This is a genomic window from Streptosporangium sp. NPDC049046 (genome assembly GCF_040649155.1).
Taxonomy (GTDB): Bacteria; Actinomycetota; Actinomycetes; order Streptosporangiales; family Streptosporangiaceae; genus Streptosporangium.
On record NZ_JBEZEZ010000031.1, the window covers coordinates 1 to 56,548 of the forward strand.

Sequence of the window (56,548 nt, forward strand, 5' to 3'; positions counted from 1 at the left end):
ACCCTTATACCAGGGGCTTCTCTACGTCAGGGCCGAACCCAGCAACCCACAGCAAGCTCACGACCTGCGACACCAGGTTGGAATCAGCTCACTGTCCGTGGTGGACGCCCCGGCGATGGCGTTACCGATCTGCACCTGCTTCGTCGCGGCACGCGTCTGCTGGGCCGCGAAGCCGACAGCCACCACGGCTACGGCGACACTGCAGATGGCCACGATGCTCTCCAATGACACTTCCCCTCCGGAAGAACTGGCGACCTTGACATCAATAACGTCCACCGGCCGCAATTAGCTCCCCATTAAGGAATATTTCCCCACCCAAATTCACCGAATCAGACCTGCGGTCACCTTAGGTGTGAATTTACTGCCAATAGTGCACTAGGGGGCAAATATCCCATAGCAGGCACAGCACCTCTTCGAGCTGGAACAGCAGGGGTGCCACGCGGGCCGCCACTCGTGAGCCTCACGCGCAGGTCAGCACGCGGCGCAGGTCCTGGGCCGAGTCCGTCAGCGTTGACGTCGGCCCCGTTCCGGCGAGCTCGATGCGGTCGGCGACACGGAGCAGCAGGTTGACCGTACGTGCCGAGGCGATCTCGCTCGCCTGTGCCATCACCTCCACGATGACCGGCTCGGCCTCCTGCCACGCTTGTGCGTGTACGAGGCCGTTGAGCAGTTGGGCCCCGCAGTTATAGCGAGAACGTCCCCGCGTCAGGTGATGCTCGTAAGCCTCCGTAAGCGGGGTGACAGCCTTGCCCCACTCGCCCAGCTCCGCGTAGGCCATCCCCTGATGCCCGGCCAACTCGGCCTCGTCCATCCACCACGACCAGTACGGATCGCGAGTGCCGATGCTCTCGGTGAGCGCGGACCGTGCTCGATGGAGCGCTTCGAACCCCCGTGTCCCGTCACCCAGTGCGGCGAGCGCCCGACCTCGCCGTACCTGGAATATCGCTTCGACACGAGGAGGGAGGTCGCCACCGGCGAGCACGTCGTCGGCGATCCGCAACGTCTCGTGCGGGCGACGCTGAAACTGGGACAGCATCGAGAGGTGAGCCAGCTCCAGCAGCTCCATACTGCGATCTCCTGCGAGACGGGAGAGCATCATCGCCTCGTGGATGATCTGACGTGAGACGTCCTGCCGATCGGCGTCATGGGCCTGCCATGCGGCGATCTCCCCGGCCTCTCCGGCAGCGGCTTCGAGGTCTCGCTCGACGGTCGCGGTGAAGTTTCCTGCGGCGAGTTTGGCACTGGCAGTTCGGAAGACCCGCACTGCGAGGGGGAAGATCTCGTTTCCCCCGTACGCGGTGTCCAACGCGACAAGCGCCTGCCCGGTAGTCCGGAGCGTCATCACATACTCCGCGTCGGCCGGTCGGCCGTCTACGACAAATGAATCAAGCGCCTCGATGCCCAGTGATGCCGATGCGTCTGGACGAATATGGACGTTCTCCTCGAACAATTCGGTTTCCCTGAAACCAAACACCCGGCAGTACAGCGTGAGATAAGGCTCCCTGGGCCGGTGTTTCCCCGCTTCCCATCCCTTGATCGATCGCACCAGCGACTCCCTGGTCGGGAGGCGCTCGCGGGTCCACTCGTCAGCCGCTTCGGCCAGGCGCTTGGCCATCTCCTTTTGCGACCAAAGCCGAGCACACCGCTCTTCGCGGAGTCGAACAGCCCATACTGGAAGCTTTTTCATCACGCACCTCGGGCCGAGGGGAAACGTCGATCCCTTTATTTTCCCCCAGCACCACCTACCGATGCACAGGTTTACCGCGTGTGATGGACAGAGAATTCAAACAGGCGGGACCCGAAAGCGCTCAGCGGTCACCCCGCCTTCGTACTGGCCATCCAGCCCGTACGGCATCCCCTCCGTGTCTTTGCCCACCTCATGAAACGGGCTCGTCCATCACTGCGAACGATCGGACGAGCCCGTTATCGGATGGAGGTCCAATCAGTGAACGATGCCAAATCCACCCACCCTGTATCCACCATCCCCGGCTGGCGGTTGATTCTCAGTGATGCCGGGCGGCTATGGGCCAGCCGGGAGGAGCCCTTCCCGTCGGCCGCATTCCACGCCGGCGCCGAGCGGACCGTCGACGCCGACAATCTGGAAGCCCTGCGGGCCGAGACCGAACGGCAGGAAACCATCGCGCGGGAGGCACAGGCCGGGCAGGTGATCTCATGATCCGCCGCTGCCTGTCCGCCGCCCGAGGCCGCCACCGCGACGGCCAGGCCGTCATCGCGGTCCCGCACTACACCTGGGACCACGAAGCCCGCGCTCAAGCCGCGATGCTGGAGATCACCCAGCCGGGCTGGGCCGTGCTGTACGGCACCAGCAGTCGTCTCTTCCACGCCATCGCCACCTGGCCCGTCCCCGAGCCGCTGATCATCTGCGACCGGACCGCCGAAGGGCTGAGGGCCCAGATGCGCGAGGCCGAGAGGACCACGCTCCACCGCTGGGCCCTCACCTCCAGTTCAGCCAGCATCGGCCACTTCTGATGAACGGGCACGACGGCCCTCTCACATGGCCCCCAAGAGGGCCGCCAACTAACGTCATGCTGTCTTGACGTCAAGCCTCCTTGACGTCAAGACAGCATGACGAAATACTCGACCCATGGCGACTCCAGAGGATCTTGAACGTCAGTTCACGCTATTGGCCGCGACCGCGCGCTACGACGCGCTACGCACCCGTGAGGCACTGACCGCACCGGCCGACGAGGACGACGCCGAACTCGCGCCGCTCGACCCCGGCGCCGAGCCCCTGACCAGGGGTGAGGCGCTGGAGCTTCTCGCGCTGGGTGAGGTGATCGCACGGAAGGCGGGCTACGGACGTCAGCTCTCCGTACGCTCCGCCCGCCGGGCGGGCGCCTCGTGGTCGCAGATCGGTGCCGCGCTGGGGACCAGCAAGCAGGCCGCGTGGGAGGCCCACAACCGGTGGATCGACGAGCAGGCCGAGGAACGCGACGGCCACTGGGGCTGGAGCGAGGATGACGCGGCGGCCGCGCGCACGCTCGCCGGCGATCCGGAAGGCGCGGAGACGAAGTGAGCGAGGCCGCCGTCCGCCCTTGACAAAGCCTGACCTGCAGGCCGTCTTCGCTGCCTTTGCCGTGGGGTGCCCAGCAGATTCCAGATAATCCGCTCCGTAAGCTGACAAAAGTCTGGAAGAGGCAGGTATGTGACGAGGCGTCGCAGGCGGTTCTCGCCGGAGTTCAAGGAAGAAGCCATCCGCATGGTGCTGGAGGGCGGTCGGACGGTCGCGTCTGTGGCGCGGGAGTTCGACATCAACGGCAGCACGCTGGGCAATTGGGTGAACCGCAACGGCTCGTTCTTCGCACGATGACGAGAAGATCACGGGCCGATGACCTTGTGCTGGGCCCGGTTGTCGAACAAAGAGGACATACCTGGTTGACGCAGGAATGCGCCGCCTATGACGCCACACCATGAGGCATCATGGAGAGGCTCAACGACGTGATCCTGGAGGTGAGCATGGCCATCGATCGGTTCACCACGCCGTTGTACGGTATCGCCGAAGCCGCCGGCTACCTCGCGATCCCCGCCTCTACCTTCACCAGTTGAGCCTTCGGTTACCAACGCCGTCAGCGCGACGGCTGTGCGGTCCGCGCCAAGCCAGTCATCACCGCCATCCCGGCAGAGCGGCCGAACGAAGCATCCGTGCCGTTCATCGGCCTGGCCGAGGGCTATGCCCTGGCGGCGTTCCGGCAGGCCGGCGTACCACTGCAGCGCATCCGGCCGGCAATCGACGCATTGCAGCGGGAACTCGGCCTGGAACACGCCCTGGCCAGCCGCCGACTTTTCACCGACGGCGCCGAAGTCCTTTACGACTACGCCGAGCACGTCGGCGACGACTCAGCTCGCGAATTGGTCGTCGTCCGCAACAACCAACGAGTCTTCACCGAGATCGTGCAGAACTACCTGCGCCGCGTGCACTTCGCACCCGACGGATAGGCCAAAGTAATCATGCCTTCCGCAACACCGCTTCGCCGAGATCGTGCTGGCACCCTATCCATGCAGTTCAAGTGACATAACGCTCGTCCCCTTGGCTCGACCGGCAAGTGACCGCAATGATGTCAGGGTGAACGGAACGCCGATTCGTCCACAGATCATGGCTGCTATGGCCATCGCCCTGTTGAGCGCGATTGTGTTCGTCGTGTGGCGAAGGCTGGATCCCGACGACAAAATCAACTGGGCCGACTTGGCTGCGGTCGCGATCGCCGCCTCAGTGGCCATCGCCACCGTGGTGACCTGGGCTCGACGCCCTCGCCTTTCCGCCGGCCCACTCAGCCAGGCTGATGCGGCGGCAGCCGCCGACACATTGGCCGAATTAGTCAGGCAGCAGTGGCAAGCCGAAGCCCGCCATCGGTCGCTGGACGACCCCGAGCCGATCGCAGTGTCCTGGCAGTTCAGCAGCAACGAGACGGTGATGAGCCATCCCCGGCTCATCACCGCCCAGACAGACTTCACCTTCACCGGCCACAGTGGTGATATCGCCGCCCTCGCCCGCGATTTTCAAAACCTCACCCACCGCCGACTAGTCATCACCGGCGGGCCGGGCATGGGCAAGACCACCCTGGCCATACAACTGCTGCTGCACCTGCTCGCCACCCGCACCGGTCACCAGCTCGCCGATGGCAGCGAGATCGTCCCGGTCCCCGTGCTACTGCCGGTCTCCGGATGGAACCCGCACGCTCACCCCCGCCTGCAGCAATGGCTGGCCGATCGCCTAGTCCAGGACTACCCCGCGCTGAAAGCCCCCCAACTCGGCCCTGATGTCGCCACTGCGCTGGTCACGAGGGGGTACATCCTGCCGATTCTGGACGGCCTGGATGAGATCGGCGAGCAGGCCCGGGCTACCGTCATCACCGCGCTGAACGCCTCCCTGGCCACTGGCGATCAGCTCATTCTGACCAGCCGGACCACCGAGTTCGCCACCGCCGTGACCACAGCCGGCCGCCCCCTCAACGCTGCCGCCGTCATCACCCCGGTCCAACTGAGCCCACAGACCAGCGCCGCCTACCTGCGTGCCTGCCTGCCCGCCATCCCATCCAACGCCTGGCGCAACGTTCTGACCGCGATAGAAACCCGTGCCCTCGCCGGGTTGACCGAGATGACCGCCACCCCTTACGGCCTCTGGCTCATCCGAGCCGTCTACGCCGATTCCGGCACCGACCCGACACCCCTGACCGGCCCCCTCGGCAACACCACCACCACGCTGCGCGTCCACCTGCTTGACGAGCTGATCCCCTCCCTCATCAAAACCCGTCCGCCCAGCACCGAGTCCGGCGACCACTTCCTGCCCCGCCACCAACTCGACCCGGCCACCACCCGCCGCTACCTGACCTACCTGGCCCGCTGCTTCCCGCCCGCCACCACCCGTGACATCGCCTGGTGGCGCATCGCCGGCACGACCCCAAACGCCAACCAGTTGGTCAAACGTACCTTCGGACTCGCGGGCGGAGTCATAGGCGGACTCGTGGGCGGGCTCCTGGCCTTTCCCATGATCATAGTTTTGGAAGGGCCTCTAGGCAGTTTCGATGCTCCGCTGAGCGGACTGCTCCTGGGCGGACTCGTGACCGCGATTCTCAGCTGGCTCTCCACCAACGCTTGGCCCAGCAACATTCCTGGTCATGCCGACCTCCGTCGCCGCGGCCGCGTGTTCCTTCTCCTACGGGCTGTCAGTCTTAAGCTCCCGTTCGGCCTCTTGGTCGGGTTCGTGTTCGGATTCTTGGTCGGGCTCGGGACCATGTTCCCCATCACTCTCCTGCTCGCGATCAGGGTTGCGGAGGAGGGGGACGAACTCTTTGTGCTCAGGTTCGCGCTCGAGATCGCGCTTTCGGGCGGGGTCTCAGCCGGGTTCAGGGTCGGGCTTCCGTGCGGGATCGTACTCGGGCTTGCGAGGGGGCTCATGATTTGGGCCGAGCAACCCGCTCCCACGTCATTCAGTACTCCCACCTCCAGTTGGCGATCCGACAGGACCCTTACTCTTCTGCGAACGCTTCTGTTCGGGCTCGCCGGCGGGCTCCCGGGCTCCATCGTTATCGGGCTCGCAATCTGGGACTTTGTCGAGTCCGATTTCTGGTTCTGGCTTCTTTTATGGGGAACTTTCGGGCTCACTTTCGGCCTCCTGGGCGGCCTCGCGGGGCTTATATCCGGAAGCCATCACGCATGGCTGGCCTGCACCATCGTGACCGGTCGCCTCGCCCTCACCCGGCAGCTTCCCTGGCGGATCATGAATTTCCTCGATGATGCCCACAGGCTGGGGCTGCTGCGCGCCGTTGGGCCGATCTACCAGTTCCGCCATGCCACGCTGCACGATCATCTCGCCACCTCATCACCGACGGGTCCGGCAACCGAGCCCGCCGCCTTGCAACCAGACGCCCAGGCGCAGTCGGGATCTCCGCCACCCGTGCGCGATCCGATCCGTCCGGCGATTGAGGAACATCGCAAGACAACCCAGAGCTGAACATCGTGCGGCCGGAGTCCGGCGGAGCGCCATCCGGGCTGGTGGTAGCGAGGCGCGAGGATCTCGTCGATCAGTGCACCGCTAACCCAGTGCCGATGCGGACGCCGTCACGCGCAGGCCTCCACCTGTGAGCCTCACGCGCAGGTCAGCAGGCGGCGCAGGTCCTGGGCCGAGTCCGCCAGCGTTGACGTCGGCCCCGTTCCGGCGAGTTCGATGCGGTTGGCGACGCGGAGCAGCAGGTTGACCGTACGCGCCGAGGCGATCTCACTCGCCTGTGCCATCACTTCCACGAGGACCGGCTCGGCCTCCTGCCACGCTTGTGCGTGTACGAGGACCTGCAAGCAGCTCACCCGCCCCGCGAGGGTCCTCATCGCCCCTGCGAGGGGTCTCAACAGGGATCCGCGTAGCGCGCCGCCGAGGATGTCGGCCGTCCTCATCGCCCCTGCGAGGGGTCTCAACGCGCACACGATCGGCTCCCGCCTCTACAGCAAGCTCGTCCTCATCGCCTCTACGAGGGGTCACAACCGCTGCGCCACGGTGACAACCCGCCCGGGCAGGGTCCTCATCGCCCCTACGGGGGGAAGCTCAACCCGAGCCAACCTAACGAAGTACTACTAGGTAACGATCACCCGGTGGCCGGTGAATTCACGAGGTCAGGAACGCTCCTCAGGAGAGAACTTCGTTTCGCGTGCCTCTGCGATGAGTTCGATGAGATCAGTAAGGATTTTGGGACCCGCCGCGATGGTGGCTTCGGCGTTCATGGTGTGCGGGCTGCCGTCCAGATCAACAACGGTGGCTCCGGCTTCGCGGGCGATGAGTACTCCTGCGGCTGTGTCCCAGGGCTTGTTGCTGAGCATGATGCTGGCATCGACCCTGCCTTCTGCCACCCAGGCGAGGTCAATCGCGGCCGATCCGAACATCCGGACGCGTTGCACACGGGCGGCGAGTTCACGGGTGACTGCAAGGCGAAGCCAGTTTTCTGCCTTCGCGTCACCGCCTACCGCGTAGTCGCCGACGGCGACCACGGCGGCGTGCAGGTTCCCGGTCTCACTCGCGCGGATCGCCCGTCCGTTGGCCTGTGCCCCATGGCCCTCCGCCGCGCTGTAGCGGGAGTCGAGGAACGGCAGATCGATCACGCCGAGAGTCGGCATGTCCTGGTTGACCAGTCCAAGGGATACACCACACAACGGAATACCATGCAGGAAGTTGACGGTTCCGTCGACCGGATCGAGCACCCACAGCAGGCCGTTTGCGGCATCCCCTATGGCCCCTTCCTCTTCACCGAGAAACCCGATCTCGGGTGTCTCACGGCTCAGGAAGTCACGAACCGCATACTCCACGGCGTAGTCCACCTCGGTGGCCATGTCTCGGTCGCCCTTGGCGGTGACGGCTCCGGGGAGGCGAGTCTTCACGATCTCACTGGCGATAGTGACCGCCTGCTCGGCGATCGGCAGGAGTGCATAGGCGTCCCCAGTCAAAAGATCTCCCCGATCTCTCCTGCGGCGACTTCAAGATCTCGCTCCATGGCCGCCATGAAGTTCCTTGCAGTGAGTTCGGCGCCAGCGGCCCGTAAGATTTCGCGCCCCTATATGCGGCGTCCGGTGTGACCGAGGGCTTATTCCGCGCTGGATGAGGTCTTGACGTATACGCCCATTCCACGCACGGTCTCTACGAGCCCTTCGTCCTTGAGGACCTGGACCGCCTTGCGCAAAGTGTCGCGAGCGACCGCGAACTCCGCTTCCAACTCGACGAGACTCGGGATCCGGCGGCCTGGCGGGATCTGTCCCGAGGCGATGCGCTGGCGCAAAATCCCGGCAATCTGCCTATAAGGCGGCACCGGCCCCTCTCTGTCGATCATCCGACGAGCCTATGCGACCCCCCTAAACACCTGATAGCTACCCCAGAGGCTAGACGGGGGTAGTACACCAGAGGTACGGTTTTCCCGCAGACAGCGAAAGACCACCGGGTACTGAATCGCGCAGCACTCGCCTTGCCGCCGTACCGGCCGCCTTGCCCGTACGGCGCACCCTTCCATGCCCTGTCCACCACATAAAACGGGCCCGTCCACCGCTGGAAACGTCCGGACGAGCCCTTGATTGGATGGAGGTCCAATCGATGAACGATGGTAAATCCACCGGCCCCGAGCCCACCATCCCCGGCTGGCGGTTGATTCTCAGTGATGCCGGGCGGCTGTGGGCCAGCCGGGAGGAGCCCTTCCCCTCGATCGCATTCCACGCCGGCGCCGAGCGGACCGTCGACGCCGACAACCTGGAAGCCCTGCGGGCCGAGACCGACCGGCAGGAAACCATCGCACGGGAGGCACAGGCCGGACAGGTGATCTCATGATCCGCCGCTGCCTGTCCGCCGCCCGAGGCCGCCACCGCGACGGCCAGGCCCTCATCGCGGTCCCGCGCTACACCTGGGATCACGAGGCCCGCGCCGAGGCCGCGATGCTGCAGGCCACCCGCCCAGGCTGGTCGGTGCTCTACGGCACCGGCAGCCGCCTCTTCCACGCCATCGCCACCTGGCCCACCCCGGAGCCGCTGATCATCTGCGACCGAACCCTGGAGGGGCTGAAAACCCAGATGCACGAGGCCGAAACGGCCGTCCTGCACCGCTGGGCCCTCACCTCCAGCTCGGTCACCATCGGCCACTTCTGACGAACAGGCACGGCGGCCCCATCCCTTCCCCGGTCCCGGGGCCGCCGTGCCGCCGCAAGGGTGAAACGCGGGACTCGAAGACGCGGGCGGGGCCACCCATCCAGCCCACCCGCGTCATCCAGGCAAAAGGATCGATCGGCGAATAACACCTCTCGAAACCACTCAGTCCTGGTCGGGGATCTCCAGGCGGGAGATCGTCTGCGGGCAGGAAACCGTGCTGAGCACCGGCCGCTGAGCCAGCAGGTCCCTCGCCTCGCGGCGGGCCAGGTTCCAGCCGTTCCACGAATCGGGTCCGGCGAGGTCGTTGGCCGCGACCACGTCCCGCAGGACGCAGCTGCGGGACGGCTCGGGCAGCCGGTCCAGGGCGGGGACGGCCTCCGCGCCGAGGTCGCCCAGGTATTCGAGGTCGATCCGGTCCACGCCCCGTACGGCGATCTGGGTCTCCGCGACCCGCAGGTCGGGGTTCCACACCGCGAACGCCAGCAGAGAGACGCTCGTCATCAGCACCAGGGTCCTGGGCAGCCAGCGCGCGTGCCCGCGCCCGGTGAGCCGGGCCGCGCCCGCGGCGAGGACCAGCGCGAAGACCCCGCCCAGCCACAGCACCGTCGCCGACACCGAGGCCCGCAGCCGGGAGAGCCCGTAGGCGTCCGCGTACAGGTCCAGGCGGTGCAGCGCGGAGAACAGGATCACCAGGGTGAGCACGCACAGCACACCGAGCAGCCCGGCCATCAGCCAGCGGTCGGAGCCCTTGAGATCCAGCGTCCCCGAGGCGACCGCGACGATCGCCAGCACGAACACGCTGACGACGACGAGCTGGAAGAACCCCGAACGCGCGTACTCCGCGTAGGTCAACCCCGTGGCGGAGACCACCCACCGGGTGGAGCCGAACAGCACGGTGAGCTGCATCCCCACGAACGTGGCGAACAGCAGGTTCAGCGCCGTCAGCGGGGTCACCCAGAGACCGCGGCCCACCGTGACCTTCAAGTCGGGGGCCTTCGGCTCGGCCACGGGCCGCAGCCCGACCAGCACGGCGGAGGCGACCACGCACGCGAAGACGACGAAGAGGAAGATCCTCAGCGGCAGCGACTCCGCCCACTCCTGCGCGCTGAACACCCGCTCGACGGCCTCGGCGAAGACCGCGTCCGCCGAGACGAACAGCGCCCCGAACACCGCCAGCAGCACGACGGTCAGCCCGCCCCCCAGCAGCAGGGGCATCACCCGGCGACGGGACGCGAGGCCCTTCAGCCTCGCCCCGAGGAACCACGGCACCGGCAGCAGGCCCAGGATCACCGACGCGCCGCCCCTGATCACCCCGAGCCAGCCGCGCCCGGCCCCCGACAGAGCGAGCGCGGCCGTCAGGAATCCGGCCAGCAGAAGGATGCCGACCAGCCAGTCCGCGTCCCTGAACATCACCGTCGCGACCAGCCCGTAGGCGACCGCCCCCATCCCCGCCGACCACGGGGTGATCCTCCTGCGCACCGCGGGGATCGTCGCCGCCCCCATCGCCGCGGCCACCAGTACGAGCCCCAGCCCGGCCCTGCTGTACGGCACCGCGACCGCGGCGAGCAGCCCGACGGCGGCGGACACCGGCAGCACCCAGCGGGGTGTGTCCGGCAGCTCGGGGCGGGGGAAGACCGGCGGCGCCTTGTACCCTCCCGGAGCTCCGGGACCGTCGTAGCCTCCGGGAACCCCAGGACCGTTGTGCCCTCCCGGAGCTCCGGGACCGTTGTACTCTCCGGGAGTCCTGGGACCGCTCCCCCCGCCCGGCCGGGAGCCCGCCGATGAACCCGTCGCCCCTTCCCTGACTCCCGCCGCCCGCGCCTCACCTTCCCGCCGGGGAGCCCCTGTGCCCCCTGCGGTGACGCGTCGCGTGGCGGGTTCCCGTCCCGAAGGCCGGTGCGGGAGCGGTTCGACGGAGGCCAGGAAATCGCTGGTGGGTGTGGTGGCGCCGATGACCGTGCCGATGAACGCGCCGATGGCGAAGAGGACGGATCCCGCGAAAGCGGCGAGCAAGGCGTCGACGGTCGCGAGCGCGATGCCCACGATCACCCCGCACACCAGCCCCGCGATGCCGCCGAGGAAGACCCCGGAGAACGCTCCCGGCCAGTTCCGCATCACGACCGGCTGCTGACGTGCGCTCCCGTCCCTGGCGAGCACGGGTCGTGGAGGGTACGGCTGCGGGGAGGGTCGTACGGGAGGAGGCAGGGCGGCGGCTCCGGGGGCGAGGGCGGCAGGCGCCGGTCCCGACCCCGACCCCGACCCCGACCCCGACGACCCCGACCTCGGCCCCGGCCCCGGAGAAGCGGGCACCTGTCCGGCCGCAACCGTCTCAGAGACTTCGGGCGTGCGACCGCTCTCCGCCGGTTCGACCGGCTCCCTGGATTCGACGGCCACGGAACCCTGATCGGCCCCGGACGCGCGACCGGCTTCCACCGGTTCGTCGGACACGGGAGTCCCGGTGACCCCAGTGACTGCGGCGACCTCGACGACCTCGCGACGTCCGGACGACAGCCCCGCCACGAGCGGGACGGACGACGTGGCGGTCACGAGCGGGACCGGCGGCGTACCGGCCGTGGACGGAAGCGACGGCGTGGAGGTCTCGGACGGGACCGACGCCGTACCAGCCTCGGACGGGATCGGCGGCGCGGAGGCCGCGAGAGCCGCAGGTTCCGCGGGCTCTGCAGGCTCTGCGGGCTCCGCGGGAGCCTCGCTCGAAGGCTTCTCGCCCCGGGCGGCGGCGTCCTCCCCCGAGGGGAGGGGGTCCTTGCCGGGGAGGGACGGGGGGTTCATCTTGATCCTTTCCGGAAGGTCGGCCACGATGTGGCAGCCGACACCGTCGTCGACGTGGATGGAGCCGCCGTGGAGTTCGACGATCTCCTTGGTGATGGCGAGGCCCAGCCCGGCGCCGCCGTCGTCGGCGGCCCGGCCCGCGTCCAGGCGGGAGAAGCGCTCGAACGCCCGTGCCCGGTCCTCGACCGCGATTCCCAGCCCCTGGTCGCTCACTCTCAGCCGGACTCCCTCTCCCCTGGCCGTGGCCGCCAGCACCACCGCCCCGCCCGCGGGACTGTGGCGCACCGCGTTGTCCAGCAGGTTGGCGAGGACCTGCGCGAGCAGGTCGGGATCGGCGCGCAGGCTCAGGCCCTCGGGGACCTCGCAGCGCGCCACCACCCCCTCCCTCGCGAGTACGGCCTCCCGCAGGGCCTGCTCGCACAGCGGACGCAGCTCGACGTCCTCGCGCTCGATGAGCCGTGCCCCGGACTCCAGACGGGACAGGTCGAGCAGTTGCGCGACCAGACGGCCCAGCCGCTCGGTCTGGGCGAGCGCGGTGCCGAGGGTGACGGGGTCGGGCTCCGAGACCCCGTCGACCACGTTCTCCAGCACCGCACGGAGCGCGGTGATCGGCGTACGGAGTTCATGGCTGACGTTGGCTACCAGCTCACGCCGCTGCCGGTCCACCTCCCCCAGGTCGGCGGCCATCGCGTTGAAGGCACGGGCGAGCTCGCCGACCTCGTCGCGGGAGGACGCGGTGACCCGCAGGCCGTACCGGCCCTTCGCGATGGTCTGCGCGGCGGCGGCCATCTCGCGCAGCGGCTTGGTCATGCCCCGCCCGAGCAGCTGCACCATGATCAACGCGAACACCACGGCCACCGCGACGCGCACGTCGCGCGAGTAGCCGGCGTTGATGCCGACCTCGTTGACGACGAACGCCGTCACCACGGCCAGCAGGATCACCATTCCGAGCTTTACCTTGATCCGGCCCAGGAAGTCGAGAGGTCTCAATGGTCGGCGCGTCCCGGTGTTGGAGTGGAAGGGCACATGAGTGTCTGAGTGACGGAGAGGGCGATCGGTTCTCCTCCGGGCGCGAGCGCCGTTTCGGAGGCGCACGGAAACCAGCGTTAGCGGCCGTACACGAACGTGAGTCCGTGGCACCGTCGAGCGTGGGTCCGTGGCACCACGGAGAACCGCGGTCGCGGCCGGGCGCCCCTGTCGGACCGTGAACGGCGATCGGCGGACCGGGAGGGCCGTTCACGGTTTGACGAGGGCGTAACCGACGCCGTGGACGGTACGGACGACTCCGGGGCCGAGCTTGCGGCGCAGGGCCCGCACGTGGCTGTCGACCGTACGGGTGGCCGCGGCCTCGGAGAAGCCCCAGATGTCGGCGAGCAGCCGTTCCCGCTCGAAGACCTGGCCGGGGCGCTCGGCGAGGCGGCAGAGCAGGTCGAACTCGGTCCTGGTCAGCTGGGCCTCGGTGCCCCGCACGTAGACGCGGCGCTCGGCGGTGTCGATCTCGATGTCGGCGAGGCGGATGACCGTGTCGGCCACGGCCAGCTGGGAGGCCCGCTCGACCCGGCGCAGCAGGGCGTGCACCCGGGCGACCAGCTCGCGCATGCTGAACGGCTTGGCCATGTAGTCGTCGGCCCCTACCCCGAGCCCCACGAGAAGGTCGGTCTCCTCTCCCAGCGCGGTGAGCATGAGCACCGGTACCGGCCTCGCGGCCTGCATCCTCCTGCACACCTCCAGCCCGTCGAGGCCGGGCAGCAGCCGGTCGAGCACCACCACGTCGGGTCCCGTCTTCGCGTAGGCGGCGAGCGCGGTCTGCCCGTCCCCGACGACCTGCACGTCGAAGCCCTCGGCGGCCAGCCTGTGGCGTACGGCCCGCGCGATCGTCTCGTCGTCCTCGACCACGAGGACACGGCGTTGCTGAGGGGTTGCCATGCTCGGCAGCGTAGACCTGAGCCGTGCAGAAGACCTGTGGTGAATTGTGAAGGTTCTGCGCACCCGGCGACCGGCCGACCCGCCGACGGGGGCCTCGCGTACGAGGTCCCGTCGGCGAGTGCGGCCCTCCCGAACGGGTCCGCAGGGCCTTCCGCGCGTGCGAAGATCCCACGGATCCGGGGGAGGCCGGAATCAGGCGAGGATCAGGCGACGACCGGTGATCCGGTAGCCGATCCTGGCGAACGAGGCCGCCATGGGCGCGTTGCCCACGTCGGTGTTGTCCTTCACCTCGGGCTCGCCCTCCGCGACGAAGTTGTGCAGCGCCTCGGCAACGAGGTCGTCCGCGTAACCGCGGCCTCGGTGGGCCGGGTCGACCCCGAGGTAGCCGATCGTGGCGTTCCTGGAGTTGCGCGTCGCCATCACGATGCCGACGAGCTCTCCTGACGCGTCGCGGGCGAGCCGCCACCTCCGGCGCCCTCCCGGCATGTCGGCGACCTCGGCCACGGTCCTCTCGGCCGTCGCCCTCGCACCCCGCTCGGCGAGGTTGCGCCGGTCCCAGTCGTCGAGGCTGCCCTCGGCGACACGGGCCAGCAGGTTCACCACCACCTCGTCGTCGTCGGCCGGGGCGAAGGTGAGCCGGGCCGACCTGGGCGGCAGACCGTACTCGGGGAGCCAGTGCAGGTTGAGCCGCTCGACGGACCGCCGCAGTCCGGCCGTCTCCGCGGCGGCGATCCGGTCGGAGGCGTCCGCGAACGCGTCGGGGCGCTCGTGCCAGTCGGCGGGCAGGAACAGGTGGTAGTCGGGTCGCGCCCCGGACGGTGTGGCGTACCCGGGCGTGACCAGGGTCGCGTACGCGGCTCGCAGCAGGGCCGCTCCCACCTCGATCCGGCGCGGGCCGGAGCCGGGGTCGAACCAGTCGAGGCTGTAGGGGTGCTCAGAGCCCGGCGGACCCCAGAAGGCGGCTCTGGCGACCACCTCGTCGCCCCGCAGTGCGACCCAGACCCATCCGGGCCGGTAGTCGAGCTTCTTGAAGGGCAGGTGGCGGGCGCCGACGCCGGAGGCCGGGAGCGGGCCGTAGCGGTGGAACAGGTCGAACTCGCCCGCTTCGAGCGGACGGAACCGCAGATCGGAGAGGTCGGAGGTGGACAGGTCGGACAGATATGGCTCGGACAAGCGAAACTCCAGAAAGCAGGTGCGCTTCCCGGTCTCAGGCGGCCTGTCGCCCGAGGCGGGAGCGCGTGACCGAAACGGCGAACATGTGCTCCTCACCTCCTCACACTCGCGGGGACGGTCAGGCTACCGGCGTACCCGGGGCGGTCTCAACCGGATAATCCGGGCGCGCACCGCTCATTCCCGAGAAAGCGCATGTCCAAGGCTAGGTACGCGCTCACCTGGGCGTTAACGTGACAGGGTGATCGATGTCACCGCGTACCTCCGCAGGATCGGCGTGAAGGTCGACGGACCTCCGAGCGTGGAGTCACTGCATCTGCTGCACCGGGCACACGTCGAGCGCGTGCCGTACGAGTGCATGGAGATCTGGCTGGGCCGTCCGACGACCGTCGACCCGGTGGAGTCGGCGGCGCGGATCGTCCGGGGCCGTGGCGGCTACTGCTACCACCTGAACGGGGCCTTCTCCGAGTTGCTGAAGGCGCTCGGCTACCGGGTGACCCGGCATCGCGGCGGGGTGCAGGGCCGTGCCCAAGGCCCGGCGAACGTGGACGGCGGCCACCTCGTGCTCACGGTCTCCGGACTGCCGACCCCGGACAATCCTCAAGGGAGGTGGCTCGTCGACCAGGGCCTGGGCGACGCGCTCCACGACCCGCTCCCGCTCGTCGAGGGCACATACCGGCAGGGGCCCTTCACCTACGGCCTGCGTCCCTCCGAGGTGGAGCCCGGCGGGTGGCGGTTCGACCACGACCCGCGCGGCGACTTCCTCGGCATGGACTTCTGCGGCGTGCCCGCCGAGATGCGGGAGTTCGCCGCGATGCACGAGTTTCTCTCCACCTCGCCCGATTCGGGTTTCGTCCGCGTGGCCACGATCCAGCGGCGCGACGCCGGCGGTGTCGACGTCATGCGGGGGCTGATCCTGAGCCGTCGCGGCGACCGTGAGCACTCCCTGACCGCGCGGACCGAACGCGACTACTTCCAGATCCTCGCCGACGTCTTCGGCCTGCACCTGCCCGACGTCACCCCCCTGGAACGCGCCAAGCTCTGGCAGCGGTTGTGGACCGCCCACGAGAAGTGGTCCGACTCCCACTGACCCCCGGCTCCGGTCCGACCTGGCTCTCAACCCGGCCCGGATCAGCTCCCGGCTCGGCCCGGATCGGCTCTCGACCCGGCTCGATTCGGCTCCCGGCCCGGCCTGGTTCAGACCGGCTCGAAACTCCCGTGCTCCCCGGTCGCGGCCCGTCGCCGACGACCGCTCCGGCTCCGCTTGAGGGTCTTCCCAGTGGGTCGGGGCAGCGTCTCGACGATCTCCAGCGTTCGGAGAACTCGCAGGAGACGGTTCCCCCGCTTCCCGTTCCGTCGTGTCCCAAGGGCATCATGAGGACACTCGTAACACTACGAGAACAGAAGCCACAGGACGGTGGATGGGGCGGAATCATTGTTCATTGGTTCATGTGCCACTAAGTGACTATGTTGCTGTCCGCGATGGGTTGAGCGAACGGGGTGAACGGGATCGACACTCGAGTGCTGGCGGGCCGTTACCGGCTGCTGAACCCTCTCGCCGAGGGCGGGGCGGGCACGGTCTGGCTCGCCACCGACGAGACGCTCGGCCGCGACGTGGCGGTGAAGGAGGTACGGCTCCCGCCTGACCTCGATCCCGCCAGGCGACAGGAGATCTTCGCCTCGGCGCTCCGCGAGGCGAACCTCGCCGCCCGGCTCAAGCACCCCTCGATCGTGACCGTCCACGACGTGATCATCGATCGGGATCAGCCCTGGCTCGTCATGGAGTTGCTGTCGGGCACCTCCCTGGAGCAGACCGTCCGCGACCGGAGCCCGCTGCCCGCGCACCAGGTGGCGAGGATCGGCGTGGGCATCCTCAGCGCGCTCGGTGCCGCGCACGCCGCCGGGGTGGTCCACCACGACGTCAAACCCGGCAACGTCTTCCTCACCAGGACCGGCAAGGCCGTCCTCACCGACTTCGGGTTCGCGGTCGCCGACGGCGAGGCCACCTCGGGCCGGACCGGCCACCTGGTCGGCTCGCCCAACTACATCGCGCCGGAACGGCTGCGCGGTGAGCGCGGCGGCCCCGCCTCCGACCTGTGGTCCCTCGGCGCCACGCTCTACTTCGCCGTCGAGGGGGTGCCGCCGCACCCCGCGGAGAGCCCCATCGCGGCGATCGGCCGGGTGCTCACCGAGCCGCCGAGGCCGCCGGAGCGCGCGGGCGAGCTGGGCGCGCTGCTGACGCGCATGCTCGACCCGGTTCCCGAGACCCGGCCGTCCTTCGAGGCCGTCGCCCGCTCGCTGGGAGAGCTGGCCGCAGGGCGTACGGCGACCGGGACACCGGCCGCGCCGCCCGTCCCCCCGCCGTCTCCCGCTCCCGTCTCCGTACTGCCGCCCACGTCGCGCCTGAGCCGTACGGCGCGGTGGGCCGCCGTCGAGACGGCCGGGATCGCGGTGGTCGTCGCGGTCACCTTCGGGGTCACGTTCCTGCTCACCTCGAACCCCACGGCCGCCGAGAAGCGGGTCAGGCTCAGCGAGAGTCCCGGCGCCTTCGCCACGCCGGTGGACGTGTGCGCGCTCGTCCCCGGCTCCATGGCCAGGCAGTTGCTACCCGCGCTGACGGGCGAGGGCAAACCGACCAACGACGGTGGCTGCCAGTGGGCCACCAGCGGCATGGGGCTGGAGGTGCGTCTCTCCGGCGCCGACCAGTGGGGCAAGAGCCCGCGGCAGGCCCACGAGCTGTTCGTGAACCGGCGCCATGAGGTCATACCGAGCGGAGAGAACGCCTGGAGCTGGCCGGAGATCCAGGCCGGTATCCGCTCCTCGCGCAGCACGGCGCCGATGGCGGTGGAACCCGTCGGGGACGAGGCGTTCGGCTACGACGTCTACGAGAATCGCAAGACAGGCAGGCTGGAGCAGAGCTACGTGGTCGTACGCGTGGACAATCTCGTCCTCGACGTCGGTTACACCGTGGTCGACGGCAGCAAGGACGGCCCGGCGATCCAGGCGGGCGCTCACACCACCGCGACATGGGTCGCGAACGCCTTGAACAAGCAGAAAGCGAGCGGATGAACCATCCAGAGGTCCCTCGAACGCAGGGCAGGCACGCGGGCGCGCACGCCGCTCCCACCGCGCCGGGCCCCGGGATCGCCGGAGCCGAGGGCGCGCCGATGCTTGAACAGAGCTCACTGGAACAGGTGATCGCCCGGTTCGGGCCGATGTCCCCGCAGCAGGCCGCGGTGGTCGGGGTGGCCGTGCTGGACCAGCTCGTGGTGTCGCACCGGCAGGGCATGCTCCACGGCGACGTACGGCCGGGTTCGGTACTGCTCGGCCCGTACGAGCAGATCGTCCTCTCCGCGCCGTCCCTGCCGTCCCCGCTCTTCACCTCCCCCGAGGGGGTGACCAGTCCCGCCGCCGACCTGTGGTCACTCGGTGCGACCCTCTACACCGCCGTCGAGGGCCGTCCGCCGTCGCCCGGCGGTTCCCTGGACAACGCGGGCCCGATCGCGCCCGTCCTGTTCCACCTGCTCGCGGCCGATCCCTCCCAGCGGCCCGACCCGATCACCCTGCGCGGCGCCCTGATCGAGGTCTCCCAGTACCGTCCAGGGCCTCCGGCCGCGCCGCCTCCCACCGGCGCGCTCCCTTCGGCCTCGGGAGGCTTCGTCGGGAGAACCTCGGATCCGGGTGCCTCCGGCCCCCCTTCCTCTTCCGTTTCCTCCCCTTCCATCCCCTTCCCCTCCTCCGCCGTCGCGGCGACGGCGACCTTCGGGCAGACATCCCCTCCGGGCCTTGGAGCGCCCGGGGCCCCGGGAACGGCCACCACGACAGGACCGCAGAGGTACGAGGCGACCGCGCCCCTCGGAGGTCCCGGGATCGCGGGAAAGGAGGACGAGACCGCCCCGCCCAGGCCGGGAGAGGAGACCGCGCCTTTCAGGAAGACCCTCACCGAGCAGATGTCCGACATCACGGCGAAGCTCCCCCAGCAGGACGTCCCCGTCCCCCCGCAGGTCGCGCTCTCCTCCTCTCCGGGCACGCCGATCGCCTGGCAGAACCAGCCTTCGCAGAACCAGCCCTCGCCGCAGCAGCGGACCACCCCCGGCCTCCCTCCGCAGGGACAGCCCCACCAGGGCACACCCCAGCTGGGACAGCCTCACCCCGGCGCTCCCTTCCCTACCGCTCCCACACCGCCCCACCAGAACCCGCAGGACGCCCCCACCTCGCGTGAGCCGGCCCCCCTTCCCGTTCCCACACCACCGGGCGCGTCCACGGAGCCTCCCGAGCGGACGGGAGTGCTCGTCCCCCGGCCCGTCGTCGCGCTCACCGGCGCGCTGCTCTTCGGCATGGCGGTCACCATCGGCGTCCTCCTCACCTCGATCGTCACGAACGCCGACGACACCGCCGCCGCCAAACCCTCGGGCGCCAAGGGCCGCTTCGCCACGGCTCCCCGGGCCTGCGGCCTGCTCGACGACGACCAGGTGAGCCAGGTCGTGCCGGGATATAGGAGCTCGGAGGTCGAGCACTCCGTCTGCCACTGGCTCAACCAGCACGACTGGCGCAAGCCCAACGTCGAGAAGTACGACCTGCGCGTCCGGTTGATCGCCCAGAAGCAGGACGGTTCCGAGGTCATGAGGGCGAGGGAGTATCTGGCGGGCAAGAAGAAGGATCTCGTCGACAAGGGCCAGTTCGTCACCCCCAAACCCCTCCCGCCCAAGGACCTGCGGGGCGTCGGCGAGGAGGCGTTCACCTCCGGCACGTACAACGCCATCAACCTGTACAACGGCTCCTACAAGGCGACCGTGGTCTTCCGGGTCAGCAACCTGATCGCCGAGGTCGAGTACGAGCGGGGCGGCGTCAAGGAGGACCCCGACGGCAAGATCGCCGAAGGCGCGCTGCGGGTGGCCCGCTGGCTCAACGACTCCCTGAAAACCGATGACTGATCGGATGGCGGGCCCGCTGCCGATACTGGCGGGTCGCTACCGGGCCGTGGAGAAGCTCGGCGCGGGCGGGATGGGCGTCGTGTGGCGGGCCCGCGACGAGCTGCTCCACCGCGAGGTCGCGATCAAGGAGGTCAAGCTCGGCCCGCACCTGCCCGAGGCGCAGCGCGTCGAGGCGCGGGAACGCACCCTGCGCGAGGCGCGTGCCGCCGCCCGGCTGGGACACCCGTCCATCGTGGCCGTACACGACGTCGTCGCGCAGGACGGCCGCCCGTGGATCGTGATGGACCTGGTCAAGGGCCGTTCGCTGGAACAGGCGATCCAGGCCGAGGGGCCGCTACCGCCCCGGCGAGCGGCCGTGATCGGCCTGGCCGTGCTGGACGCGCTCGCCCTCGCGCACAGCCGGGGCATCGTGCACCGCGACGTGAAACCGGCGAACATCATGCTCGCCGTGGACGGCGGGGTGCTGCTGACCGACTTCGGCATCGCCGTCCTGGAGGGGGACGTCCAGCTCACCTCCCCGGACGCGTTGATCGGCTCCCCCGGCTACATGGCCCCCGAGCGGCTGCGCGGCACCGACGACGGCCCGGCCACCGACCTGTGGTCCCTCGCGGCGACCCTGTACACGGCCGTCGAGGGCCGGAGTCCCTTCCGTCGCGACAGCCCGGCCGCGACCATCGGCGCGATCCTCACCCAGGAGGTGCCACCGCCCCGCAGGGCGGGGGATCTGACTCCGGTGCTCATGGCGGCCCTGTCCAAGGATCCCCGGCTGCGCCCGGGGGAGGCGGGACTGCGCACGGCCCTGCGGCAGATCTCCCAGGGACTGCCCCCGCAGCCACCCTCCCCGGTCTCCCCCAGCCCGCCTGTCTCGCCCCTCTCCACGCAGGAGACCGTGCCGGGAAGGCGGGCGGCCAAGCCCCGCCGTACCGCCCTGATCACCGGGGCCGCGCTCGCCACGGTGGCGCTCGCCGCGACCGGGGCGGTGCTCCTGATGACGTCGAACGGCTCAGAGGCGCCCGCGACCCCGTCGCCCACGACCGGCGCCGGACGGTTCGTCACCGCGCCCGACGCCTGCTCGCTGCTGGCGGACTCCCAAAGCCGGGCCGTGGCGCCCAGCGCGACCCCCGAGCCCGCGACGACCACGCGGGCGGAAGAGGGGTCCTCCTGCGGCTGGGGCGGGCCGTCGGAAGCGCACTGGTTGCGGGTCTCACTCACCCGCAAGGCCCCCGTGAACGCGAAGGCCGCCCCGGAGGTGGCCCACGAGTTCTTCGTCTCCGAACGCACCAGGACCATCGCCGACAGAGGAGAAGGCCCTCTCGGCGCGACCGGTGCCGTCAGGAAGGCCGATCGAGTGGGCGCGGAGGCCTTCGCCTTCGACGTGACCGCGCTGGACCGGGTCCACTCCACGGTTCGTTTCCGGATCAGCAACCTGCTGATCGAGGTAGACGTGTCGCAGAAAGGCGAGCGCCCGAACGCCGAAATGCGCCGGCAGGCCCTTCGCGCCGCCCGCCAGGTCGCCGAGAAGCTGAACAACCTTGACTGAGCGCCCTCGTCCCGCGTTTCCCCCGGCGGCCCTCGGGCGACCCGCACGGTTCGACACCAGCGCACCCAAGGAACCGGTATGAGCGACCCGAACCTGCTGGCCGGTCGCTATCGGTTGCTGGAGCGCCGCGACCGCACAGGAACCACCTGGCGTTCCCGCGACGAACTGCTCCAGCGCGACGTCACGGTCACCGGGATGGCGCTCCCGCCACCCGGCCCGCAGCGCGACGGCCTTCTCGCCAGGATCCGCGCCGCGGCGGACCTCAGGCACCCGAACGTCATCACCCTGCACGACGTCGTCTCCTTCCCCGACCAGGTCTGGCTGATCCTGGAGTCGGTCGAGGGCCGCTCGGTGCTGCAGACCGTCCGGGCCGAGGGGCCGCTCACCTCCGAGCGGACGGCCGAGGTCGGTCTGCGCGTACTGGACGCGCAGACCGCCGCCCACGAGCGCGGTGTTCACCTTCTGGCAGGCCCGGAGAGCGTGCTTCTCACCCCTGACGGCAGGGTCGTGGTCACCGGCTTCGCCATCTTCGACACCACCGACGAGCTGCGCGACCTGGGCGCCCTCCTGTTCACCGCCGTCGAGGGACAGGTGCCGGACACCGGCCCGCGCCCGGCGGACGGCACCGCCCCGGCCTCTCCCCTGGGGGACCTCGTCGAATCCGGCCCCGCCTCGGGGGGCACCGGCGCGGCGACCTCCGGCCCGCTCGCCCCGCTGGTGGAGAGTCTGCTCACGGCCGACCCGGCCCACCGCCCGGACGCCGACACCGCCCGCACGATCCTGCGGGGACTCACTCCCCGGCCCGCCGGATCACGCCGCCCCCTCCTGATCGTCGTGGCCGCCGCGCTGGTCCTCCTGGCCGGCGGCGGTACGGCGTTCTGGCTCTGGTCCCGTCCCGCGTCCCAGCCGACGAACGCGGCTCCGGCACCACTGCCCACCTTCTTCGCGAAGGCCCCTGACCCGTGCTCCCTGATCTCGGAGGAACAGGCGGGCCGCCTCTACCTCGCGCCCTCCCCGTCGAGAGAGAAGGCGACGTGCGAGTGGCAGGCGGCTGACACGACCGCGCCCGGCAGTCTCAGGAACACTCTGAAGATCACCGTCGTCCGCGAATCGAAGGCGACGCTCGCGCACGCGAAATACCTTCGCCTCCACGCACAGGACATGAAGGACACGCGGACCGTGAGCGCTCTCGCCGATGTGCCGGGGCTCGGCGACGAGGCCTACGCCTACCAGATCAGCAACGGTCATTCGAGCGTCAACTCGGTGATCGTCATCCGTGTGGGAAACATCGTGACGGCGCTGCAGTATCACCGGTTCACCGTTCCGGACACCGATGGCAGGGGCAGCGCCGGAGCCCTCCAGGCGGCCCGCTGGACGGTCGACTCACTCCGCGTCCGGGAGACGCCCTCCGGGTAGCGAACCCCCGAGCGCCGTCCCTCCGGGTAGCGAACCCCCGAGCGCCGTCACCCGGGTGGCGAACCCTCAAGCGTCGTCATCGGGTCATCGGGGAGGATGAAGCGGACCTCGCGTCGCTGGAGCGGTCGGTCGCACGCCCTGCACAGCAGGACCGGCTGGAACGCGGCGCCACAGAACGCGTGGGTGATCGACAGGGCCGAGCCCTCGGGGGCGGGGAACTCGCGCTGGGCCCAGTCGACGAGGAAGGCGAAGACCTCGAAGAAGGCGAGTCCTTTGTCCGTGAGCCGGTACGAGCCGTCGGGCCGGGCGTCGAAGACGCGCAGTTCGACGAAGCGGCGCAGCCGGTCGGTGAGCACCGAGGGCGCGACGCCGAGGCCGGACTGGAAGTCGACGAACCGGCGGATGCCGAGGAACGCCCCGGCCAGGACGCTGGTGCCCCACCGATCGCCGAGGATCTCCATCGACGTCGTGTAGTAGCCGATCAGGTCGATCGGGGTGTCGGCGCGGACCGTGCGGCGGTGCCGCCGCGGCGTGCCGATCCGGGAGAACGTGGCGAGCGGGCCGGGCTCGGTCCGGGTGTCGCGGGCACTCATCGGCCGCAGGCAGGAACCGCACCCGAGGTGCGGCTTGGCGTCCTGGCCGCACTGCTCGTGCAGCAGCGGCGGGCGTCGTTTCGGCTCGACCCAGTCTCGCTCCCACGCGTGGATCGCCACCAGCAGGGTCCACAACCGGAGCCCGCGCTCCGTCAGCCGATACTCGTAGCGGGTGCGACCGCTGCGGTACGCCGACAGCTCGAAGATGCCATGGTCGACCAGTTCCCTGAGCCTGGCGGCGAGAACCGACTCGGAGATGCCCAGCGCGTCGTGCCAGCCGGCGAAGGTCCGGATCCGCAGCAGGAACGCCCGCTGCAGGATCAGCAGCACCCACCGGTCTCCCAGGATCGCCAGTGCCTGCCCGATCGCACTGAGCTCGCCTCGCGCCGGCTCCCGCTCAGTGCCGTCCACAGCCTGTCCTCCACATGGTCGCGTGATCGTTCTCGCCGCCGGCGAGCGTGGTCGCGCCCGTCCGGTCGTCCCTCCTGCGGTGGTGCCCGTCGCCGAACCCGGCACCGACGATCGTGATCATGTCGGTTTCCGGTGGAACATGTTCACTCTCGTTCCCGGCGAAACCGCCAAACTACCAACCCGGCGCCGCCCGGACGGCCCGGTATGCCCTCCTGTCACACCCGTGGCAGGGGACGGCCATCACCGGGAAAATCGCGATATATCTCGGCTGGAACCACGGCGATGGGTTCACACGTTGGACGGGCGACGCACAATGAACTACAGACGGGGCGTCCGCCCCGCGTTCGGAGGATGTTGAGGATGTCGCCCGTCCAGAAGTACGCGATCGGCGCCGGAGCAGTGGTGTTCCTGTCGTGGCTGTTCCTGCCAGGTTTCCTGACGCTGCTGATCCTCCTGGGCGTCGTCGCCGCCCCGGTCGTCGGCTACCTGATGCTCGACCCGTCTCAGCGCGAGCGCCTCAAGCGTTCGCGTCGCCGGGGGCTCGGCCGCTGACGCGGCGACGCCCCCCACACGGCCCGGCCTCGCGATCCCGTTTCCGAGCCGGGCCGTTCAGGCGCGCCTCACAGACCCGCCTCCAGGCCGGACCGTTCAGACGCATCTCGCGAGCCCGTCTTCGAACCCGGCGCGGGCCGGGTGGTCCACTTCCGGACCTGACCTGGTCCCGGTCGGACGCACCGTGACCCGCCTCCGGCCCCGGCCCGGATCGGTCAGGCGATGGCGGCGGCGGTCGCGAGCTCCGACTCCACCCGGCGGGTCACCCTGCGCTCGAACACGAACGAGAGCAGCGGCACGGTGCCCGCGAGCATCACCCCGAGGATGTACTGCCACGTCCAGCGTGCCTTCATGCCCAGGTTCATCGTGGCCACGAGATAGAGCATGTAAAGGAAGCCGTGGATCGGAGAGACGATCTTCGAGGGCTCCTCGATACCGAAGCCGTACCTGAGCACGATGCAGGTGACCAGGATGAGCAGCATCACGCCGACGATGTAGGCCAGGATGCGAAAGGGCTTGAGAGCGGATTCCACGGTCGGTTACCTCGGTCTTGGGGTTCGGTTCACGGGGCGGTACGGGCCGGTAGGGCGGGCGTCTCCGGCTCTCCACCGGCGCCGCCCTCGTGGGCGGCCCCCGGGCCGGGGGCGATCCCGGCGTCGGAGGCGGAGTCGGGACCGGCACCGGATTCGGTGTCGGTGACAGTGGCGGTGTCGGCCTCGGTGGCGGCGGTGGGAGTGGCGTCGATCTTCCGCGTGCCGCCGCGCAGCGCGTCACGAACGAAATGCCACCACATGAAGACCGCGAAAAGCCCGAAGATCCACCACTGGGCGGCGTAGGCGAGGTTGCGCCAGGTGAGCCCGCCCGGCTCGGTCGGCGGAGGGGCGCTCACCGGCCTGGCCGCGACCGCGGGAGCCGGTGACTGGGCGGTGGCGATCACGAAACCGTCGCGCAGCTTCGTACCCCGCCAGAGGTTGACCAGTTCGGCCGACGACACGGTCAGCACCTGCCCCGGCGGCAGCTGCCTGGTCCGGCGCTGGACGCTGTCGGTGGACTCCGAGGGCCGCAGGCGCCCGCTGAGGGTCACCCGCCCCTCGGCAGGGGCCGTGACGGCGGGATCTCCCGCCGTGGCCACCCAGCCGCGTACGACCGGGATGGAGGTGCCGTCGCCGAGGTCCAGCGGGGCCAGCAGCCACAGACCCCCGTCGCGCTCGGCCACCAGGAGCTGCTTCGAGACGTCGAAGGTCCCCTCGGCGGTCACCTGGCGGCTGACCGCGTCGGCCGTCATGTGCTTCCCCGGCGCGGTGAGGGTGGCGACCGCCACGGGGGCGGGATCCCGCAGCGACTGGGGCATGCCGGAATCCTCGAAGACGCCGAGCTGCCACCTGCCCAGCAGCCCGCACACGACGAGGGCCCCGACCGCGAGCAGGTGGAGCACCACCACGCGGGCGGAGAACAGGATCCGGAGCATGACACCACGCTATCCGCCCCGGTCGGCGGTCCGGCCCTCAGCCCTCGTCCCTGGCCAAGCAGCGGAATCCGTCTCGTGAAAGTGGACAAATCAGTGTTGGGAGGTATCCCGTATCGCTACAGTCATCTCCATGTCTGATCCTCAGCAGATTGACCCCGCGGGCAACACCCAGGCGTTCCGCGCGTTCGCCCAGCGTAAGGACCCCGAGGCCGCCCCCGAGAAGCGGTCGCTCGTCCTGCCGATCACGGCGGCGGTGGTGGTCGGGGTGCTGGTCGTCGTCGCCGTGGCCGCGTACCTGCTGCTCTGACGACCGGGGAGTCCGCAGCGCCGAAGGCATCGCCCTCGGCGCTTTTCGCGTTCCCGAACGTCCCCGGACGTCCTTAGACGTCCCGCCGACGCCCTTCGGCGTCCCCGGCGGCGCGGCCGAGACCACGCCGCCGGATCCGGTGTCCGTTCGCGCCGTCACCGTACGTGCCGCCGCGAGTACGGGAGCCCTATCTGCGCTCGTTCACCACCAGCGCGCTGCCTCCGCCGCGACGGGTCGGCTCCGCCACCGCCTGGAGCTTCCCGTTCCGCAGGAACTCGACCGCGGTGGCCGCGCCGATCTCGGGGTTCAGTACGAGGCTGTGGCCCCGTTCGGTGAGTTCGGCGCCGTAGCGGTCGATGTATGCCTGCTCCGCCTGGGTCTGGGGGGTGTTGCGCTGGGTGGCCCGGGGCGCGGCGAGCGCCTCGGGGAGCGACATGCCGAGGTCCCAGCGGTTGACCAGGATCTGCAGCACGGTGGTGATGATCGTCGAACCGCCGGGGGAACCCAGCGCGAGCAGCGGCCTGCCGTCGTCCAGCACGATCGTCGGCGCCATCGAGGAACGGGGCCGCTTGCCCGGGGCGGGCAGGTTCGGGTCGCCGGGGGCCGGGCCGAAGGTGAAGTCGGTCAGCTCGTTGTTGAGCAGGAAACCCCTGCCGGGGACGACGATGCCGTTGCCGCCGGTCGACTCGATGGTGATGTTGTAGGCGACCACGTTGTTCCACCGGTCGGTGACCACCAGGTGCGTGGTCTCCGGCCCTTCGGGGGCCGACGGGGTGGCCTCCGCCGAGGGAGCGGGCGCGCACGGCCCGTACGTCCCGTCGGGGTTACCGGGCGCGACCGGGCTCGTCAGCGCCCGCTCGCCGATCAGGCAGGCGCGTTCCTTGGCGAACCCGTCGGAGAGCAGCTCCTGGAGCGGGACGCCCGGGATGTCGCCGACGTACTTGCCCCGATCGGCGAAGGAGAGCCTGGAGGCCTCCAGATACTCGTGCTCACCGACCTTCGGCAGGACCTGGAGGATGTTGAGCGCCTCGCCGACCGTCGAGCCTCCCGAGGACGGCGGCGCCATGCCGTACACGTCCATGCCCTTGTACGTCACCTTCGTGGGCGGCCGTTCGAGCGCCCGGTAGGCCTTGAGGTCGGCCAGCTCCATCAGCCCCGGCCGCACGTTACGGGTGGAGCCCGGGGTGACCGGCGGCTTCTTCACGGTGGCCACGACCTCGGCGCCCAGGGAGCCGCCGTACAGCCACCCGCCGCCCTGCTTACCGAGTTTGCGGTAGGTCTCGGCCAGCTCGGGGTTGCGGAAGGTGGAACCGACCGGCGGCGGGGCACCGTTCGGCAGGTAGAGCTTGGCGGTGGAGGTGAAGTCCTTGAAACGGGCGGCGTTCGCGGCTGTCTGGTCGTAGAAGGTCTGGTCGACCTTGAATCCCTTGGAGGCGAGCTCGGTCGCGGGTTTCAGCGCCTGCTTCAGCGAGAGCGTGCCGAATTTGCGCAGCGCCAGCTCCCACTGGGCCACGCTGCCGGGCACCCCCGCGGACAGCCCGCTGGTCACGGCCTCCTCGAACGGGATGCCCTCCAGAGAGGTCGGCCCCATCGCCTTCGGAGCGGTCTCCCTGCCGTCGATCGTGTGGACCTTCTTGTGGCGCGCGTCGTAGTAGACGATGAACCCGCCCCCGGCCAGCCCTGCCGAATAGGGCTCGGTCACCCCCAGGGCGGCCGCGGCGGCGACCGCCGCGTCCACGGCGTTGCCGCCCTGGCGCAGCACGCCCAGCGCGACCTTGCTGGCGTCGAGGTCGACGGTCGAGACCGCGCCCCCGTACCCCTCCGCGACGGGTTTCTTCTCCGCACCCGGCCGTACCGGTGACGCCTGTGGAGAGGCGGCGGCGGGTTGGACGAGCAGTAAGGAACTTCCCACCAGGACCCCCGCCAGGGGGGCGGCGACTCGACGATTGATCATGATGACCTCCCGCAGACAGCTTGACTCAGCCCGTAAGCCTTGTCAGCCCCTTCCCTACCGCAGGGGATGTATCGCCCCATGCCTCACGGGATGGACGCGCCCTGCCTGTGGGCGCACGTACAGTGCTGAACGTGCACGTCAAACCCCGCTGGGCCGAGTTGCCGCTCCCGCTGCTCGTGGGGGTCTTCCAGGGCGTGGTCACCCGCGGTGTGCAGTGGTGGCAGGTCCACGACCCCGGCATACTCAGGATCCCGCTCGACCCGCTGGGCTGGGTGCTCCTGCTGGCCGGGCCGCTGGTCCTGATCGTACGCCGGCGCCGTCCGGTGCTCAGCCTGGCCGTCGCGGCGGGCTCCACAGTGATCTTCATCGGCCTCGGCTACTCCTACGGGCCGGTCTTCCTCAGTCCGATCATCGCGTTCCACACCGCCGTGGTCACCGGGCACCGGCGGGTGGCCTGGTCGATATGGGGCCTGGCCTACGTGTTCTTCGTGGTTTACACGTCCTGGTTCGCCCCCGTTCGTACGACCGGCTGGTTCCACGACCTCGCGGTGGCCGCGCTGATGGGCCTCGCGGTGGTGGCCGCCGAGTTCTCCCGGGCCAGGAGGGAGCGGCAGGCCGAGCACGCGCGGGTGGAGCAGGAGGAGCTACGGCGGCGGGCCAGCGAGGAGCGGCTCACCATGGCCCAGGAGCTGCACGACGTCCTCGCGCACAACATCTCCCTCATCCACGTGCAGGCGTCCACCGCGCTGCACCTCATCGACGACCACCCCGAGCAGGCGCGGACCGCGCTCACCACGATCAAGCAGGCGTCCAAGGACGTGCTGACCGAGATGCGGTCGGTGCTCAACGTCCTGCGCGACGGCGCCCCCCGTTCCCCCACCGCCGGGCTGGACCGGCTCGACGAGCTCATCGAGCGCAGTGGGCTGCCGGTCACCAAGAAGATCGTCGGCGAGGCCGGGCCGCTGCCTCCCGGCGTCGACCGGGCCGGGTACCGCATCGTGCAGGAGGCCCTCACCAACGTCACCCGGCACGCTCCCGGCGCCTCGGTCACGATCGTGCTCGACTACGCTCCCCGCGCCCTCACCGTCCAGGTCACCGACTCGGGCGGCGACGCCCCCGGGGAGAGCCTGGGCAGCGGGAACGGCGTTCCCGGCATGCGGGAGCGGGCATCGGCGCTCGGGGGAACGCTCACCGCCACGCACCACGGCCGGGGCTTCCGCGTCGAGGCCCTGCTGCCGATCCCGGAGGAAACCCGATGATCAAGATCGTTCTCGCCGACGACCAGGCCCTCGTCAGGGCGGGGTTCCGTGCCCTGCTGGACGCGCAGCCGGGGATGACCGTGGTGGCCGAGGCCGCCGACGGGGCCCAGGCCCTGCGGCTCGCCGCCGAGCACGAGCCGGACGTGGTCCTGATGGACATCCGCATGCCCGGCATGGACGGACTGACCGCCACCCGGGAGATGCCCGCGGGACCGAAGATCATCATCCTCACGACCTTCGAACTGGACGAGTACGTCTTCGAGGCCCTCCGAGGCGGCGCCAGCGGCTTCCTCGTCAAGGACACCGAACCGGCCGAGCTCATCCAGGCCGTCCGGGTGGTGGCCGCGGGCGACGCCCTGCTCTCCCCCGGCGTGACCCGTCGCCTGATCGCCGAGTACGCGAGCCGGGCCAAGGAGCCGCGCCACGCCCGCGACCTCGGCCTGCTCACCGACCGCGAGCGCGAGGTCCTCGCCCTGGTCGGCACCGGCATGACCAACGACGAGATCGCGGGCAAACTCTTCATGAGCCCCGCCACCGCCAAGACCCACATCAGCCGGACCATGATGAAACTCCACGCCCGCGACCGCGCCCAACTGGTCGTCATCGCCTACGAATCCGGCCTCGTCCGCCCCGGCTGGATCTGACGCCCCACATTCCGGTAAAGGCTCGCGCCGGCCCACACCACTTGCGATACTCAACGTGTTCAGAAGAACACGAAGGGACATATCGTCATGCTCATGACATCGCGACGGAGCCACGCCAAGCTGTGCCCCTCCCCCGAGACCTCGTCCCAGCCCCTGCCAGGAACGGCGCGCGAACTCTTCGACGCGCTTCCGCAGCTTCCAGGACTGCGGACCGAAATCATCGACGGGAGACTGATAGTGAGCCCGATGGGCACCCCCGAGCACGCCAGGATCGCGATGCGCCTGTATCGCGCCCTTCTTCCCCTCCTTGAGGAGAAAGAGTGGGATGGCTTCAGCGGCAACGTCGACGTCTGCATAGACGGACCGCGTGACCCGATCGTTCCCGACTTCGTGCTGGCGCCCGTCGACTGCCCGCGCTGGGGTGACCGCGAACTGCGCTCCTCCGGCCTCCTCATGGTCGCCGAGATCGTGTCCCCGGGCAGCATCTTCGACGACCGCGACCGCAAGCCCGCCATCTACGCCTCGGGCGGTGTCCCCGTGATGCTTCTGATCGACCCCGTGGTCTCCCCCGCCACCGTGACGGTCCTCAGCGACCCCAAGAAGGACGAGTACCGGACCTCCACCCGCGTCGAGATGGGTTCGCGCCTGCACCTGCCCGAGCCGGTCGACTTCACCCTCGACACCTCGATCTTCACCGACACCCAGAGCGCACCGTGACGAGCGGGGCCGTACGCCACGGAAGGTAGGCTCCACGGCCCCGATCGGCCGACAGGGCGGGGCCGCGATAACTGTGCCCGACGAAGCAGCGGATCGGGAGCGGTACGCGTTCTTCAGGTCATGAACGGTGAGATAGTCGCTCGCGCGCCCGGACCACCAGGCGCCGAGACGATACTGGTCGGCCTGTATCGCGAGCACCGGCTCGCCCTGGTGCGCTTCGCCGTGCTGCTCCTCGGCGACAGGGAGGCCGCCGAGGACGTCGTACAGGACGTCTTCTCCAGGCTGCACGGCAGGCCCCCCGAGCCGCTCACCCTGACATACATCCGCGTCTGCGTGCTGAACGCCTCGCGTTCCGTCCTGCGCCGGCGCGGTATCGCCGCCAGGGCGATGGTGGGGCGGCGGGAGGAGCCGGTGGACTCGGCGGAGACGGCCGCGCTGCTCGGCGAGTCACGGCAGGAGATGCTGGCCGCGCTCAACCGCCTTCCCAGGCGGCAGCGCGAGGTCCTCGTCCTGCGTTACTACCTCGACCTGTCCCACGCCGGCATCGCCCAGATGATGCGCGTCAGAGAGAGCACCGTACGGTCCACCGTTTCCAGGGCCCTGGAACGGCTTGAGCGCGAACTGGGAGGCAAGGCATGACCGACATCGAGGATCGGCTCAGGGACGCGATGACCGCCAGGGCGGAGGCCGTACGGGACGACGGGCGGTTCAGGACGCTACCCGCGTCACGCGGGTCGTCGCCGCGCTTCAGGTCGTGGGCACCGGTGGCGGTTGCGACCTCCATCGCGATCGTGACGACGGCCACCGTCGTGGGAACACGTACGGTCGCGTCACCTACTCCGACGGTTCCGGCGGTTCCAACGACTCCGGCGGCACAGCCGACGCCCTACGTCGGTCCCCTCGCGCCGCCGGTCAGGCAGGTCTGGCCGGGTGCGGTGCACGAGATCCCGACGAAGGCACCGGGGGGCCGGGTGTTCACCCCGGACCTGTTCGTCACCGACCGGGTCGTGGTGGGGGCGGCACTCACCGGGAACCGCCCCGACGGGATCTGGTCCTACGACGTCGACAGACGGAGGTTCACCCGGATCGCGGCGCTCAAGAGCTCGAACGCGTCGAGCAAGCTGGTCTTCGGCGACGGGTACCTCGCATGGTCCACGCTCAACGACCGCAGGACGGAGATATGGGCGGTGCCGGTCACGGGCGGCGTCCCACGGCGGATCGCCTCGGTCAAGGCCGTGATCATCGACGACAGCTACAGCGGGATCGCCTTGGCCGTCGCCGACGGCACGGCCGTCTGGTCGCCGGTCGACGGTGGCGGTGTCTATCGGGCTCCGCTGAAGGGCGGGAAGGCGTCCCTGGTCGACGGCACCAAAGGCTTCCACCTCGCCGACTGGCCGTGGGCCGAACGGCCTCGGCGAGGCGCGGAGGAGAGATCCGCTTCCCGCCCCATGGAGCACCTGAAGAACGTGCTCACCGGTGAGGCCAGGGACGTGGTTCCTCCCGCCGGGCGGACGTCGTGGAACGACTGCGGGGTGACGTGGTGCTTCAACAACATCGAGGCGTGGCGACGCGACGGAACCGGGCGGCACGGACTGCCGGGGACGGCTCGCGGGTATCTCCACTCGGGCCGCTTCGTCCTGCTCCACCAGGAGGACCGCGACGGCAGGGGGGCGAGTTCTGTGCACGACCTCGCCACGGGACGCACCGGCCGGCTGTTCCCGGTTCCGACGCGCCGGGGGGACAAGGCCGCTCCCACCCTGTATATGCACGAGGACATGTTCCGGTTCCGGTCGGGGTCGGGCACGCAGGTTCTCGTCGACCTGAACGCCGCCGCCCGCTGAGTTTCACCATCGGCGGGATTCACCGCGCGCCGTGATGTCCGTCGCACAGCGAGAACGACCCGGAGGTGCATCTCCGGGTCGTCAAGGGACGCAGAAAAACGCCGAGGAAGGTGGACGTCCGGTAAGGACAGCGTGAGCGCTCGGTAAGGAAATATCACTATCGGTCATCCTCTGGTGAGATTACCTTGGGTCAGTGGAGATCGGGATGGTTACCGGGGATGTCCGCTGAGCGCGGGGCCGGCCGCGCTGTTCGCCGCCGGGCTCGCCGCGGGACTGGTCGCGGGTACGGCCTCGTGCACGGCCGTGCAGGGCGGCCTGCTCACCGGTCTCACCTCTCGTGACCTTCCTGCCCGCTCCCGCCGGCACTGCGAGACCCGCGAATGCGACGGGACCGACGAACCCGGCAGGACCGACGGAGCCGACGAGCACGGTGAGACCGGCGGGACCGGCGGAGACGGCAAGGACGGCGGGGCCGGGGCGGGGCCTTCGGGTCCCGTGGTCGTCGCGCTCTTCCTCGCCGGGCGCCTCGGTTCCCACGTGGTGGCCGGGGCGCTGCTCGGACTGGCCGGGTCCGCCGTGCTGCTCGGCCCTCAGGTCAGGGCCGCGTTGCTCGTCGCGGCCGGGATCGCGGTCGCGGGCTTCGGAATCCGCATGTTCGGGCGCGGACCGCGAACCGGATGCCACCCGGGCGTCGCATCGGGCGGACGTACGTCCCGTCGCGGTGGCATGTCCGGGATCACGGGACTCACGGGACTCACGGGAATCTTCGGGATCGCCGGAGTCACCGCCCCCGCTCCCAGGGCGCTCGCGCTCGGTGCCGCGACGATCCTGCTGCCGTGCGGGGTGACGCTCGGCATCGAGACGGTGGCGGTCTCCAGCGGGTCGGCGCTGGGCGGGGGCGCGGTGATGGCGGGGTTCGTGGTGGGGACGACGCCCGCGTTCGCGCTTCTCGGGCTGGTCCTGCGGCGGGCCGCGACCACCAGGCTGGCGGCGCTGGCCGGGGTCGCCGCACTCGCGACGGGTCTGTGGACGATCTCCTCGGGGTTGAGCCTCGGAGGGTGGCTCCCCGGATCCGGCGGCCCGGCGATGGCGGCGGGCGCCCCGGCGGGGACCGCGCGGAACCCGATGGCAGGAGCGACGGACAGGGCGGGAGCAGCGGGCGACCTCCCCGACGGCCCGGCGGGGACGACGGGCGATCAAGCGCGGGCGGCCGTACACTCCGGCGGCGTCCAGCGGATCGACATCTGGGCCACCGACCGGGGCTACCGGCCGGGTGTGGTGACCGCCCGCGCGGGATTCCCCACGGAGCTCGTCTTCCACCTGGTGGGCGCCCCCGGCTGCACCCGGACGCTCACGATCGACGGTCGCGACGTGACACTGCCCGCCACCGTACGGCTGGGCGCTCGGGACGCGGGCTCGCTGCGTTACGTCTGCTCGATGGGAATGTACGTGGGGTTCATCCGCTTCGTCTGACCGTGAGGATGGAGGTGAACGCCTCCTGGTGAGGTCTGGCTCGTCGTCTGACCGACCGTGGTGTCTTCAACAGGATCTGCCGACCTCGGCCGGAAGGCGTTCGTCCACACTCACCGGACGTGGCACCCCGATGACTCGACAGGCGTGCGGGCGGGATTCGTACGCCTCGTCCGAGCACCGGAGCGGACCGGGAGGCGGGGTGTCGAGCGAAAGTCCGCGATTACCCTCCGTCACGGAGCGCTTACGTGTCACCCTGTGATCTGTCGGTTGGGCGCCGTCGGCGAGGAGTGTGATCATGGGGTGGCCTGACGACCCGGAGACGACCGCGGGGCTGATACCCACCCCCCGCGGCAGCGAGCACGAGAACGACATGGACGGCGAGACGGAGTTGCTGCTCGCCGCGCACGGCGGCGACGTGCAGGCGGCCCACCTGCTCGGCCGCCACTTCGCCCAGTGCGGTGACCGTTCGGCGGCGCGGCACTGGTGGGAGCGCGCGGCGGCCGCGGGAAACCTCGACAGCGCCTACAACCTGGGCATCTGGCACGAGAAACACGGCACCCCCGCGGAGGCCGCGAGGTGGTACGAGCTGGCGGCGAACGCCGGAGACGTCGAGGCGGCGGTGAACCTGGCGACCCTCCTGCTGGACCAGCACGGCGACGTCCCCGCCGCCCGGCGGTGGTTCGAGACGGCGGCCGGGGCGGGCTCCCGGGCGGCGGCCAGGCGGCTCGCGCTGCTCTGTGAGGACGGCGGCGAGGTGAAGGCCGCCGTGGAGTGGCATCGCAGGGCCGCGATGGACGGTGACCTCGCCTCGGCCCACGATCTCGGCTTCCTCGCCTACGCCGCCGGAGAGGAGGACGAGGCGCTGCGCTGGTGGGAGTCGGCCGCCAGGAACGGTCATGCCGACGCGGCCTACCATCTCGGGCTGTTCCTGCAGGCCAATCTCGATCCCGAGGGGGCGGAGGCGTTCTTCCGGCTGGCCGCCAGGCACGAGCACCCCGGTGCCGCGTCCCAACTGGGCGGGATCGCGCTCTCCGTCGGTGACCTGCGCACCGCGCGTGCCTGGTTCGAGCGGGCGGCCTGCACCGGCAGGATCGACGACCAGCGAACGGCCGGGTTCGTATGCGTGGAGATGAGCGACGCGCAGGGGGCCGGCCACTGGTTCAGCCGGGCCGCGGCGAGCGGCGACCCGGAGGCCGCCTTCAATTTCGGCCTGCTGCTCATCGCCGAGCACAGCGACCTGCAGGGCGGTCAGCACTGGTTCCGCCAGGCGGCACAGGCCGGGCACCACCGGGCCGCGGTCGAGCTGGCCGCGCTGCTGTCGGCCGCGGGGTTCTCCCGCGAGGCGGAGCGGTGGCTGTCCGACCCGCCTTCTCCCCCGTGGGGCCGGACCGCCGAGCCGGAGCTCGTCGCCCGCGCCGAGCTGGCCGCGGCCGCCGTCGCCCGGCGGGGTGGCGCCACCCTGAGGATCGCCGACCTGACCGAGATCCTCGGCACCTGGGATCTCGTCACCCGGCCGTTGCGCGACCACACCGACGTCACGGCGTGGCTGGCCGAGCGGAGCGGGCTGCCGTTGGGCGCGGTCGAGCACCTGGCCGCCGTACGGGCCGCGCTGTTGCGTCCCGGCGGCGCCCCCTGGCCGACCCCGGCGGAGATCGAGCACATCTTGATCACCGCCCGCGCCCTGCGCTCGGCTCTGTCACCGTGATCGGCACCGATCGTGTCCCGTGCCCCGGCTGCTCACCGTGATCGGCACCGGCCCTGCCCTGCGCTCCGGCTGATCATCGCGACCGGCACCGATCCTGCCCTGCGGTCGGTACCGATCACCGTGACCGGCGTCGGCCGCCTCTCACGAACCGGTCCGGCCGGACCTGTGGATCCCGCACGTCCCGCACCCTGACCGCGCGAGACGTGCGGGATCCGGCTCAGGCGGCGATGACCTCGGAGACCGGCACGTACGGCAGTTCGAGGGCGATGGCGACCTGCTCGTTGGTGAGCCGTCCCGCGTGGGTGTTGAGACCCGGTGCGAGGGAGGCGTCCTGCTGGAGCGCTTCCTTCCAGCCCAGGCCGGCCAGCTTGACCGCGTAGGGCAGCGTGGCGTTGGTCAGCGCGTAGGTGGAGGTGTTGGCGACGGACCCCGGCATGTTGGCCACGCAGTAGAAGATCGAGTTGTGGACCTGGTAGGTCGGCTCGGCGTGCGTGGTCGGGCGGGAGTCCTCGAAGCAGCCGCCCTGGTCGATCGCGATGTCGACGAGCACGGAGCCCGGCTTCATCCGGGAGACCAGCTCGTTGGAGACGAGGGTCGGGGCCTTGGCCCCGGGGATCAGCACCGCGCCGATGACGAGATCGGCCTCCAGGACCTCCTTCTCGATCGCGTACGAGGTCGAGACGAGGGTCTTGAGACGGCCCTGGTAGATGGCGTCGATGAAACGCAGGCGGTCGACGTTGAGGTCGAGGACGGTGACGTCGGCGCCCATGCCGACCGCGATCTGCGCGGCGTTGAGCCCGGAGACGCCCGCGCCGATGACGACGACCTTGGCGGGCGCCACACCGGGCACGCCGCCGGGCAGCACGCCGCGCCCGCCGTTGAAGCGCATGAGGTTGTAGGCGCCGACCTGCGGGGCGAGCCGGCCCGCGACCTCGGACATCGGGGCGAGCAGCGGCAGGGTGTTGCCGACCTGGACGGTCTCGTACGCGATGCCGGTGACCTCGCGCTCAAGGAGGGCCTCGGTGCACTCGCGGCCCGCCGCGAGGTGCAGGTAGGTGAAGAGCACCTGGCCGGGGCGCATGCGGTGGTACTCCTCCGCGATGGGCTCCTTCACCTTGAGGATCATCTCGGCCTGGTCCCACACCTCGTCCGCGGTGTCGAGGATCTTGGCGCCGGCGAAGAGGTACTCCTCGTCGGTGAGGTGCGAGCCGAGGCCCGCGTCGCGCTGGATGTAGACGTCGTGGCCGTGACGGACAAGCTCGTGCACGCCCGCCGGGGTCGCGGCGACGCGGTACTCGTGGTTCTTGACCTCGGCAGGCACGCCGATCTTCATGGGATTTCCTTTCCTTGGTTCAACGGAGTGGCGCCGAGGTCTGTGCGGGTGCGGCGCGGGTCACTCCGGCGGATCCGGCGCCCGGAAGGCGCGGACGTGCGCGCTCAGAGGCGGCTCCACGCCTCCGTCAGCACCGAGCGGAGGATGGACTCGATCTCGTCGAACTCCTTCGGCCCGCAGATGAGCGGCGGGGCGAGCTGGATGACGGGGTCGCCCCGGTCGTCGGCGCGGCAGTACAGGCCCGCCTCGTAGAGGGCGCCGGAGAGGAAGCCCCTGATGAGGCGCTCGGACTCCTCGGTGTTGAAGGTCTCCTTGGTCGCCTTGTCCTTGACGAGCTCGATGCCCCAGAAGTAGCCGGAGCCGCGCACGTCGCCGACGATCGGCAGGTCGCGTAGACGCTCCAGGGTGGAGCGGAAGACCGGCTCGTTGCGGGTGACGTGGCCGAGCAGGTCCTCCCGCTCGAACAGGTCGAGGTTGGCCAGCGCGACGGCCGAGGACACCGGGTGGCCGCCGAAGGTGTAGCCGTGGGCGAACATCTCGGTGCCGTTCTTGAACGGCTCGAAGAGGCGGTCGGAGGCGATCATGGCGCCGATCGGCGAGTAGCCGCTGGTCATGCCCTTGGCGCAGGTGATGATGTCGGGCACGTAGTCGAACTTCTGCCCGCCGAACATGGTGCCGAGGCGGCCGAAGGCGCAGATGACCTCGTCCGAGACGAGCAGGACGTCGTACTCGTCGCAGATCTCGCGCAGGCGCTGGAAGTATCCGGGGGGCGGCGGGAAGCAGCCGCCCGCGTTCTGCACCGGCTCGACGAAGACGGCGGCCACGGTGTCGGGGCCCTCCATCTCGATGGCGCGGGCGACGCGCTCGGCGGCCCAGTAGCCGTACTGCTCGGGCGTCATGCCGGGCATGCCGGTGATCTCGTCGGCGCGGTAGTGGTTGGTGTTGGGCACCCTGACGGAACCCGGGACCAGCGGCTCGAACATCTGCTTGAAGGCCGGGATGCCGGTGATCGACAGGGCGCCCTGCGGGGTGCCGTGGTAGGCGATCTGGCGGCTGATGACCTTGTGCTTGAGCGGCCTGCCGGTGATCTTGAAGTACTGCTTGGCGAGTTTCCACGCGGTCTCGACGGCCTCGCCGCCGCCGGTGGTGAAGAAGACCCGGTTGAGGTCGCCGGGGGTCTCCGCGGCGAGCCGCTGGGCCAGCTCGACGGCCTTGGGGTGCGCGTACGACCACAGCGGGAAGAACGCCAGCTCCTGGGCCTGCTTGGCGGCGGCCTCGGCCAGCTCGCTGCGGCCGTGCCCCGCCTGGACCACGAAGAGCCCCGCGAGTCCGTCGAGGTAGCGCTTGCCGTGCACGTCGTAGATGTAGGAGCCCTCGCCCCGCACGATCATCGGCACTTCGGCACCCTCGTACGAGCTGTGCCGGGTGAAGTGCATCCACAGGTTGTCCTGGGCGGCCTTCATGAGCGAGGTCACGTCGGTGTTTTCAGGGTGCGTCATCGCGATCTTCCCTCGTTGAGCTGGGCTTCCAACAGTCTGCCTGCCAGAACAGCGCTTGCCAAGTGAAAACGTGGCATTAAAGTGCGAGAACCTCGGAATCCGCAAAACCGTCATGTAACAACGACGAAATCCGCGATCAGATGAGATGGCGGGCCGATCATTACCCAAACTCCGGTTCCACTTGGCGGAACCCTGATGTGCTGGAATCGTGCGCGAGAGCGGCCGTACTCACGGCTGTGATCCAATAGGACGCACCAGATATTGAGATGCGGGGGAAAGTCGTGACTCCTGACGAGATCGAGAACGCCGTCGCCACCGGCCTGCCCCAGGCGGTGGCCGACCTCAAGCGGCTCGTCTCCATCCCCTCGGTGGCCTTTCCCGGCCACCCCGAGGAGCCCGTGCACGCGGCCGCCGCCGTGACCGAGGAACTGCTGCGCAGCACCGGCCTGCCGCACGTCCGGCAGATCCCCGTCGAGGGCAGTTACCCCGCCGTCTACGCCGAGGCCCCCGCCCCGCCCGGTGCGCCGACCGTGCTCCTGTACGCGCACTACGACGTGCAGCCCACCGGCGACCTCGCACTCTGGCGCACCCCGCCCTTCGAGCCGACGGAGATCGACGGCGCGATCTACGGCCGTGGCGCGGCCGACGACAAGTCGGGCGTCATCTCCCACGTCGCGGCGCTCCGCGCCTTCCAGGGGCGGTTCCCGGTCGGCGTCAAGGTCATCGTCGAGGGCCAGGAGGAGTACGCGGGCGAGCGCCTGGAGGCCTTCGTCGAGCAGAACCCCGAGCTGTTCCGCGCCGACGCGATCGTGGTCGCCGACACCGGCAACCCCCGCGTCGGCGACCCCGCGGTGACGACCTCGCTGCGCGGCACCGGCGCCTTCACCGTCGAGGTGCGCACCCTCAAGGAGTCGCTGCACAGCGGCTCGTTCGGCGGCGCCGCCCCCGACGCACTCGCCGCGCTGATCCGGATGCTCGCCGCCCTGCACGACGACCACGGCGACATCCGCGTGCCCGGCCTGCCTCGCGGCAGCTTCCTCGGCTCGGGCCCGTCGGAGGAGGAGTTCCGCGTCACCGCGGGCGTGCTCGACGGCGTCTCCACGATCGGTTCCGGCTCGCTCGCCGACCGCCTGTGGGCCTCGTACGCGATCACGGTCACCGGCCTGGACGTGCCGACGGTCTCCGGTGCGATCAACGCGGTGCAGGCCGTCGCGAGGGCCCGGGTGACCGTGCGGGTTCCCCCGGCCGGCGACCCGAAGACGACCGTCGAGGCCGTCGTCGACTTCCTGCGGCAGGTCGCCCCCTGGGGTGTCCAGGTGGAGGTCGGCGACTACACCATGGGCTCCGGCTACCTCGCCGACACCGGTGGCGCGGCCCGCTCCGCGCTGAACCGGGCCATGGAGCGCGCCTTCGGCCGCCCCCCGCGCGACGTCGGCGCCGGTGGCTCGATCCCGCTCGTCTCCACCTTCGTCAGGCAGTTCCCCGCCGCCACGATCCTGCTCTTCGGCGCCGAGGACGACGACGCGGCGATCCACGCCCCCAACGAGCGGGTGAACATCGAGGAGCTGCGCCGCACCGCCACCGCCGAGGCGCTCTTCCTCCAGGAGTACGCCTCCGCGGCGGTCTGACAGGCTGTACGCCTCCGTCGCGATCTGACAGGCTGTACGCCTCCGCGGCGGTCCGGCGGCCGACATCCATCGGGCACTTCCGGTGCTTACCGGGAGTGCCCTTGGCGTACGGGCACCCCTGTTTCTCCGGGGCTCGCGTCTCCGGTCGCGGAGCGTTCCCTCCCCCTGCCCGCTGCCGCGCCCGCGACGAACTCCGGTCGCGGAGAACTCTCGGGGCGGTTCGTTCGTCGGATAAGTACAGACATCCCCCCAGGAGGCAGGGTTGTACCAGCAACCGCAGCGCCGGCGTAGGAACTTCGCGCCGTTCATCGTCGCGATCATTCTCGCCGGAGCTCTGATCGTCGCCCTGCGGATCTTCGTCGGCGGAAACGAACCCGGAAGGTCGGGGGCGTCAGGGTCGTCAGGGACGTCGGAGGCGCCGAAGACCGGCGAGCAGTCCAAGGCGTGCGACGACGGCGTCACCCTCACCGTCGCCGCCTCGTCGGAGAAGGCCGAGCTGCTTCGGACGATCGCCTCCGACTACAACGGCAAGACCGTGCAGGGGCGCTGCGCCGACGTCGTCATCGAGACCAAGGCGAGCGGCGGCGCGATGCAGGCGCTGGCCAGGGGCTGGGACGAACGCCAGGACGGCCCCCGCCCCGACGTGTGGTCGCCCGCCAGCAGCGGCTGGATCACCCTGCTCCAGCAGCGCGCCACCGGAAACGACTCCGCCTCCCTCGTCGCCGCCGACAACCCGTCGATCGCCAAGACGCCGCTGGTCGTCGCGATGCCCATGCCGATGGCCCAGGCGCTGGGCTGGCCGGACAAGAAGCTCGGCTGGTCCGACGTGCTCGCCGTGTCGGCCGGATCGTGGGCGAAGTACGACCACCCCGAGTGGGGGAGTTTCAAGCTCGGCAAGACCAACCCCAACTTCTCCACCAGCGGCCTGAACGCCACGATCGGCGCCTACTTCGCGGCGACCGGCCTGTCGGGCGACCTGTCGGAGAAGAACGTGGCCGACGCCAGGACCAGGGACTTCGTCCGGGACGTGGAACGTTCGATCGTGCACTACGGCGACACGACGCTGACGTTCCTGTCCAACCTGCAGCGGGCCGACGACGCGGGTGCGGGCCTGAGCTACATCTCCGCGGTCGCGGTGGAGGAGAAGTCGGTCTGGGACTACAACCAGGGCAACCCGACCGGTGACCCCGCGACGCTGGGCAAGCACGCCAAGCCCAAGGTGCCGCTCGCGGCGATCTATCCCAAGGAGGGCACGCTCTACTCCGACAACCCGTACGCGGTGCTGAGCGCCCCGTGGGTCGACGACGCCAAGCGGGCGGTGGCGGCCGACTTCCTCGCCCACCTGCAGGCCCCCGAGCAGCAGGACCGGTTCGCCGAGTTCGCCTTCCGCTCCCACGAGGGCAAGCCGGGCAAGCTGATCACCCAGGCGAACGGGCTGCTGCCCGCCGAGCCGAGGACGACCCTCAGCCCACCCGCGCCGAACGTGCTCGACAAGGTGCTCACCGGCTGGGCCGACCTGCGCAAGCCCGCGAACGTCCTCATCGTCATCGACGTCTCCGGCTCGATGGGCGCCACCGTGCCCGGAACCGGCAAGAGCAAGCTCGACCTCGCCAAGCAGGCCGCGATCAACTCGCTGCCCCAGTTCGCCGCGCACGACAAGGTCGGGCTGTGGATGTTCTCCACCAAGCGTGACGGCGACAAGGACCACCTGGAACTGGCCCCGCTCTCCGCCGTCGACAAGGCCCAGCGCGAGAAGCTGCGCGCCAGGCTCGAGGGCCTCACCCCCGACGGCGGCACCGGCCTGTACGACACCGCGCTCGCCGCCCACGAGCGGGTGCGCAAGCTACGCGGCGGTGACGCGATCAACGCGGTGGTCTTCCTGACCGACGGCAAGAACGAGGACCCCGAGAGCCTCTCTTTGGAGAACCTGCTGCCCGACCTGCGTACCGAGGCCGGTCAGGAGACGGTGCGGATGTTCACCATCGCCTACGGCCAGGACGCCGACCTCGACGTGCTGAAGCAGATCTCCGAGGCGACCGCCGCCGCCGCGTACGACTCTCGCGAGCCGGGAAGTATCGACCAGGTGTTCACCGCGGTGGTATCCAACTTCTGATGGCACGCTTCGTCGACGAACTCAAGGACCCGTGGGGGCTGTTGCTGGGCGCGACCGCCGGCGGCGCCGCGTGGGCCGTCAGTGTGCACCCGATCGCCGCGGGGTTCGTCGGTGTCGTCGTCTGGCTGACCAAGGCCGGGATCTCGGCGTTGTCGGAGCGCGGGGACCGCGACCGGCCCGCCGTCACCCCCGGCAGCCAGGAGGAGTACTGGCTCACCCGGGCCGGATCCGCCGCGCACGGGTTCGGCGAGCTGAGCGCCTCGATGGAGCGCGGCCCGCTCGCCGAAAGGGTCGCGCTGATGCGTCCCCAGGTGGACGACTCGACGGCCACGCTGGAGCGACTGGCCGAGCAGGCCTCGCTCACCGGCACCGCGCTGGCCAGGTTCGACCTGGAGATGCTCGGGCACGAGCGGGCCAGGCTGGCGCGGGCCCGGCAGGAGGCGGGGCCCGGCCTGGCCGAGGACCTCGACCGTGCCCTCGCCTCTCTGGACTCCCAGCGGGCCGTCGTCGAGCGGCTCTCCGCGACCCGGCAGCGGGTGCTCGCCCGGATGGAGTCGAGCGCGATCGGCATCGAAGGGCTCCTCGCCCGGCTGGTGGAGCTGTCCGCGGTGTCGGCGAACGGGCCGCTGGAGCCACTGCGGGTGCTGGACGAGCTCGCCGACACCCTCGAAGGAGTCCGCCAGGGCCTCCACGAAACCGAACAGATCACGCGCGACGCGCTGGATCGATAAGGAGTCCCCCATGTTCAAGGTCATCCGTCGGGCCTGGCGCTACCTGGTCTTCGCCCTCTCCGGGCGGCTGGACGAGCTGTCCGACCCCCGGGTCCAGATCGAGCAGGCCATCGCGGAGGCCAAGGAGCAGCACCGGCGGCTGAGCCAGCAGGCCGCGGCGGTGATCGGAAACGAGCGTGAGCTGGAGATGAGGCTCGCCCGTTCGGTGGAGGAGACCGAGCGGCTCCAGGCCAACGCCCGCCAGGCCCTCCTGCTCGCCGAGCAGAGCCGGGCCGCGGGCGACGAGAGCAAGGCACTGTCGTACGAGGACTCGGCCCGCGCCTTCGCCTCGCGCCTGGTGGCGGCCGAGGGCGCGCAGCAGGAGTCGCGGTTGGCGCACGAACGGGCAGCGGGAGCCTCGGCCCAGGCACGTGCCGCGGTCGAGACCAACGCGATGGCCCTGCAGAAGAAGATCGCCGAGCGGATGCGCCTGCTTTCCCAGCTCGACCAGGCCAAGGTGCAGGAGGAGCTCAACAGGGCGATGGCCGATCTGTCTGGCCTCACCCCGGCCGGCGACACCCCCACCATGGACGAGGTCCGCGACAAGATCGAGAAGCGCTACGCCCGTGCCCTGGGTGAGGCCGAGCTGACCTCGGGGTCCGTCGAGGCCCGCATGATCGAGGTCGAGCGCGCCGCCATCGACGCCGAGGGCGCCGCCCGTCTGGACGCCATCAGGAAGAGCCTGCACCCGGACGGGAAGCCCGAAGTCGAGAAATAAGCGACAGCGGTCCCTGCGCCGGATCCGTCACCCCGTTCACCGGCAGGGGAGGCGGGATTCACGCGCGCCCGTCACCCGCTCAGCGAGGAGGGCCACCGGGATTCCCCCGGATCCATCACCCCGTTCCCCGGAAGAAGAGGAACGCGGGATTCGTTCAGCGGACGGGCAGGTCGTAGACGCGGCGGACGCTGGTGGGGGCGTCGCCGAGGTCGGCACCGTAGACGTGAAGCGAGATGGCCGTCTCGTCGCCCGTGTTGTGGACGCGGTGGATGTCACCGGGCGGGGCGAAACCGCTCACCTCGCCGGTCTGGTTGGCGGTCCTGCCGATCTCGGTGAGGTGGTCGCCGTGGTCGCGGTAGAGGGTCTCGTACTCCACGCCCTGCAGCACGCCGAACACGCACCACGCGATGTGGTCGTGGATCACGGTCTTCTGTCCCGGCCGCCAGACCACGGCCACGACCGAGAAGGCGTCCTCGGTGTGCAGGGTGTGGCCGACGTAGTGGTCGGGGTCGCCGAGGCGCTCCTCCTCGGTGAGGATCTCGGGGGACGGCAGCCGTTCACGCAGCAGCGCCGCCACGGCGAAGGCCGTCGCCCGAGGGTCGGCGGACGGGTCGGCGAGTTCCCGGACCCCCGCGACCAACTCGGCCAGGCCCGGGCGGGTGAGCGTCAAGGTTGTCATGCCTCAAGGATGCGCAGGAGGGATACATAACGTCTAATGCCTATCTTTCCCCGTATTCATAGATAAAGTTGATACATGCTCGATATCGTGCGGCTTCGTGTCCTCGCCTCGGTGTCCCGGCACGGCTCGGTGACCGCGGCGGCGAGGGAGTTGCACTACTCCCAGCCGTCGGTGAGCCACCATCTCGCGAAGCTTGAGGCCGAGACCGGAGCCAAGCTGATCCAGCGGGCCGGCCGGGGCATCCGGCTGACCGAGGCGGGCCGCCTGCTCGCCGAACGGGCCATCGAGATCATCGGCCGTCTCGACTCCGCGTCCGCCGAGCTGTCGGCACACGTGGGCCTGCGCGCCGGACGGGTCAGGCTCGCGGCCTTCCCCTCCGCCCTGGGGACCTTCGTGCCCGAGGCCGCCGCCGCCCTCGCCGGGACGCACCCCGGCCTGGAGCTGCGGCTGACCGAGACCGAGCCTCCCGACGCGCTGCGCATGCTCAAGGCCGGATACGTGGACGTGGCGGTCATCTTCCGCTACGACGACACCGCCCCCGAGGCCGACGGGATCCGGCTGCTCCCCCTGCTGGACGATCCCAGCTACCTCATCACCTCCGGTCCGGTCGGCGAGCTGATCTCGTACCGCGACTCCCGGTGGATCGGCGGCTGCGACCGGTGCCGCAGTCACCTGCTGGAGCTGTGCGCCAGGGCGGGCTTCGAGCCGGAGATCGCCTTCACCACCGACGACGTCGTCGCCGTCCAGGCCCTCGTCGCCGCCGGGGTGGGGGTGAGCGCCCTGCCGGGACTCGCCCTGCACGCCCACCGGCATCCGAAGATCACCACGACCGAGCTTCCCGGCTCGACCCGCCACGTCTACGCCGCCACCTACGGCGAGCCCCCCGACCCCCCGGCCACCACCGCCCTGCTCAGCGCCCTCACCTCGGTGACCTCGGTGACCTCGGTGGCGGCGGGGGCTGCGGTGGGTCCCCGTAGCCACCCGTGATCGATCCACTGCCGACTCCGCGCGGGCAGGCCGCCACGGGTCACGACGGCCTGCCCGCGCGGAGTCGGCAGTGGCTAGGCTCGAACGGTGTCCACAGCGATCATCACGGTGAGCGGTCTCAGCGTGGAACTCGGCGGCAACCCCGTGCTCCGCGACATCGGCCTGACGGCGGCCCCCGGCGAGGTCATCGCCGTGATCGGCGCGAACGGCGCGGGAAAATCGACGCTGCTGCGCTGCCTGGCGGGGCTGCACCCCACGCCCTCCGGCGCGTTGCGCGTCCTGGGCGGCCCGCCGAGGGACGACGCCGGCTTCTGGCGTGACGTCGCCCTGGTCGGGGACGAACCGGCCTGGTATCCGGGGCTGACGGCACGCGAGCACCTGGAGCTGACGTACGCCGTCCACGCTCCGGCCCGGCTGGAGGTCGAGGCGGCGCTGGAGTCGTTCGACCTCCGGGAGCGGGCCGACGCGTCGCCGCAGGCCCTCTCCACCGGCCAGCGGCAGCGGCTCTCACTCGCGGCCGCCCTGCTCAGGCCGAGCAGGCTGCTACTCCTGGACGAGCCGGAGCGCGGGCTCGACGAGGCGTTCCGCGAGCGCCTGGCCACGGTCCTCACGGACTACGCGGGCGCCGGCGGCACGGTGGTCATGGCGACCCACGACCACCGGCTCGCCGAGAACACCCGGGCCCGCCAGGTCGTGCTGCAGGCCGGACAGGCGACGAGCCGATCGTGAACGCGGACCACGACATGAACACGGCGCCATACGCGAACGCGGAACGAGGCGTGGACACGGTTGCGAACACGGCGCCGGGTGTGGACGTGGACCAGGGCACGGCCACGGTCCGGAGCGTCCGCGCCTTCGTCGGAGCGCGCCGCGGCGCCCCCGTGAGCTGGCTGGACCGCTACGTGCGGCTGTTCGGCCTCGCGATGCTGCTCGTGGTGCTGGCCCAGCCGTTCTCCTCCGCGCTCGCCTCGCTCTCCCGGCAGATGGACCCGTGGCGAGCCGGAGCCGGCCTCGCCCTGGTCATGCTCGCCTACGCCGGCCTTCTCCTCGCCGCCCGCGCGATCGGTCCCGTCGCGCTGTCGGCCGCCGACGCCGCCTGGCTGCTGTTGTCCCCGCTGCACCGCCGTGGCGTGCTGGGCCGGACGGCGACGATTCTCCTGGTGGGGTCCGTCCTGGCCGGGGTCGCGCTCGGGGTGGGTGCGCTCGCCGTCCTCGGCGCGCCGGACCTGCTCGCGCTGCGGCTGGCCACAGCGGTGATCCTGGGGGTCTCGGCGAGTGTGGGCGGCGTGGCGCTGACCGTACTCGCCCAGTCGTCGCAGAGCTGGCAGCCGTGGCTGAACGCGGTCGTCGTGGTGACCGCCCTGCTGGCCGCGGTGACGGCGCTGTCGGCGGCGAGCGGCCCGACGCGGCGCTTCGTGGCCGAGATCGCAAACGTGCCCGCGTCGCACGGCGCGGTGGTGGCCGCCCTCGCCGCCGTGTCGGCCGCCCTGCTCGGGTGGCGTGCGTGGTCGGCCCTGGCCGGGATTCCGGCGCGGACCGTGCTCTCCGCCTCCACCCGGGCGGGCCACGTGGGCACCGCCGCCGTCGGCATGGACCCGTCGGCCCTGACCTGGATCGCCGAGGACAACCACTGGCGGGGGCGCACCCTGCGCTCGCGCCCCTGGCCGCCGCTGCCCGCACCGTTCGCCCTGGCCTGGCAGGACTGGCGTCGCCTGGGGCGGCGCCCGGGCCGTCTGGCCGCCCTGCTCGGGGGGACGGCGCTCCCCGCGCTGGCGGCGCTCGCGGCCGGTGAGGTCGGCACGGTCGTGACGGGAGTCGTGTTCGCCGGGGCGCTGACCGCCGCGACGGCGGGCATCTCGGGCGCGCGCCGCGACGGCGACAATCCGGCTCTGGCCCGGCTCCTCGGGGTCGGCGCCCGCGCGGCTCTGGCCGCCAGGTCGCTGTTGCCGGCGCTGCTGGGCGGCGGCTGGCTGACCGTCGCCCTCGCCTTCATGTCCCTGACGGGCGCGCTCGGGACGGGCCCGTGGTGGCTTTTCGGACCGCTCGCGGCCCCCGCGCTGGCCGCCGGAGGGTTGCGGATGGCCCGCCGGAACCCGATCGACCACTCCATGCCGGTCATCGAGACGGGAGGAGGGGCGATACCGACAGGCCCGCTCATCTGGGGTTTGACCGGCGTGGATCTCGCGGTGCTCGGGTGCCTGCCGCTGACGCTCGCCCTGGGTCTCCAACCCTCCTCCCTCGTGGGGTTCCTCGCCGTCCAGGCTCTGGCCGGTACGGCCGTCCTGCTGGGCTACCTGCTCCGGGCGGGGTCCGTGCGGAACTGAACAACGGTCTGCTCCGGGCGGGGTCCGCGCGGAACCGACCGACGGTGAAAATGCGAGGCGCCGGGGAAGTCGATGCCTCTACGATCCGGCTATGCCGGATTTGTCCACACTCGCGCTCTTCGCCGCCGCGACCCTCGCCCTGCTGCTCGTACCGGGACCCGCGGTCCTCTACATCGTGACCCGCAGTGTCGCCCAGGGCCGGTCCGCCGGACTGATATCGGTGCTCGGCATCCACCTCGGCTCGCTGGTCCACGTGGCCGCCGCCGCCCTGGGCGTCAGTGCCCTGCTCGCGGCCTCGTCGACCGGATTCATGATCGTCAAGTATCTCGGTGCCGCCTACCTCGTCTGGCTGGGCGTGCGCAAGCTCATGACCCGCTCGAACGGGGAGGACTCCTTCGAACCGAAGACGGCGACGAGGTCCCGGATGTTCTGGGAGGGCTTCGTGGTCAACGTGCTCAATCCGAAGACCGCGATCTTCTTCCTCGCCTTCCTGCCGCAGTTCGTCGACCCGCAGGCCGGACCGATCGCCCCGCAGATCGTGCTGCTCGGCCTGATCTGGACGGTGCTCGGCATCGCGAGCGACGGCGCCTTCGCCCTGCTCTCCTCGGCCCTGGCGGGCCGCCTGCGCCGCTCGGCCCGTGCCCGCCGCCGCCTGGACGTCACCAGCGGCTTCGTCTATCTCGGCCTGGGAGCCGTCGCGGCCTTCAGCGGCGAGAGCGCCGCGGCCAAGGCCTGAGCGGGGCAGACCTCGCCTCGGCCTCCTCCGCCCTCCCTTTCCGGCCCGCCGAGGAGCCCGGCGGGACATGGGTCCCGAACCCTCGGAAGGACTTCCCTGCCCGGACCCCCGGAAATTCTTCCGGAGGTCCCGGTACCCGTCAGGTGAAGCGGTAGGTGGTGGTGGACTCGAACCGCTCGCCGGGACGCAGGACCACCGAGGGGAAGCCGGGCTGGTTGGGCGAGTCGGGGAAGTGCTGGGTCTCCAGGCACAGGCCCGCGTGCTTCGCGTACGCGGTGGCGACGCCGTCCAGGAAGTTGCCCGTGTAGAACTGCACGCCCGGCTCGGTGGTGGTGACCTCCATCGTGAGCCCGCCCGCGGGTTCGCGGACCTCCATGCCACCGCGCAGGACGTAGCAGTGGTCGTAGCCGTCCCCGAGCAGCGGGTCGGCGATCCGCTCGCCGATCTCGCGCGGCGAGGTGAAGTCGAACGGGGTCCCGGCGACCGGGGCGATCTCCCCGGTCGGGATCTGCGTGGCGTCGACCGGCAGGTAGTGGTCGGCGTCGATACGGACCACGTGCTTGAGGATGTCGCCGCCCCCGGCGAGGTTGAAGTAGGAGTGGTTGGTGAGGTTCAGCACGGTCGGCGCGTCGGTGGCCGCGCGATAGTCCATCCGGATCGCGTCGGCGGTCAGCGTGTAGGTGACCGCGACGGTGAGCGTGCCGGGGTAGCCCTCCTCGCCGTCCGGGCTCACGTACTCCAGGGTCACGGCGGTGTCCGAGGCGTGGGTGATCCGCCAGACCCGGGTGTCGAAGCCGTGCGGCCCGCCGTGCAGGCTGTTGGGGCCGTTGTTGATCGGCAGCTCGTGGTCGCGGCCGTCGAGGGTGAAGCGTCCGCCCGCGATGCGGTTGCCGTACCGGCCGACCACCGCGCCGAAGTAGCGGCTGCGCGTCAGGTAGTCGTCGAGGTCGTCGTAGCCGAGGACCACGTTGACGCCGGAGACCTCCAGCGACTGCAGGATCGCCCCGTAGCTGAGGATCGCGGCGCGCATCGGCCCGTTCGACAGCACGTGCCGCTCGACTCGCTCGCCCGACGGGGTGGTTCCGAAGCTCATTTGCGTGCCTCTCCGGTGGATTCACGGACGACCAGGCTGGTGTCCAGGGTGGCCAGGGTGGGGGTGGCGCCGGCGTCGAACGACTGCAGCAGCAGGTCCACGGCCATCCGCCCGGCGGCGGCCGTGGGCATGGCCACGGTGGTCAGTTTGGGGCGGTTCAGCCGCCCGGGAACGATGTCGTCGACGCCGACCACGCTGACCTCGTCCGGGACGCGTACGCCGCGTTCGTACAGGCCCTCGATGAGGCCGATCGCCACCAGGTCGTTGTAGGCGAGCACGCCCGTCACCCCGGCGGCGATCACCTCGGCGGCGACGGCGAGGCCGCCCTGCTCGGTGGGCGCGTTCGGGCCGAGGATCACCAGCTCGACGCCGTCCGTCGCGGTCGCGGCGGCGCGCATCTCACCGCTGGTCCACGAGCTGGCCGGCCCCAGGAGCAGGGCGATCCTGCGGTGGCCGAGCCGCATCAGGTGCTCGATCGCGAGGCGGGCGCCCTGGCCGACGTCCATCAGGATCGTCGGCATGCCTCTCACCCTGCGGTTCACGACCACGAACGGCACGTCGGCGCGGAGGCGCTCTATGACCCGGTTGGACAACCTGGGACTGCAGAGCAGGACCCCGTCGACCTGCTTGGCGAGCGTCTGGATCAGCTCCTCCTCGACCAGCGGGTCCTCGTCGGTGTCGGCCACGAACACGTGGTAGTCGCGGGCTCTGGCCTGTGCCTGGGCGGACTTGATCAGAGGCGGGAAGAACGGGTTGGAGATGTCGGCGACGATGAGGCCGATGTTGTGGGTCCTGCCGGTGGTGAGCGCCCGGGCGGCACGGTTGGGCCGGTAGCCGAGCTCCTCGGCGACGGCGAGCACGCGGTTGCGGGTCTCGGCGTTCACCAGGTGTGGCGCGGAGAAGGTGCGGGACACCGTCGAGACGTGCACTCCCGACGCCCGTGCCACATCCCTGATCGTCGCTGCCACCGTGCTCCTTCGCCCTGGCCCACCATGGGGCCTTGAAGCACATTAGTGCAAGCGGTTGCGCGACTGTCAACGCCGGGATCGAGCGGTCTGCCAAACGATATGTGAGGGCTCGCGTCGCCCTGGCGATAGGAAATCTCGAAAAACCCGCAGATGGGAAGCGCCTTACTAAATTGGGCCCTTGACGTTAATCACGGATGTCATCAATGTTTCTTGCAACCGGTTGCAGGATGCCGGGGCCCGGGACCGCGATGGGAGATGGCGTAATGGAACCGGTTCGCGTGGTGCTCGCCGGAGCGCACGGTCACGGCTGGTGGCATCTGTCGAACGTGCGGCGGCTGGCCGAGGCCGGGCTGGTGAGGCTCGCCGGGGTGTGCGACGTGCGGCCGGTCGACGGCCTGCCCGAGAGCGCGGAGTTCTCCGACGACCTGGTCGAGCTGATCGGGCGTACCGGCGCCGAGGTGACGATCCTGTGCACCCCCATCCACACCCACGCCGAGCTGGCGGAGAAGGCGCTGCGCGCCGGGTCGCATGTGCTGCTGGAGAAGCCGCCCGCCGCCACGTACGCCGACTACCTGCGGATCGTCGCGCTGGCCGAGGAGACCGGGCTCGCCTGCCAGGTGGGATTCCAGAGCCTGGGCTCCGAGGCGATCCCCGCGATCCGGCGGATGGTCGCCGAGGGGACGATCGGCCGGGTCACCGGGATCGGCGCGGCGGGCGCGTGGGAGCGTCCCTACTCCTACTACGACCGGGTGCCGTGGGCGGGCAGGCGCGAGGCCGGCGGCGTTCCCACGGGCGACGGCGTTCTCACCAACCCGCTCGCGCACGCCACCGCGACCGCGCTCGCCGTCTCCGGCGCGGCGGTGGAGAACGTCGAGGTCGAGCTTTACCGGGCCAACGCGATCGAGGCGGACGACACCTCGTGCGCGCGGGTGCGGATGGACGACGGGACGACGGTGACGGTCGCGGCCTCGCTGTGCGCGGACCGGCGGCACGAGCCGTACCTCATCGTGCACGGCGAGAGGGGGCGGATCCGGCTGACCTACACCGAGGACCGGGTCGAGTTCGCGGGGACCTCGGTCGTCCACCCCAGGACCGACCTGCTGGAGAACCTCGTCGCGCACCTCCGCGACGGCGCCGAACTGCTCGTACCGCTGGAGAGGACCGCGGGTTTCATGCGCGTCCTGGAGGCGGTACGGCTCGCGCCGCGACCGCTCGCCATACCGGACGTGTTCCAGGAGGTCGGCGACGAGCGCCGGGTGCTGCCCAGGATCGCCGAGGTGACGGCGGCGAGCGCGGAACGGCTCGCGCTCTACTCGGAACTGCGCGTGCCCTGGAGCGAGCGTGCCCGCCCCTGACCGAAACCCCGAGAACCCTGGATCGGGCGCGCCCGTCTTCGGCCGCGCCGCAAGGCGGCCTTGCCCGGAAGCGGGCGTCGTTCCTGAGGGCGCACCCGTCCTCACCCGGACCCGCGCATGCCCTGGAGCGGGCGCACCCACCCCTGACCTGGGCGCGCCCGCTCCAGTATCCGGAAAAACCCCGGGGCCGTACGCGCCTTGCCGCCCTGCCCCGCAGCGTCCCTCCCACCTGACCTCGTGAAGGAAGACCATGAAACGAGCCGTCGCGCTCACCGCCCTGCTGTCCCTGGCGGTCCTCTCCGCCCCTGCCGCGTCCGCCACCTCCTTGAGTACCGGCGCCCCCGAGACCACGACCTCGTCGGAGTCGGAGTCGGAGTCGGAGTCGAAGGCCGCCGGGCGCAGGCCGGACCTGGGCCGCCAGACCCTGCCCGCGAACGACGGCTGGGCCGCCGAGGGCTCCGGCACCACCGGTGGAGCCGCGGCGCCCGCGTCGAACGTGCACACCGTCTCCACCCGCACCGAACTGGCCACCGCGCTCGCCGCCCCCTCACCAAAGATCATCTACGTGAAGGGGGCGATCGACACCGACAGGACCTGCGCCGACTACGCGACCGGCGGCTACACCCTGGAGGGCTATCTCGCCGCGTACGACCCGGCGGTGTGGGGCAGGGAGAGCGACCCCTCGGGCCCGCTGGAGGACGCGCGGGTCGCCTCGGCCGCGAAGCAGAGCGCGAACATCAGGCTCAAGGTCGGCTCGAACACCACCATCGTCGGCCTCGGCAAGAACGCGCGGATCCGCGGCGTCAACCTGCACGTCGACAAGGTCGACAACGTCATCATCCGCAACATCCTCTTCGAGGACACCGCCGACTGCTTCCCCCGGTGGACCCCGACCGACGGCGCCGAGGGCAACTGGAACTCCCTGTACGACAACATCTCGGTGACCGGCTCGACACACGTGTGGGTGGACCACAACACCTTCACCGACGGCGACAACCCGGACTCGAAGCAGCCGTTGCGTTTCGGCAGGCCCTACCAGGTGCACGACGGGCAGCTCGACATCACCCACGCCTCCAACTTCGTCACGGCCTCCTGGAACCGGTTCTCCGGCCACGACAAGACGATGCTGATCGGCTCCACCAACAACCCGGCGAACGACACGGGCAAGCTGAACGTCACCCTCCACCACAACCACTTCGAGAACGTGCTCCAGCGGCTCCCGCGCGTGCGCTTCGGCCAGGTGCACGTCTACAACAACTACTACGAGATCCCCGACGCCTCGACCTTCGAGTACGCCCTCGGTGTGGGCGTGCAGTCGCAGATCTTCGCCGAGAACAACCTCTTCCGGCTGAGCCGGGCGGTCGCCCCGTCGAGTCTCCTCTACGACTGGGGCGGCACCGCCCTCACCGCGAGGGGGAACCTGCTTCGCGTCGGGGGCAAGGTCTCCCCCGTCGACCTCGTCTCCGTCTACAACGCCGCCCACGACCCCGACCTCGGCTCCGACGCTGGCTGGACCCCGGCCCTGCACACCGGGATCGACCCGGCCGCGTCGGTGGAGCGTTCGGTCTCCCGGCACGCGGGGGTCGGCGAGATCGGCTGAGAACGCGTCGGCCCGGCACCGCGGACCCGGACGGCCCGTCGTTCACGAGCCGTCCGGTCCTCGGGTTCTCCCCTCGGGCCGGTAGAGCCGGCCCGCCGAAGAGGCATCGGCGGGGCCGGTGGGGGGCACGCCGCTCTCTGACCGGTCCGAAGACCGGCGGGAGGCGTCAGGCGTGCCCCTCCACGAGGACCCCGTCGACCCGGCGGGGGATGCCGAGGGGGTTGTCGTCGCGCAGTTCCGGCGGCAGGAGCTCAGCGGGCCAGTCCTGGTAGGCGGTGGGCACGAGCCACCTGCGGATCGCGGCGGCGCCGACCGAGGTGTGGGCGGCGGCCGTGCTCGCGGGCCAGGGACCGCCGTGGTGCATCGCCCAGCGGACCGCCACCCCGGTCGGCCAGCCGTTCCAGATCAGCCGTCCCGCCTTCCTGAGCAGCACCTCGGCGCTCTCGCGCGCCTCGGCGGGGTCGGTCGCGTGGACCGTGGCGGTGAGCGAGCCGTCCAGCCGCTCCAGTACGGCAGGCAGGTCGGCGGCGTCGGCGTAGACGACCACGAGGGCGGCCGGACCGAAACACTCCTCCACGAGTTCCGGCAGGTCGGCGGCGAACGTCGCCAGGTCGGTGACGAACACCTGCGGGGTCACCGCGAACGCCCCCTCGCCGGGCCTTCCCTCGGCGAGCGGGGTGAGCCTGCCGAGCCTGGCCAGCCCGTGCTGGAAGCCCCCCCGCATCCGCTCGGTGAGCATCGGCCCGCCCGCGGTCTCGGAGACCGCCTTGGAGATGGACGCCAGGAGGTCGGCGTCGTCGGGGACGAACACCAGTCCGGGGTTGGTGCAGAACTGCCCGGTGCCGAGGGTGAGCGAGGCGGCGAACCCCTGGGCGAGGCCGTCGCGGGCGGCCGAGGGCAGCACGACGACGGGGTTGACGCTGCCCAGCTCGCCGTAGAACGGGATGGGGTCGGGCCGCTCGGCGATGAGCGCCTGGATCGCCTTGCCACCGGGGATGGAGCCGGTGAACCCGACGGCCGCCACGGACGGGTGCCGGGCGAGCCGCTTGCCCGCGTCGAGCCCGCGGACCAGACCGAGCAGCGCCGGGTCGGGCAGGGCGCCCCGGATGATCTGCCAGGACAGCTCCGACGTGCCGGGGTGCCCGTCGTGGGCCTTGACCACCACCGGGCATCCGGCGGCCAGCGCGGAGGCCGTGTCGCCGCCCGCGACCGAGAAGGCGAAGGGGAAGTTGCTCGCCGCGAAGACCCCGGCCACGCCGGGCAGCGGGTGGTTCATCCGCCGCAGGTCGGGGACCGGCGGCTGGGCCGTCGCGTGGTCGATCACCGCCTCCACGTGCCCGCCGTCCCGCAGCACCTGGGCGAAGAGCCGGAACTGACCGGCGGCCCGCGCCACCTCCCCGCGCAGCCTGGTCTCCCCGAGCGCGGTCTCCGCGTCGGCGGCCCGCCAGAGCTCCTCGACGCCTCCCTCCAGCGCCACCGCCACCGCCTCCAGCGCCGCCGCCCGGTCCGCGGAACGCCAGGCGGGCCCGGCCGCGAGAGCCGCCGCGACGCTCGCGTCCACCTCGTCGTCCGAGGTGAGGGGGAAGGGATCTCCGAAGGACTCACCGGTCCTGGGGTCGATTGAGTGGATCACCACGAAAGCCTTTCCTCAGCGGAGCCTGCCACGCCAGGCTACCCGTCAACGGTAAGCGCTTTCCCTAGATCAAGGAAGCACGGCCTCCCAGCGGGCGATGAGGGTCTTGCCCCCGGCGGTCACCGTCACGTTCTCCCCTGCCTTGCCCAGGGCGGTACGCAGCGCCTTCGCCTCGTCTCCCCGATAGGTCTTGGTGCCGAAGTTGCCGCCGGACGCGGCCTCGATCGGGGTGGTGATGCCCTCGGGCCAGGTCGCCTGCCGGATGGGCCTGGTGCTCGGGTCCTCGTACATCGTCACCGTGACCGGCGCGGTGACATCGGGCGTGCCGGTGGCGCGGATCCGCGCGGTCAGTTTCGAGAGGCGCTCGGTCGCGGCGACGACGGGGGCGTCCTCCGCCGTCGGCGTCCCCTCCAGCCTGGTCTCGTGGGTCCTGCCTGCGGAGTCCACCACGGTGACGACCGCGAAGGGCTGGTCGGTGGCCCCTCCGGTACGGTCGAGCGTGCCCTCCCTCCCGGCCAGGGACTCGACCAGCCCGGCCCGCAGGTCACGCAACTCGGCCGCCGGGAGGGGGACGACGACCAGCTCTCCGTCACGCAGCGAGCCGGCCCGTCCGTCGGCGGTGACGCTCATGCTGTCGCCGCCCTCGCACGTCATCCCACCGCAGCTGACGTACCGAACGACGACGGCACCCGGCCGTTCCCCGGCCGGCGCGGTGGTCTCGACGGCGACGGTGGTGGTCCCCGAGCAGCCGACCATGAGGAGGAGCGGGACGACGGTCCGCAGAAAACGCATCACCTTCCGGAAACGGATCGCGGGCCAGAGCGGTTCACGCCCTACTGAGCGAGGGGTCCGGGGGCAGAAGTCGGCGGCGGAGACGATCATGATAGCTATCGCGGACAACGACCGATTACCGGGGTTGCAGAGGTCACGTACGTCTTCGGTGTCGAGCGGACCGGCCACTTCCCGGATGTCGGCCTGTCATATCGCGGTCAGGTGGCGTCCTGCTGTTCCAGCCACTTCACAATCGCTCGGTTCGTTTCTTCCGGCTTCTCCTGCTGGATCCAGTGACCGCAATCAAGGCTGACCACCTCCACGTTGGGCACGAACTCCGCCAGGTTCTCACCCCGTGCGACCAGATCCCTGTCGCCATAGATCATGAGTGCGGGCTGTCGGATGATCGGGTCCACGTCCGCCAGCAGGTGCCAGTTGCGGTCGAGGTTCCTGTACCAGTTGATGCCGCCCGTGAATCCCGATGATTCGAAGGCGGAGACGAGGACGGC

53 protein-coding genes and 1 pseudogene (1 of these 54 cut by a window edge) are annotated in these 56,548 nt (G+C 70.4%); 33 read left to right on the plus strand and 21 right to left on the minus strand.

What is annotated here, in order from left to right:
- Positions 1-57: 57 nt before the first annotated feature.
- Entirely contained in the window at positions 58-213 is a 156-nt protein-coding gene (locus AB0B96_RS32980; RefSeq protein WP_362905087.1) for a hypothetical protein, read from the minus strand.
- Between the two features lie 247 nt (positions 214-460).
- Positions 461-1,615, minus strand: a complete 1,155-nt coding sequence (locus AB0B96_RS32985) for a hypothetical protein (protein ID WP_362905089.1) — start codon at positions 1,613-1,615, stop codon at positions 461-463.
- Between the two features lie 330 nt (positions 1,616-1,945).
- On the opposite strand from AB0B96_RS32985, the gene AB0B96_RS32990 reads away from it, so the two are divergent.
- The 7 genes and pseudogenes from AB0B96_RS32990 (at position 1,946) to AB0B96_RS33020 (ending at position 6,472) form a co-directional block, all read left to right on the plus strand.
- Positions 1,946-2,176 (plus strand): hypothetical protein, encoded by a 231-nt coding sequence (locus AB0B96_RS32990; RefSeq protein ID WP_362905091.1) that lies wholly within the window; start codon positions 1,946-1,948, stop codon positions 2,174-2,176.
- Complete coding sequence (locus AB0B96_RS32995; protein WP_362905093.1) at positions 2,173-2,490, plus strand: hypothetical protein; 318 nt, start codon at positions 2,173-2,175, stop codon at positions 2,488-2,490. Before AB0B96_RS32990 ends, AB0B96_RS32995 begins: the two co-directional genes overlap by 4 nt.
- 115 nt (positions 2,491-2,605) lie before the next feature.
- Complete coding sequence (locus AB0B96_RS33000; protein ID WP_362905095.1) at positions 2,606-3,037, plus strand: hypothetical protein; 432 nt, start codon at positions 2,606-2,608, stop codon at positions 3,035-3,037.
- 129 nt (positions 3,038-3,166) lie between these two features.
- Positions 3,167-3,331 carry a transposase gene (locus AB0B96_RS33005; RefSeq protein WP_362905097.1) on the plus strand — a complete coding sequence of 55 codons (165 nt, stop codon included), beginning with the start codon at positions 3,167-3,169 and terminating at the stop codon, positions 3,329-3,331.
- 110 nt (positions 3,332-3,441) lie between these two features.
- Entirely contained in the window at positions 3,442-3,567 is a 126-nt protein-coding gene (locus tag AB0B96_RS33010) for a hypothetical protein (protein WP_362905099.1), read from the plus strand.
- 12 nt (positions 3,568-3,579) lie between these two features.
- Positions 3,580-3,957 (plus strand): annotated as a pseudogene (locus AB0B96_RS33015) (hypothetical protein); the annotation flags it as partial.
- 166 nt (positions 3,958-4,123) lie between these two features.
- Complete coding sequence (locus tag AB0B96_RS33020) at positions 4,124-6,472, plus strand: NACHT domain-containing protein (RefSeq protein ID WP_362905101.1); 2,349 nt, start codon at positions 4,124-4,126, stop codon at positions 6,470-6,472.
- A gap of 134 nt (positions 6,473-6,606) precedes the next feature.
- On the opposite strand, the gene AB0B96_RS33025 is transcribed toward AB0B96_RS33020, so the two are convergent.
- From AB0B96_RS33025 to AB0B96_RS33035, 3 genes are all read right to left on the minus strand, one after another.
- On the minus strand, positions 6,607-6,930 hold the full coding sequence (locus AB0B96_RS33025) for a hypothetical protein (protein WP_362905103.1): 324 nt from the start codon (positions 6,928-6,930) through the stop codon (positions 6,607-6,609).
- Between the two features lie 195 nt (positions 6,931-7,125).
- On the minus strand, positions 7,126-7,950 hold the full coding sequence (locus AB0B96_RS33030) for an inositol monophosphatase family protein (protein WP_362905105.1): 825 nt from the start codon (positions 7,948-7,950) through the stop codon (positions 7,126-7,128).
- Between the two features lie 137 nt (positions 7,951-8,087).
- Entirely contained in the window at positions 8,088-8,330 is a 243-nt protein-coding gene (locus AB0B96_RS33035; protein WP_362905107.1) for a GntR family transcriptional regulator, read from the minus strand.
- A 257-nt stretch (positions 8,331-8,587) separates the two neighbouring features.
- Between AB0B96_RS33035 and AB0B96_RS33040 the strand changes: the two genes are divergently transcribed.
- Both AB0B96_RS33040 and AB0B96_RS33045 read left to right on the plus strand, forming a co-directional pair.
- Positions 8,588-8,818: a hypothetical protein gene (locus tag AB0B96_RS33040; protein ID WP_362905109.1), complete on the plus strand. Its 231-nt coding sequence runs from the start codon at positions 8,588-8,590 to the stop codon at positions 8,816-8,818.
- Positions 8,815-9,132, plus strand: a complete 318-nt coding sequence (locus tag AB0B96_RS33045; RefSeq protein WP_362905111.1) for a hypothetical protein — start codon at positions 8,815-8,817, stop codon at positions 9,130-9,132. The genes AB0B96_RS33040 and AB0B96_RS33045 overlap by 4 nt, the downstream gene beginning before the upstream one ends.
- Positions 9,133-9,294: 162 nt before the next feature.
- Here the strand turns inward: AB0B96_RS33045 and AB0B96_RS33050 are convergent, their stop codons facing one another.
- From AB0B96_RS33050 to AB0B96_RS33060, 3 genes are all read right to left on the minus strand, one after another.
- Positions 9,295-12,867 carry a DUF4153 domain-containing protein gene (locus AB0B96_RS33050; protein ID WP_362905113.1) on the minus strand — a complete coding sequence of 1,191 codons (3,573 nt, stop codon included), beginning with the start codon at positions 12,865-12,867 and terminating at the stop codon, positions 9,295-9,297.
- A gap of 291 nt (positions 12,868-13,158) precedes the next feature.
- Positions 13,159-13,848, minus strand: coding sequence for a response regulator transcription factor (locus AB0B96_RS33055; RefSeq protein ID WP_350946596.1), 690 nt, complete (start codon positions 13,846-13,848; stop codon positions 13,159-13,161).
- Positions 13,849-14,040: 192 nt separating this feature from the next.
- On the minus strand, positions 14,041-15,021 hold the full coding sequence (locus AB0B96_RS33060; protein WP_362905115.1) for a GNAT family N-acetyltransferase: 981 nt from the start codon (positions 15,019-15,021) through the stop codon (positions 14,041-14,043).
- 238 nt (positions 15,022-15,259) lie between these two features.
- On the opposite strand from AB0B96_RS33060, the gene AB0B96_RS33065 reads away from it, so the two are divergent.
- The 5 genes from AB0B96_RS33065 to AB0B96_RS33085 all read left to right on the plus strand — a co-directional run bounded on the left by AB0B96_RS33065 (position 15,260) and on the right by AB0B96_RS33085 (position 22,908).
- Positions 15,260-16,108 carry an arylamine N-acetyltransferase gene (locus tag AB0B96_RS33065; RefSeq protein ID WP_362905117.1) on the plus strand — a complete coding sequence of 283 codons (849 nt, stop codon included), beginning with the start codon at positions 15,260-15,262 and terminating at the stop codon, positions 16,106-16,108.
- Between the two features lie 410 nt (positions 16,109-16,518).
- A complete protein-coding gene (locus tag AB0B96_RS33070) occupies positions 16,519-18,087 on the plus strand; it encodes a serine/threonine-protein kinase (RefSeq protein WP_362905119.1) in 1,569 nt (522 codons plus the stop codon).
- Entirely contained in the window at positions 18,084-19,952 is a 1,869-nt protein-coding gene (locus tag AB0B96_RS33075) for a hypothetical protein (RefSeq protein WP_362905121.1), read from the plus strand. The genes AB0B96_RS33070 and AB0B96_RS33075 overlap by 4 nt, the downstream gene beginning before the upstream one ends.
- Positions 19,945-21,492 (plus strand): serine/threonine-protein kinase, encoded by a 1,548-nt coding sequence (locus tag AB0B96_RS33080; protein ID WP_362905123.1) that lies wholly within the window; start codon positions 19,945-19,947, stop codon positions 21,490-21,492. The genes AB0B96_RS33075 and AB0B96_RS33080 overlap by 8 nt, the downstream gene beginning before the upstream one ends.
- 78 nt (positions 21,493-21,570) lie before the next feature.
- A complete protein-coding gene (locus AB0B96_RS33085) occupies positions 21,571-22,908 on the plus strand; it encodes a hypothetical protein (protein ID WP_362905125.1) in 1,338 nt (445 codons plus the stop codon).
- A 47-nt stretch (positions 22,909-22,955) separates the two neighbouring features.
- On the opposite strand, the gene AB0B96_RS33090 is transcribed toward AB0B96_RS33085, so the two are convergent.
- Both AB0B96_RS33090 and AB0B96_RS33095 read right to left on the minus strand, forming a co-directional pair.
- On the minus strand, positions 22,956-23,912 hold the full coding sequence (locus AB0B96_RS33090) for a winged helix-turn-helix transcriptional regulator (RefSeq protein ID WP_362905127.1): 957 nt from the start codon (positions 23,910-23,912) through the stop codon (positions 22,956-22,958).
- A complete protein-coding gene (locus AB0B96_RS33095; protein ID WP_362905129.1) occupies positions 23,899-24,033 on the minus strand; it encodes a hypothetical protein in 135 nt (44 codons plus the stop codon). The genes AB0B96_RS33090 and AB0B96_RS33095 overlap by 14 nt, the downstream gene beginning before the upstream one ends.
- A gap of 239 nt (positions 24,034-24,272) precedes the next feature.
- Between AB0B96_RS33095 and AB0B96_RS33100 the strand changes: the two genes are divergently transcribed.
- Entirely contained in the window at positions 24,273-24,464 is a 192-nt protein-coding gene (locus AB0B96_RS33100) for a hypothetical protein (RefSeq protein WP_350946588.1), read from the plus strand.
- A gap of 215 nt (positions 24,465-24,679) precedes the next feature.
- Here AB0B96_RS33100 and AB0B96_RS33105 read toward each other — a convergent pair whose 3' ends face one another.
- Entirely contained in the window at positions 24,680-24,997 is a 318-nt protein-coding gene (locus AB0B96_RS33105; RefSeq protein WP_362905131.1) for a DUF3817 domain-containing protein, read from the minus strand.
- A 29-nt stretch (positions 24,998-25,026) separates the two neighbouring features.
- The gene (locus tag AB0B96_RS33110) at positions 25,027-25,932 is read right to left on the minus strand and encodes an SURF1 family protein (RefSeq protein ID WP_362905133.1); all 906 of its coding nucleotides are present in this window, start codon (positions 25,930-25,932) and stop codon (positions 25,027-25,029) included.
- A gap of 130 nt (positions 25,933-26,062) precedes the next feature.
- Between AB0B96_RS33110 and AB0B96_RS33115 the strand changes: the two genes are divergently transcribed.
- Positions 26,063-26,239: a hypothetical protein gene (locus AB0B96_RS33115; protein WP_350946585.1), complete on the plus strand. Its 177-nt coding sequence runs from the start codon at positions 26,063-26,065 to the stop codon at positions 26,237-26,239.
- Positions 26,240-26,426: 187 nt separating this feature from the next.
- Here the strand turns inward: AB0B96_RS33115 and AB0B96_RS33120 are convergent, their stop codons facing one another.
- Positions 26,427-28,193, minus strand: a complete 1,767-nt coding sequence (locus AB0B96_RS33120; protein ID WP_362905135.1) for a gamma-glutamyltransferase family protein — start codon at positions 28,191-28,193, stop codon at positions 26,427-26,429.
- Between the two features lie 131 nt (positions 28,194-28,324).
- On the opposite strand from AB0B96_RS33120, the gene AB0B96_RS33125 reads away from it, so the two are divergent.
- The 7 genes from AB0B96_RS33125 (at position 28,325) to AB0B96_RS33155 (ending at position 35,832) form a co-directional block, all read left to right on the plus strand.
- Positions 28,325-29,452, plus strand: coding sequence for a sensor histidine kinase (locus AB0B96_RS33125; protein WP_362905137.1), 1,128 nt, complete (start codon positions 28,325-28,327; stop codon positions 29,450-29,452).
- Positions 29,449-30,096, plus strand: a complete 648-nt coding sequence (locus tag AB0B96_RS33130; protein WP_362905139.1) for a response regulator transcription factor — start codon at positions 29,449-29,451, stop codon at positions 30,094-30,096. The genes AB0B96_RS33125 and AB0B96_RS33130 overlap by 4 nt, the downstream gene beginning before the upstream one ends.
- 93 nt (positions 30,097-30,189) lie before the next feature.
- A complete protein-coding gene (locus AB0B96_RS33135; protein ID WP_362905141.1) occupies positions 30,190-30,813 on the plus strand; it encodes a Uma2 family endonuclease in 624 nt (207 codons plus the stop codon).
- A gap of 120 nt (positions 30,814-30,933) precedes the next feature.
- Positions 30,934-31,452: a sigma-70 family RNA polymerase sigma factor gene (locus tag AB0B96_RS33140; RefSeq protein ID WP_362905143.1), complete on the plus strand. Its 519-nt coding sequence runs from the start codon at positions 30,934-30,936 to the stop codon at positions 31,450-31,452.
- Positions 31,449-32,654, plus strand: a complete 1,206-nt coding sequence (locus AB0B96_RS33145; RefSeq protein WP_362905145.1) for a hypothetical protein — start codon at positions 31,449-31,451, stop codon at positions 32,652-32,654. Before AB0B96_RS33140 ends, AB0B96_RS33145 begins: the two co-directional genes overlap by 4 nt.
- 174 nt (positions 32,655-32,828) lie before the next feature.
- A complete protein-coding gene (locus AB0B96_RS33150) occupies positions 32,829-34,127 on the plus strand; it encodes a sulfite exporter TauE/SafE family protein (protein WP_362905147.1) in 1,299 nt (432 codons plus the stop codon).
- Positions 34,128-34,422: 295 nt separating this feature from the next.
- Entirely contained in the window at positions 34,423-35,832 is a 1,410-nt protein-coding gene (locus AB0B96_RS33155) for a tetratricopeptide repeat protein (RefSeq protein WP_362905149.1), read from the plus strand.
- 217 nt (positions 35,833-36,049) lie between these two features.
- On the opposite strand, the gene ald is transcribed toward AB0B96_RS33155, so the two are convergent.
- Positions 36,050-37,165 carry an alanine dehydrogenase gene (gene ald / locus AB0B96_RS33160; protein ID WP_350946576.1) on the minus strand — a complete coding sequence of 372 codons (1,116 nt, stop codon included), beginning with the start codon at positions 37,163-37,165 and terminating at the stop codon, positions 36,050-36,052.
- A 104-nt stretch (positions 37,166-37,269) separates the two neighbouring features.
- Positions 37,270-38,664 (minus strand): aspartate aminotransferase family protein, encoded by a 1,395-nt coding sequence (locus tag AB0B96_RS33165; protein WP_350946575.1) that lies wholly within the window; start codon positions 38,662-38,664, stop codon positions 37,270-37,272.
- Positions 38,665-38,945: 281 nt separating this feature from the next.
- Between AB0B96_RS33165 and AB0B96_RS33170 the strand changes: the two genes are divergently transcribed.
- The 4 genes from AB0B96_RS33170 (at position 38,946) to AB0B96_RS33185 (ending at position 43,893) form a co-directional block, all read left to right on the plus strand.
- On the plus strand, positions 38,946-40,292 hold the full coding sequence (locus AB0B96_RS33170; protein WP_362905151.1) for a M20/M25/M40 family metallo-hydrolase: 1,347 nt from the start codon (positions 38,946-38,948) through the stop codon (positions 40,290-40,292).
- 262 nt (positions 40,293-40,554) lie between these two features.
- Entirely contained in the window at positions 40,555-42,405 is a 1,851-nt protein-coding gene (locus tag AB0B96_RS33175; RefSeq protein WP_362905153.1) for a substrate-binding and VWA domain-containing protein, read from the plus strand.
- Positions 42,405-43,136 (plus strand): hypothetical protein, encoded by a 732-nt coding sequence (locus AB0B96_RS33180; RefSeq protein ID WP_350946572.1) that lies wholly within the window; start codon positions 42,405-42,407, stop codon positions 43,134-43,136. Before AB0B96_RS33175 ends, AB0B96_RS33180 begins: the two co-directional genes overlap by 1 nt.
- A 10-nt stretch (positions 43,137-43,146) precedes the next feature.
- Positions 43,147-43,893, plus strand: a complete 747-nt coding sequence (locus tag AB0B96_RS33185; RefSeq protein ID WP_350946571.1) for a PspA/IM30 family protein — start codon at positions 43,147-43,149, stop codon at positions 43,891-43,893.
- 154 nt (positions 43,894-44,047) lie between these two features.
- Here AB0B96_RS33185 and AB0B96_RS33190 read toward each other — a convergent pair whose 3' ends face one another.
- Entirely contained in the window at positions 44,048-44,572 is a 525-nt protein-coding gene (locus AB0B96_RS33190; protein WP_362905156.1) for a cysteine dioxygenase family protein, read from the minus strand.
- Positions 44,573-44,647: 75 nt separating this feature from the next.
- On the opposite strand from AB0B96_RS33190, the gene AB0B96_RS33195 reads away from it, so the two are divergent.
- The 4 genes from AB0B96_RS33195 to AB0B96_RS33210 all read left to right on the plus strand — a co-directional run bounded on the left by AB0B96_RS33195 (position 44,648) and on the right by AB0B96_RS33210 (position 48,619).
- Positions 44,648-45,559 carry a LysR family transcriptional regulator gene (locus AB0B96_RS33195; protein ID WP_362905158.1) on the plus strand — a complete coding sequence of 304 codons (912 nt, stop codon included), beginning with the start codon at positions 44,648-44,650 and terminating at the stop codon, positions 45,557-45,559.
- A gap of 87 nt (positions 45,560-45,646) precedes the next feature.
- Entirely contained in the window at positions 45,647-46,288 is a 642-nt protein-coding gene (ccmA, locus tag AB0B96_RS33200; protein WP_362905160.1) for a heme ABC exporter ATP-binding protein CcmA, read from the plus strand.
- 50 nt (positions 46,289-46,338) lie between these two features.
- Entirely contained in the window at positions 46,339-47,883 is a 1,545-nt protein-coding gene (locus AB0B96_RS33205) for a DUF6297 family protein (RefSeq protein WP_362905162.1), read from the plus strand.
- A gap of 91 nt (positions 47,884-47,974) precedes the next feature.
- On the plus strand, positions 47,975-48,619 hold the full coding sequence (locus tag AB0B96_RS33210) for a LysE family translocator (protein WP_362905164.1): 645 nt from the start codon (positions 47,975-47,977) through the stop codon (positions 48,617-48,619).
- Between the two features lie 139 nt (positions 48,620-48,758).
- Here the strand turns inward: AB0B96_RS33210 and AB0B96_RS33215 are convergent, their stop codons facing one another.
- Both AB0B96_RS33215 and AB0B96_RS33220 read right to left on the minus strand, forming a co-directional pair.
- Positions 48,759-49,712 carry an aldose epimerase family protein gene (locus tag AB0B96_RS33215; protein WP_362905167.1) on the minus strand — a complete coding sequence of 318 codons (954 nt, stop codon included), beginning with the start codon at positions 49,710-49,712 and terminating at the stop codon, positions 48,759-48,761.
- A complete protein-coding gene (locus tag AB0B96_RS33220; RefSeq protein ID WP_362905169.1) occupies positions 49,709-50,680 on the minus strand; it encodes a LacI family DNA-binding transcriptional regulator in 972 nt (323 codons plus the stop codon). The genes AB0B96_RS33215 and AB0B96_RS33220 overlap by 4 nt, the downstream gene beginning before the upstream one ends.
- A gap of 263 nt (positions 50,681-50,943) precedes the next feature.
- On the opposite strand from AB0B96_RS33220, the gene AB0B96_RS33225 reads away from it, so the two are divergent.
- Positions 50,944-52,035 (plus strand): Gfo/Idh/MocA family oxidoreductase, encoded by a 1,092-nt coding sequence (locus AB0B96_RS33225; protein WP_362905171.1) that lies wholly within the window; start codon positions 50,944-50,946, stop codon positions 52,033-52,035.
- A gap of 250 nt (positions 52,036-52,285) precedes the next feature.
- Positions 52,286-53,635, plus strand: coding sequence for a pectate lyase (locus tag AB0B96_RS33230; protein ID WP_362905173.1), 1,350 nt, complete (start codon positions 52,286-52,288; stop codon positions 53,633-53,635).
- A 166-nt stretch (positions 53,636-53,801) separates the two neighbouring features.
- Here AB0B96_RS33230 and AB0B96_RS33235 read toward each other — a convergent pair whose 3' ends face one another.
- The 3 genes from AB0B96_RS33235 to AB0B96_RS33245 form a co-directional block, all read right to left on the minus strand.
- On the minus strand, positions 53,802-55,271 hold the full coding sequence (locus tag AB0B96_RS33235) for an aldehyde dehydrogenase (NADP(+)) (RefSeq protein WP_362905175.1): 1,470 nt from the start codon (positions 55,269-55,271) through the stop codon (positions 53,802-53,804).
- 66 nt (positions 55,272-55,337) lie between these two features.
- On the minus strand, positions 55,338-56,060 hold the full coding sequence (locus AB0B96_RS33240; RefSeq protein WP_362905177.1) for a hypothetical protein: 723 nt from the start codon (positions 56,058-56,060) through the stop codon (positions 55,338-55,340).
- A 197-nt stretch (positions 56,061-56,257) separates the two neighbouring features.
- Positions 56,258-56,548 carry the final stretch of an alpha/beta hydrolase gene (locus AB0B96_RS33245; RefSeq protein WP_362905179.1) on the minus strand. The gene runs 654 nt beyond the window's last position, so 291 of the gene's 945 nt are visible here — the last part of the coding sequence; its start codon lies off the right edge, out of view — the gene reads right to left on this strand; its stop codon occupies positions 56,258-56,260.

Bases quoted from the DNA above. Each gene is read 5' to 3' on its own strand.
- AB0B96_RS32985 (WP_362905089.1), bottom strand. From the start codon at position 1,615: ATGGCCAAGCGCCTGGCCGAAGCGGCTGACGAGTGGACCCGCGAGCGC.
- AB0B96_RS32995 (WP_362905093.1), top strand. From the start codon at position 2,173: ATGATCCGCCGCTGCCTGTCCGCCGCCCGAGGCCGCCACCGCGACGGC.
- AB0B96_RS33000 (WP_362905095.1), top strand. From the start codon at position 2,606: ATGGCGACTCCAGAGGATCTTGAACGTCAGTTCACGCTATTGGCCGCG.
- AB0B96_RS33010 (WP_362905099.1), top strand. From the start codon at position 3,442: ATGGAGAGGCTCAACGACGTGATCCTGGAGGTGAGCATGGCCATCGAT.
- AB0B96_RS33020 (WP_362905101.1), top strand. From the start codon at position 4,124: ATGGCCATCGCCCTGTTGAGCGCGATTGTGTTCGTCGTGTGGCGAAGG.
- AB0B96_RS33035 (WP_362905107.1), bottom strand. From the start codon at position 8,330: ATGATCGACAGAGAGGGGCCGGTGCCGCCTTATAGGCAGATTGCCGGG.
- AB0B96_RS33040 (WP_362905109.1), top strand. From the start codon at position 8,588: ATGAACGATGGTAAATCCACCGGCCCCGAGCCCACCATCCCCGGCTGG.
- AB0B96_RS33045 (WP_362905111.1), top strand. From the start codon at position 8,815: ATGATCCGCCGCTGCCTGTCCGCCGCCCGAGGCCGCCACCGCGACGGC.
- AB0B96_RS33050 (WP_362905113.1), bottom strand. From the start codon at position 12,867: ATGGTGATCCTGCTGGCCGTGGTGACGGCGTTCGTCGTCAACGAGGTC.
- AB0B96_RS33055 (WP_350946596.1), bottom strand. From the start codon at position 13,848: ATGGCAACCCCTCAGCAACGCCGTGTCCTCGTGGTCGAGGACGACGAG.
- AB0B96_RS33075 (WP_362905121.1), top strand. From the start codon at position 18,084: ATGAACCATCCAGAGGTCCCTCGAACGCAGGGCAGGCACGCGGGCGCG.
- AB0B96_RS33080 (WP_362905123.1), top strand. From the start codon at position 19,945: ATGACTGATCGGATGGCGGGCCCGCTGCCGATACTGGCGGGTCGCTAC.
- AB0B96_RS33085 (WP_362905125.1), top strand. From the start codon at position 21,571: ATGAGCGACCCGAACCTGCTGGCCGGTCGCTATCGGTTGCTGGAGCGC.
- AB0B96_RS33095 (WP_362905129.1), bottom strand. From the start codon at position 24,033: ATGATCACGATCGTCGGTGCCGGGTTCGGCGACGGGCACCACCGCAGG.
- AB0B96_RS33100 (WP_350946588.1), top strand. From the start codon at position 24,273: ATGTCGCCCGTCCAGAAGTACGCGATCGGCGCCGGAGCAGTGGTGTTC.
- AB0B96_RS33110 (WP_362905133.1), bottom strand. From the start codon at position 25,932: ATGCTCCGGATCCTGTTCTCCGCCCGCGTGGTGGTGCTCCACCTGCTC.
- AB0B96_RS33115 (WP_350946585.1), top strand. From the start codon at position 26,063: ATGTCTGATCCTCAGCAGATTGACCCCGCGGGCAACACCCAGGCGTTC.
- AB0B96_RS33120 (WP_362905135.1), bottom strand. From the start codon at position 28,193: ATGATCAATCGTCGAGTCGCCGCCCCCCTGGCGGGGGTCCTGGTGGGA.
- AB0B96_RS33130 (WP_362905139.1), top strand. From the start codon at position 29,449: ATGATCAAGATCGTTCTCGCCGACGACCAGGCCCTCGTCAGGGCGGGG.
- AB0B96_RS33135 (WP_362905141.1), top strand. From the start codon at position 30,190: ATGACATCGCGACGGAGCCACGCCAAGCTGTGCCCCTCCCCCGAGACC.
- AB0B96_RS33140 (WP_362905143.1), top strand. From the start codon at position 30,934: ATGAACGGTGAGATAGTCGCTCGCGCGCCCGGACCACCAGGCGCCGAG.
- AB0B96_RS33145 (WP_362905145.1), top strand. From the start codon at position 31,449: ATGACCGACATCGAGGATCGGCTCAGGGACGCGATGACCGCCAGGGCG.
- AB0B96_RS33155 (WP_362905149.1), top strand. From the start codon at position 34,423: ATGGGGTGGCCTGACGACCCGGAGACGACCGCGGGGCTGATACCCACC.
- ald (WP_350946576.1), bottom strand. From the start codon at position 37,165: ATGAAGATCGGCGTGCCTGCCGAGGTCAAGAACCACGAGTACCGCGTC.
- AB0B96_RS33165 (WP_350946575.1), bottom strand. From the start codon at position 38,664: ATGACGCACCCTGAAAACACCGACGTGACCTCGCTCATGAAGGCCGCC.
- AB0B96_RS33180 (WP_350946572.1), top strand. From the start codon at position 42,405: ATGGCACGCTTCGTCGACGAACTCAAGGACCCGTGGGGGCTGTTGCTG.
- AB0B96_RS33185 (WP_350946571.1), top strand. From the start codon at position 43,147: ATGTTCAAGGTCATCCGTCGGGCCTGGCGCTACCTGGTCTTCGCCCTC.
- AB0B96_RS33190 (WP_362905156.1), bottom strand. From the start codon at position 44,572: ATGACAACCTTGACGCTCACCCGCCCGGGCCTGGCCGAGTTGGTCGCG.
- AB0B96_RS33195 (WP_362905158.1), top strand. From the start codon at position 44,648: ATGCTCGATATCGTGCGGCTTCGTGTCCTCGCCTCGGTGTCCCGGCAC.
- AB0B96_RS33210 (WP_362905164.1), top strand. From the start codon at position 47,975: ATGCCGGATTTGTCCACACTCGCGCTCTTCGCCGCCGCGACCCTCGCC.
- AB0B96_RS33215 (WP_362905167.1), bottom strand. From the start codon at position 49,712: ATGAGCTTCGGAACCACCCCGTCGGGCGAGCGAGTCGAGCGGCACGTG.
- AB0B96_RS33225 (WP_362905171.1), top strand. From the start codon at position 50,944: ATGGAACCGGTTCGCGTGGTGCTCGCCGGAGCGCACGGTCACGGCTGG.
- AB0B96_RS33230 (WP_362905173.1), top strand. From the start codon at position 52,286: ATGAAACGAGCCGTCGCGCTCACCGCCCTGCTGTCCCTGGCGGTCCTC.
- AB0B96_RS33240 (WP_362905177.1), bottom strand. From the start codon at position 56,060: ATGCGTTTTCTGCGGACCGTCGTCCCGCTCCTCCTCATGGTCGGCTGC.